This window comes from Bartonella sp. EBT8 (assembly GCF_055796165.1).
The window spans coordinates 1-56,195 of sequence record NZ_JBTTDJ010000001.1 but is presented as its reverse complement, the minus strand read 5'-3'; the positions used below and the strand labels follow the sequence as shown (position 1 = coordinate 56,195).

54 protein-coding genes, 1 tRNA gene and 6 pseudogenes are annotated in these 56,195 nt (G+C 41.1%); 26 read left to right on the top strand and 35 right to left on the bottom strand.

The window, feature by feature from the left end:
• Positions 1 to 372 precede the first annotated feature (372 nt).
• Both AC0QT4_RS00305 and rpmE read right to left on the bottom strand, forming a co-directional pair.
• Positions 373 to 732 (bottom strand): annotated as a pseudogene (locus AC0QT4_RS00305) (Arm DNA-binding domain-containing protein); the annotation flags it as partial.
• A 695-nt stretch (positions 733 to 1,427) separates the two neighbouring features.
• Entirely contained in the window at positions 1,428 to 1,649 is a 222-nt protein-coding gene (rpmE, locus tag AC0QT4_RS00300) for a 50S ribosomal protein L31 (RefSeq protein WP_473199736.1), read from the bottom strand.
• 187 nt (positions 1,650 to 1,836) lie between these two features.
• On the opposite strand from rpmE, the gene AC0QT4_RS00295 reads away from it, so the two are divergent.
• Positions 1,837 to 3,627 (top strand): ABC transporter transmembrane domain-containing protein, encoded by a 1,791-nt coding sequence (locus AC0QT4_RS00295; protein ID WP_473199735.1) that lies wholly within the window; start codon positions 1,837 to 1,839, stop codon positions 3,625 to 3,627.
• A gap of 356 nt (positions 3,628 to 3,983) precedes the next feature.
• The gene (locus tag AC0QT4_RS00290) at positions 3,984 to 5,396 is read left to right on the top strand and encodes a hypothetical protein (RefSeq protein WP_473199734.1); all 1,413 of its coding nucleotides are present in this window, start codon (positions 3,984 to 3,986) and stop codon (positions 5,394 to 5,396) included.
• A gap of 482 nt (positions 5,397 to 5,878) precedes the next feature.
• Here AC0QT4_RS00290 and AC0QT4_RS00285 read toward each other — a convergent pair whose 3' ends face one another.
• From AC0QT4_RS00285 to AC0QT4_RS00255, 7 genes are all read right to left on the bottom strand, one after another.
• Positions 5,879 to 6,670 carry an inositol monophosphatase family protein gene (locus AC0QT4_RS00285; protein WP_473199733.1) on the bottom strand — a complete coding sequence of 264 codons (792 nt, stop codon included), beginning with the start codon at positions 6,668 to 6,670 and terminating at the stop codon, positions 5,879 to 5,881.
• A gap of 18 nt (positions 6,671 to 6,688) precedes the next feature.
• Entirely contained in the window at positions 6,689 to 7,258 is a 570-nt protein-coding gene (gene efp / locus AC0QT4_RS00280; protein ID WP_241437666.1) for an elongation factor P, read from the bottom strand.
• A gap of 404 nt (positions 7,259 to 7,662) precedes the next feature.
• Positions 7,663 to 8,721: a tetratricopeptide repeat protein gene (locus AC0QT4_RS00275; protein ID WP_473200007.1), complete on the bottom strand. Its 1,059-nt coding sequence runs from the start codon at positions 8,719 to 8,721 to the stop codon at positions 7,663 to 7,665.
• A 532-nt stretch (positions 8,722 to 9,253) separates the two neighbouring features.
• Positions 9,254 to 9,613 (bottom strand): helix-turn-helix domain-containing protein, encoded by a 360-nt coding sequence (locus AC0QT4_RS00270; protein WP_473199732.1) that lies wholly within the window; start codon positions 9,611 to 9,613, stop codon positions 9,254 to 9,256.
• Positions 9,614 to 10,004: 391 nt separating this feature from the next.
• The gene (locus AC0QT4_RS00265) at positions 10,005 to 10,406 is read right to left on the bottom strand and encodes a hypothetical protein (protein ID WP_473199731.1); all 402 of its coding nucleotides are present in this window, start codon (positions 10,404 to 10,406) and stop codon (positions 10,005 to 10,007) included.
• A 367-nt stretch (positions 10,407 to 10,773) separates the two neighbouring features.
• A complete protein-coding gene (locus AC0QT4_RS00260) occupies positions 10,774 to 11,595 on the bottom strand; it encodes a TIR domain-containing protein (RefSeq protein WP_473199730.1) in 822 nt (273 codons plus the stop codon).
• 114 nt (positions 11,596 to 11,709) lie between these two features.
• Positions 11,710 to 12,516: a thiamine phosphate synthase gene (locus AC0QT4_RS00255; protein WP_473199729.1), complete on the bottom strand. Its 807-nt coding sequence runs from the start codon at positions 12,514 to 12,516 to the stop codon at positions 11,710 to 11,712.
• A 107-nt stretch (positions 12,517 to 12,623) separates the two neighbouring features.
• On the opposite strand from AC0QT4_RS00255, the gene AC0QT4_RS00250 reads away from it, so the two are divergent.
• Positions 12,624 to 13,775: an OpgC family protein gene (locus AC0QT4_RS00250; RefSeq protein WP_473199728.1), complete on the top strand. Its 1,152-nt coding sequence runs from the start codon at positions 12,624 to 12,626 to the stop codon at positions 13,773 to 13,775.
• A 157-nt stretch (positions 13,776 to 13,932) separates the two neighbouring features.
• On the top strand, positions 13,933 to 14,451 hold the full coding sequence (locus tag AC0QT4_RS00245) for a DUF1465 family protein (RefSeq protein ID WP_473199727.1): 519 nt from the start codon (positions 13,933 to 13,935) through the stop codon (positions 14,449 to 14,451).
• A 103-nt stretch (positions 14,452 to 14,554) separates the two neighbouring features.
• Here AC0QT4_RS00245 and AC0QT4_RS00240 read toward each other — a convergent pair whose 3' ends face one another.
• The 4 genes from AC0QT4_RS00240 to AC0QT4_RS00225 all read right to left on the bottom strand — a co-directional run bounded on the left by AC0QT4_RS00240 (position 14,555) and on the right by AC0QT4_RS00225 (position 17,178).
• Positions 14,555 to 14,914 carry a helix-turn-helix domain-containing protein gene (locus tag AC0QT4_RS00240; protein WP_473199726.1) on the bottom strand — a complete coding sequence of 120 codons (360 nt, stop codon included), beginning with the start codon at positions 14,912 to 14,914 and terminating at the stop codon, positions 14,555 to 14,557.
• A gap of 391 nt (positions 14,915 to 15,305) precedes the next feature.
• Positions 15,306 to 15,665, bottom strand: a complete 360-nt coding sequence (locus AC0QT4_RS00235; RefSeq protein ID WP_473199726.1) for a helix-turn-helix domain-containing protein — start codon at positions 15,663 to 15,665, stop codon at positions 15,306 to 15,308.
• A gap of 398 nt (positions 15,666 to 16,063) precedes the next feature.
• Entirely contained in the window at positions 16,064 to 16,423 is a 360-nt protein-coding gene (locus tag AC0QT4_RS00230) for a helix-turn-helix domain-containing protein (protein WP_473199725.1), read from the bottom strand.
• A 395-nt stretch (positions 16,424 to 16,818) separates the two neighbouring features.
• Positions 16,819 to 17,178, bottom strand: a complete 360-nt coding sequence (locus tag AC0QT4_RS00225) for a helix-turn-helix domain-containing protein (protein WP_473199724.1) — start codon at positions 17,176 to 17,178, stop codon at positions 16,819 to 16,821.
• Positions 17,179 to 18,497: 1,319 nt separating this feature from the next.
• Here AC0QT4_RS00225 and ruvC point away from each other — a divergent pair.
• From ruvC to AC0QT4_RS00170, 11 genes and pseudogenes are all read left to right on the top strand, one after another.
• Complete coding sequence (gene ruvC, locus AC0QT4_RS00220; protein ID WP_473199723.1) at positions 18,498 to 19,007, top strand: crossover junction endodeoxyribonuclease RuvC; 510 nt, start codon at positions 18,498 to 18,500, stop codon at positions 19,005 to 19,007.
• Between the two features lie 64 nt (positions 19,008 to 19,071).
• Positions 19,072 to 19,194, top strand: a pseudogene (locus tag AC0QT4_RS00215) (crossover junction endodeoxyribonuclease RuvC); the annotation flags it as partial.
• Between the two features lie 13 nt (positions 19,195 to 19,207).
• Positions 19,208 to 19,381 (top strand): hypothetical protein, encoded by a 174-nt coding sequence (locus AC0QT4_RS00210; RefSeq protein ID WP_473199722.1) that lies wholly within the window; start codon positions 19,208 to 19,210, stop codon positions 19,379 to 19,381.
• Between the two features lie 13 nt (positions 19,382 to 19,394).
• Entirely contained in the window at positions 19,395 to 20,012 is a 618-nt protein-coding gene (ruvA, locus tag AC0QT4_RS00205) for a Holliday junction branch migration protein RuvA (protein WP_473199721.1), read from the top strand.
• A 13-nt stretch (positions 20,013 to 20,025) separates the two neighbouring features.
• A complete protein-coding gene (ruvB, locus tag AC0QT4_RS00200) occupies positions 20,026 to 21,120 on the top strand; it encodes a Holliday junction branch migration DNA helicase RuvB (RefSeq protein WP_473199720.1) in 1,095 nt (364 codons plus the stop codon).
• 198 nt (positions 21,121 to 21,318) lie between these two features.
• A complete protein-coding gene (ybgC, locus tag AC0QT4_RS00195) occupies positions 21,319 to 21,759 on the top strand; it encodes a tol-pal system-associated acyl-CoA thioesterase (RefSeq protein WP_473199719.1) in 441 nt (146 codons plus the stop codon).
• A 152-nt stretch (positions 21,760 to 21,911) separates the two neighbouring features.
• Positions 21,912 to 22,625, top strand: coding sequence for a protein TolQ (gene tolQ, locus AC0QT4_RS00190; RefSeq protein WP_473199718.1), 714 nt, complete (start codon positions 21,912 to 21,914; stop codon positions 22,623 to 22,625).
• 11 nt (positions 22,626 to 22,636) lie between these two features.
• Positions 22,637 to 23,086: a protein TolR gene (gene tolR, locus AC0QT4_RS00185; RefSeq protein ID WP_473199717.1), complete on the top strand. Its 450-nt coding sequence runs from the start codon at positions 22,637 to 22,639 to the stop codon at positions 23,084 to 23,086.
• A gap of 75 nt (positions 23,087 to 23,161) precedes the next feature.
• Entirely contained in the window at positions 23,162 to 24,637 is a 1,476-nt protein-coding gene (locus AC0QT4_RS00180) for a cell envelope biogenesis protein TolA (protein ID WP_473199716.1), read from the top strand.
• Between the two features lie 43 nt (positions 24,638 to 24,680).
• Positions 24,681 to 26,003 carry a Tol-Pal system beta propeller repeat protein TolB gene (gene tolB / locus AC0QT4_RS00175; RefSeq protein ID WP_473200006.1) on the top strand — a complete coding sequence of 441 codons (1,323 nt, stop codon included), beginning with the start codon at positions 24,681 to 24,683 and terminating at the stop codon, positions 26,001 to 26,003.
• Between the two features lie 179 nt (positions 26,004 to 26,182).
• A pseudogene (locus AC0QT4_RS00170) lies at positions 26,183 to 26,406 on the top strand (integrase); the annotation flags it as partial.
• 530 nt (positions 26,407 to 26,936) lie between these two features.
• Here the strand turns inward: AC0QT4_RS00170 and AC0QT4_RS00165 are convergent.
• Positions 26,937 to 27,683: a YebC/PmpR family DNA-binding transcriptional regulator gene (locus AC0QT4_RS00165; RefSeq protein ID WP_473199715.1), complete on the bottom strand. Its 747-nt coding sequence runs from the start codon at positions 27,681 to 27,683 to the stop codon at positions 26,937 to 26,939.
• Between the two features lie 388 nt (positions 27,684 to 28,071).
• Between AC0QT4_RS00165 and AC0QT4_RS00160 the strand changes: the two genes are divergently transcribed.
• The 7 genes and pseudogenes from AC0QT4_RS00160 to glmM all read left to right on the top strand — a co-directional run bounded on the left by AC0QT4_RS00160 (position 28,072) and on the right by glmM (position 37,214).
• Entirely contained in the window at positions 28,072 to 28,797 is a 726-nt protein-coding gene (locus AC0QT4_RS00160; RefSeq protein ID WP_473199714.1) for a DUF1013 domain-containing protein, read from the top strand.
• 207 nt (positions 28,798 to 29,004) lie between these two features.
• Complete coding sequence (gene pal, locus AC0QT4_RS00155) at positions 29,005 to 29,523, top strand: peptidoglycan-associated lipoprotein Pal (protein ID WP_473199713.1); 519 nt, start codon at positions 29,005 to 29,007, stop codon at positions 29,521 to 29,523.
• Positions 29,524 to 29,550: 27 nt separating this feature from the next.
• A complete protein-coding gene (locus AC0QT4_RS00150) occupies positions 29,551 to 31,488 on the top strand; it encodes a tol-pal system YbgF family protein (protein ID WP_473199712.1) in 1,938 nt (645 codons plus the stop codon).
• Positions 31,463 to 31,903, top strand: a pseudogene (gene tilS, locus AC0QT4_RS00145) (tRNA lysidine(34) synthetase TilS); the annotation flags it as partial. The gene AC0QT4_RS00150 and the pseudogene tilS, both read left to right, overlap by 26 nt.
• Positions 31,904 to 32,068: 165 nt before the next feature.
• Positions 32,069 to 33,001: pseudogene (locus AC0QT4_RS00140) on the top strand (PP-loop family protein); the annotation flags it as partial.
• Between the two features lie 117 nt (positions 33,002 to 33,118).
• A complete protein-coding gene (gene ftsH, locus AC0QT4_RS00135; RefSeq protein WP_473199711.1) occupies positions 33,119 to 35,317 on the top strand; it encodes an ATP-dependent zinc metalloprotease FtsH in 2,199 nt (732 codons plus the stop codon).
• A gap of 517 nt (positions 35,318 to 35,834) precedes the next feature.
• Positions 35,835 to 37,214 carry a phosphoglucosamine mutase gene (gene glmM / locus AC0QT4_RS00130; RefSeq protein WP_473199710.1) on the top strand — a complete coding sequence of 460 codons (1,380 nt, stop codon included), beginning with the start codon at positions 35,835 to 35,837 and terminating at the stop codon, positions 37,212 to 37,214.
• A 946-nt stretch (positions 37,215 to 38,160) separates the two neighbouring features.
• On the opposite strand, the gene AC0QT4_RS00125 is transcribed toward glmM, so the two are convergent.
• Together AC0QT4_RS00125 and AC0QT4_RS00120 are read right to left on the bottom strand one after the other, a co-directional pair.
• Positions 38,161 to 38,604 (bottom strand): hypothetical protein, encoded by a 444-nt coding sequence (locus AC0QT4_RS00125; protein WP_473199709.1) that lies wholly within the window; start codon positions 38,602 to 38,604, stop codon positions 38,161 to 38,163.
• Positions 38,605 to 38,607: 3 nt separating this feature from the next.
• Complete coding sequence (locus tag AC0QT4_RS00120) at positions 38,608 to 38,934, bottom strand: ElaB/YgaM/YqjD family protein (RefSeq protein WP_473200005.1); 327 nt, start codon at positions 38,932 to 38,934, stop codon at positions 38,608 to 38,610.
• Between the two features lie 599 nt (positions 38,935 to 39,533).
• On the opposite strand from AC0QT4_RS00120, the gene AC0QT4_RS00115 reads away from it, so the two are divergent.
• Both AC0QT4_RS00115 and AC0QT4_RS00110 read left to right on the top strand, forming a co-directional pair.
• Positions 39,534 to 40,391, top strand: a complete 858-nt coding sequence (locus AC0QT4_RS00115; protein ID WP_473199708.1) for a MotA/TolQ/ExbB proton channel family protein — start codon at positions 39,534 to 39,536, stop codon at positions 40,389 to 40,391.
• Positions 40,388 to 40,978 (top strand): biopolymer transporter ExbD, encoded by a 591-nt coding sequence (locus tag AC0QT4_RS00110; RefSeq protein ID WP_473199707.1) that lies wholly within the window; start codon positions 40,388 to 40,390, stop codon positions 40,976 to 40,978. The genes AC0QT4_RS00115 and AC0QT4_RS00110 overlap by 4 nt, the downstream gene beginning before the upstream one ends.
• A 37-nt stretch (positions 40,979 to 41,015) precedes the next feature.
• Here the strand turns inward: AC0QT4_RS00110 and AC0QT4_RS00105 are convergent, their stop codons facing one another.
• The 4 genes from AC0QT4_RS00105 to AC0QT4_RS00090 form a co-directional block, all read right to left on the bottom strand.
• Positions 41,016 to 41,246 carry a hypothetical protein gene (locus AC0QT4_RS00105; protein ID WP_473200034.1) on the bottom strand — a complete coding sequence of 77 codons (231 nt, stop codon included), beginning with the start codon at positions 41,244 to 41,246 and terminating at the stop codon, positions 41,016 to 41,018.
• A complete protein-coding gene (locus AC0QT4_RS00100) occupies positions 41,209 to 41,463 on the bottom strand; it encodes a dCTP deaminase/dUTPase family protein (RefSeq protein WP_473199706.1) in 255 nt (84 codons plus the stop codon). The genes AC0QT4_RS00105 and AC0QT4_RS00100 overlap by 38 nt, the downstream gene beginning before the upstream one ends.
• Before the next feature lie 33 nt (positions 41,464 to 41,496).
• The gene (gene dut / locus AC0QT4_RS00095; protein ID WP_473200004.1) at positions 41,497 to 42,051 is read right to left on the bottom strand and encodes a dUTP diphosphatase; all 555 of its coding nucleotides are present in this window, start codon (positions 42,049 to 42,051) and stop codon (positions 41,497 to 41,499) included.
• 164 nt (positions 42,052 to 42,215) lie between these two features.
• Positions 42,216 to 43,040, bottom strand: a complete 825-nt coding sequence (locus AC0QT4_RS00090) for a VIT1/CCC1 transporter family protein (RefSeq protein WP_473199705.1) — start codon at positions 43,038 to 43,040, stop codon at positions 42,216 to 42,218.
• A 233-nt stretch (positions 43,041 to 43,273) separates the two neighbouring features.
• Between AC0QT4_RS00090 and AC0QT4_RS00085 the strand changes: the two genes are divergently transcribed.
• Positions 43,274 to 43,507 (top strand): hypothetical protein, encoded by a 234-nt coding sequence (locus AC0QT4_RS00085; RefSeq protein ID WP_473199704.1) that lies wholly within the window; start codon positions 43,274 to 43,276, stop codon positions 43,505 to 43,507.
• Between the two features lie 335 nt (positions 43,508 to 43,842).
• On the opposite strand, the gene AC0QT4_RS00080 is transcribed toward AC0QT4_RS00085, so the two are convergent.
• The 3 genes from AC0QT4_RS00080 to AC0QT4_RS00070 form a co-directional block, all read right to left on the bottom strand.
• A complete protein-coding gene (locus AC0QT4_RS00080) occupies positions 43,843 to 44,379 on the bottom strand; it encodes a type II toxin-antitoxin system PemK/MazF family toxin (RefSeq protein WP_473200003.1) in 537 nt (178 codons plus the stop codon).
• 249 nt (positions 44,380 to 44,628) lie between these two features.
• Positions 44,629 to 45,201, bottom strand: coding sequence for a disulfide bond formation protein B (locus tag AC0QT4_RS00075; RefSeq protein ID WP_473199703.1), 573 nt, complete (start codon positions 45,199 to 45,201; stop codon positions 44,629 to 44,631).
• Between the two features lie 12 nt (positions 45,202 to 45,213).
• A complete protein-coding gene (locus AC0QT4_RS00070) occupies positions 45,214 to 45,822 on the bottom strand; it encodes a YqaA family protein (protein WP_473199702.1) in 609 nt (202 codons plus the stop codon).
• A gap of 209 nt (positions 45,823 to 46,031) precedes the next feature.
• Between AC0QT4_RS00070 and AC0QT4_RS00065 the strand changes: the two genes are divergently transcribed.
• Positions 46,032 to 46,116: transfer RNA gene (locus AC0QT4_RS00065), tRNA-Leu, on the top strand.
• A gap of 1,616 nt (positions 46,117 to 47,732) precedes the next feature.
• Here the strand turns inward: AC0QT4_RS00065 and AC0QT4_RS00060 are convergent.
• From AC0QT4_RS00060 to AC0QT4_RS00005, 12 genes and pseudogenes are all read right to left on the bottom strand, one after another.
• Positions 47,733 to 48,632, bottom strand: a complete 900-nt coding sequence (locus AC0QT4_RS00060) for an outer membrane beta-barrel protein (RefSeq protein ID WP_473199701.1) — start codon at positions 48,630 to 48,632, stop codon at positions 47,733 to 47,735.
• A 225-nt stretch (positions 48,633 to 48,857) separates the two neighbouring features.
• Entirely contained in the window at positions 48,858 to 49,073 is a 216-nt protein-coding gene (locus tag AC0QT4_RS00055; protein WP_473199700.1) for a hypothetical protein, read from the bottom strand.
• Positions 49,066 to 49,272 carry a hypothetical protein gene (locus AC0QT4_RS00050; RefSeq protein ID WP_473199699.1) on the bottom strand — a complete coding sequence of 69 codons (207 nt, stop codon included), beginning with the start codon at positions 49,270 to 49,272 and terminating at the stop codon, positions 49,066 to 49,068. The genes AC0QT4_RS00055 and AC0QT4_RS00050 overlap by 8 nt, the downstream gene beginning before the upstream one ends.
• Complete coding sequence (locus AC0QT4_RS00045; protein ID WP_473199698.1) at positions 49,205 to 49,432, bottom strand: hypothetical protein; 228 nt, start codon at positions 49,430 to 49,432, stop codon at positions 49,205 to 49,207. Before AC0QT4_RS00045 ends, AC0QT4_RS00050 begins: the two co-directional genes overlap by 68 nt.
• Positions 49,429 to 49,600 (bottom strand): annotated as a pseudogene (locus AC0QT4_RS00040) (lysozyme); the annotation flags it as partial. The pseudogene AC0QT4_RS00040 and the gene AC0QT4_RS00045, both read right to left, overlap by 4 nt.
• Positions 49,601 to 49,628: 28 nt before the next feature.
• The gene (locus AC0QT4_RS00035) at positions 49,629 to 50,291 is read right to left on the bottom strand and encodes a lysozyme (RefSeq protein WP_473199697.1); all 663 of its coding nucleotides are present in this window, start codon (positions 50,289 to 50,291) and stop codon (positions 49,629 to 49,631) included.
• A 604-nt stretch (positions 50,292 to 50,895) separates the two neighbouring features.
• The gene (locus tag AC0QT4_RS00030) at positions 50,896 to 51,831 is read right to left on the bottom strand and encodes a YopJ/AvrA family T3SS effector serine/threonine acetyltransferase (RefSeq protein ID WP_473200002.1); all 936 of its coding nucleotides are present in this window, start codon (positions 51,829 to 51,831) and stop codon (positions 50,896 to 50,898) included.
• A gap of 457 nt (positions 51,832 to 52,288) precedes the next feature.
• Positions 52,289 to 52,981, bottom strand: coding sequence for a YopJ/AvrA family T3SS effector serine/threonine acetyltransferase (locus AC0QT4_RS00025; RefSeq protein ID WP_473199696.1), 693 nt, complete (start codon positions 52,979 to 52,981; stop codon positions 52,289 to 52,291).
• A gap of 97 nt (positions 52,982 to 53,078) precedes the next feature.
• The gene (locus AC0QT4_RS00020; RefSeq protein WP_473199695.1) at positions 53,079 to 53,231 is read right to left on the bottom strand and encodes a hypothetical protein; all 153 of its coding nucleotides are present in this window, start codon (positions 53,229 to 53,231) and stop codon (positions 53,079 to 53,081) included.
• A 56-nt stretch (positions 53,232 to 53,287) separates the two neighbouring features.
• Entirely contained in the window at positions 53,288 to 53,419 is a 132-nt protein-coding gene (locus tag AC0QT4_RS00015) for a hypothetical protein (protein ID WP_473199694.1), read from the bottom strand.
• An 864-nt stretch (positions 53,420 to 54,283) separates the two neighbouring features.
• A complete protein-coding gene (locus AC0QT4_RS00010; protein WP_473199693.1) occupies positions 54,284 to 54,607 on the bottom strand; it encodes a hypothetical protein in 324 nt (107 codons plus the stop codon).
• Between the two features lie 32 nt (positions 54,608 to 54,639).
• Entirely contained in the window at positions 54,640 to 55,188 is a 549-nt protein-coding gene (locus AC0QT4_RS00005) for a hypothetical protein (protein ID WP_473199692.1), read from the bottom strand.
• Positions 55,189 to 56,195 lie beyond the last annotated feature (1,007 nt).

Genomic DNA, 56,195 nt, shown 5'->3' with positions numbered 1-56,195 from the left:
AAAGATAAAGGGCAAAGCCTTTTACAAGGCTGAGATGATAAAAGGAGTTTAAATCCTCTCTGTTTAAAAACTACAATGGAGGGGGCTCTTGATGTCGCTCTATCACTCAATGGTTTTGAATGACCGGTCCCTTTAATTTTATCCGTTAAAAGCTGATCTTGAAGGCTGTTGATTAATGAGTGTAAAGGGAAATTTGTACAGAATGTATGATCATTGTTTGCGGATGTTTTTAGCTGGTTCATTATAAAATTATGTCGTTCGTAAGGTACACAAAAGCTGTAAGAAGCTAAAAGATATTAAAGGATTTTTGTTTTTTCATTATACTATGGGGTATTATAGGAGGGGGATGTCACATGTTTCTAAAAAGTTTCGGTTACCATTTTTACCATCTCCTTTTAGTTCAGATTTACGAATTTCAAAAGTATCTAAAGCGATATCTTTTAGATAATGGAGATTACGCATTGCCTCACACTTTTGTTTGTCACGTTCTTTAATAGAGTCACGACCCTCATGCAAAACAGAATACCCTTGTGTTGCACATTCATGGGCTTTTTAAAGAGATATCTCTTAAAGCCGCCAAACCCATTTCACGACAGCGCCCGTGAACGGTATAGCGTAAAAGCCATAGAGCACCACCATCTTTACACTTGTAAAGGTACAAGCCGAGCCCCATCATATTCTTTACTAGCCCCCAATGTTGCGACAGCCTTTGCGACGATTCATAAGAGGCATTTTTACTTCTTTCTTTAGAGTTTTTTACCCACACGATACCCCGCTTATGGTGTGCAAGTAAGTGACTTTAATTGATATAAAATGAAATGATTTGAGATGAGAGAATCTTACAATATTCGGGGGTCTCGTTCAACAGGTAAAATGATGAATTATCGTTATAAATTAATATCTTGTACCCATTTAAAAGGGCATGAAAAGTTCTTATGGCTATCAAGAGAAAAGGTGATTGATATCATTGCTTTTCCCCTTTGGAAGATTGTATAAAACAATCTTTCTTTTTTAACATTCTTTTCATGGTTAAAAATGGACTGGCTTCTTGCTATGAGCAATTGTTCTCTGCGCGTTTTGGGGTCTTTTAATGAAAAGAAAATATTTACAGGGTCAATACCAATATATGCTAAGAAACCTAAACGATTTTTGGCTGGAGAGAGCCACCCACCGCGATCTCTGAGGGGTTGAGATCTTTTTGTGGGTGCATTGTTCTCTCATATTTTGAGGGGGCTTTTTGCTTTTCGCATCGTTGCGGTTTATACTACTCTCATTAGCTTTTTGTCTCTTGAGAGAGCTTTTAATAAACTGTTAACTGTAAAAGTTCTAGAAATACATTCTTCTCGAAGTTTATAACAGACTTAACCCTTTAAAGAACCAAGCACCCTAAGAAAGTTTTTGAATCGTTCACAATCAAACGAAGGCTTTTATAAGCCAAGACTGCCGAAACGATTTTTGAATTTAGAGACACGACCACCGCGGTCTACGAGGGTTTGAGATCCACCTGTCCAAGCGGGATGGGTTCTTGGATCAATATCGAGATTAAGGACATCACCTTCTTTTCCCCAAGTGGAGCGTGTCGTATATTGGGTGCCATCCGTCATAACAACGGTAATCCTGTGATAGTCTGGATGAATGTTCGTTTTCATGGGGCAAACCTTTTACGTTTATAAAATGAAATGGCACTTTTTCACTTTTTAAGTGCGTTTCTATTTTCTTTTTGATAAGTTGATTAAGTACTTCTCCTATAACTGAGCACGCATCAAAAAACAAGTGTTCAAGATACATCCATTGCATCAAGTGTTATAGATAACGTTATTAAGTGAGCGAAATCCTATGAATTTTTTCAATCATTCAGAAAAATCTGTAAAACCCTCCACATCGAAGCCTTCATTGTCTTCGCTTGCAACGTTTAGTCCTTATTTTGTGCGCTATCGTTGGTTGTTTATCTTTGCTTTTCTTGCTTTGACGGTTGCTGCTCTTGTCACATTAGCCTTGCCTGTTTCTATCGGAAAAATGTTTGATCATGGTTTTTCTACTTCAAGCCATGGTCATATCAATTTTTATTTTTTTATTTTATTTGTCTTAGCTTTGATTCTGGCACTTGCTTCTGCTTGCCGCTATTATTGTGTCATCACCTTGGGAGAACGCATTGTTGCCGATTTACGGCGTGATGTTTTTGTCCATATTATGAAACTTTCCTCTGATTTTTTTGATCAATCTCATTCTGGTGAACTTGTTTCAAGGCTGCTTACCGATACAACGCAAATAAAATTAGCCGTTGGCTCAACTGCTTCTACCGCTTTACGCCATCTGATTGTGATAATCGGCGCAATCGTGATGATGGTGATCACCAATGCTAAATTATCGGCGCTGGTGCTGCTTGCTATTCCCTTTGTTGCTATTCCATTGGTTGTTTTTGGGCGCAAAGTTCGTACACGCACACGTGCGGCGCAAGATCGTGTCGCTGATGCTAATGCTTTGGCAACGGAACAGATCAGTGCTATTCGTACTGTACAGTCCTTTACTGCTGAGAAACTCGTTGCGACACGTTTTTCAAAGTTGATTGAACGTGCTTTTCAGACAGCACGGGCTTCTGTAATCTTGCGTTCCTTTTTTACTGGTTTTGCGATTTTTCTGGTTTTTAGCAGTGTGGTTGCTGTTTTATGGATTGGCTCACGAGATGTTTTGAATGGTGTCATGACGGCAGGAACTTTAGGTCAATTTGTTCTCTATGCCGTTTTTGGAGCGACTACTTTTGCACAATTATCGGAATTGGGCGCAGAACTCATACAAGCGGCAGGGGCTGCTGAACGGCTTGCTGAATTGTTAGCAGAACAGCCCACCATTGCAACGCCAAAAGTTCCGCTACCATTGGCACAGCCTGTGCAAGGAGCAGTTGTTTTTGATCAAGTGGATTTTAGTTATTTTTCTAGACCACAGGAAAAGATTTTGCGCTCTCTTTCCTTTTCTATCAAAGCGGGAGAAACGGTTGCTTTTGTTGGTGCTTCTGGGGCGGGTAAAAGCACACTTTTTTCTTTAATCCTTCGTTTTTATGATCCAATAAACGGAAAAATCCGCTTTGATGGTGTGGACATAAACCACCTTTCTCTTCAAGATTTACGAAGCTCAATTTCTTATGTTCCGCAGGAGGTTGCTATTTTTGACGGCACATTGCGCGATAATATTGCTTTTGGTACTGAAAATATCCATGAAGAGCAAATTATTGCTGCTGCTAAAGCTGCCAATGCACTCGAGTTTATTGAAGCGTTACAAAAAGGTTTTGATACCCAAGTGGGAGAGCGCGGTATTATGCTTTCTGGTGGGCAAAAACAACGTATTGGTATTGCTCGGGCGATTTTAAGAAACGCACCCCTGTTGCTGCTAGATGAAGCAACTTCAGCTTTAGATGCCAATAGTGAAAAATTGGTACAAGAAGCTTTAGAGGGATTGATGCAAAATCGTACAACCTTGGTCATTGCACACCGCTTAGCAACGATTTTGAAAGCAGATCGCATCTTGGTGATGGATAAGGGTGTGATCGTTGAAGAAGGGACACATACACAACTTGTTGCAAAAAATGGGGTCTATGCGCACCTAGCGAAACTGCAATTTGCACACGAATAAGCCCTCTCATTAAGATTAATCTTTTCATTGTGTTGCTAGCTCATTGCACGTCCTCTTTCAGTTTTTTGTGGGGTTGGTTTTTCTGTTGTAATGCATCTTTTGATGACAGAATACACCTTTGCTGGAGTTGAGAAGCTTAGGGCATCTTCTTGAAATATATTCAACTTATCCAGTGGTATTATTAAATACATTTTGTTTTACATCTACCAATATAAAAATCTATATTTTGTATAGCGAATTTATTATATGGAATATTTAGATTTTTGAAATTATGAATAATACATATTGATAAAATAGTAAGAAATCAATTAAACAACTCTACCAATGATTGACTTACGAAAAAGCAGGCAAAAACAATGAACGGTGCTATTATACTCATAGCGGGATTATTCATAGCGGGGTACATAATTTATCTCATTTGTAAGGGGATAGAAAAAAGTTCGGATTTAGGAGTTGGAGATACGATTTCATTTGCTATTATCATCGGTGTGCTTTGGTATTTTGAAGTCTCAATGGAGATTTTGTTAGGTGTAACGATTATAGCATTTTTTATAGAGAATTTACAGTTAGCATTCGCAAATTATCATAACAAGCAATTAAGTGAGCAATTTGAGAAATTCGAAAGACTCAAAAATTGCGAGTGTGAGATCTATAAAAATCTTATTAAGCAATGGGAAGAAAGGCTTTATGAAAAAGCCAAAAGGGTACCAAAGAAATGGATTAAACAATGGGATTGGGGCGTGAAACAGTGGGAAAGGGGTGTAGTTGAGATAAAAAAACCTGGGCATTTTTCTAAAGTGAGTGGTCATCAACATCCTTTGATACAGGATATCTGTGGGAAAGGATATGCAGATACATTTTTTCTTTATGAACAGGCGTTGAAAACAGAACTGACTGCTGAGCATATGGAAAGAATAAATGAATTAATGATGCGCCCAATTTTTAAGAAAACCTATTATAAAGTTGTGCGATTGATGAAAGAAAATGGGGTCATTGTTGAAAAATTTATAGATCCCCTTACAAAAAAAGAACGGCATAAGCCTACGATGTTGTTGTTGCACTGGTGGTTATATACAGTTGATGGTATGATTACAGCGTTGTACGAAAAGCAACAAAGAGAGAAGGCTTCAGAGCATTATGCTGATTTAGCTTCTCTGGAAATCTATTTTGAAGATATACCTAAAGATACAGAATATAAAGCGCTAAAAGAGATTATGGAAAGCTTTCGTTCTATGTATTCTATGCCGGATCAGTGCGAAAGACTGTGCATTTGTAAAATGGAACTTTTGTCATTATTGTACGATATTTCCAGTGATTATAAAGCGGCGAGAGAAACTTTTATTTATTATAAGAGGCTGATTGATGCGGTAAAAGAGGGTTATATCGCCTTTGATTGTGATTATCGTTATGGCACAGTTGAATACAAATTCAATGAGTATCAAGAGAAAGATAAAGAAGAGAAAAAAGGACTTTGCATTGATCAGGAGATTCCAACATTTGAAGAAGCTTATAAATTAGGCGTCAAAGAGTGGATGAAGGTGGTGAATAAGAAATGTGGTAATCGGTTAATTTTTTGGAAGATGCTTGTAGGAATGGGAAATTCAAAAGAAAAATTACACACTATTTTCGGTGATGAGAAGGTAAAGGCACTGGAAGAGGTTATCAAAAAAGAGCAAGAGCAGTTTGATGGAGCCATGAAAAAGGCAATTCTTGAAAATGAAAATTTTCATTATCACGAATCCCGAGAGTATTTGATAGGGTATCTTTGAATGATTATGCTGTGGGGAAGGGCTCTATAAGTTTTTTGGGGTGTTTGCGACGTGTTTTTATGAAAAATTGTGAGTAGCACTGAGAGGAAAATGTCAGTGAAGTTGTAAAATGTACGTAATGGAATTTTCTATTACAAGAGGGTGTTTTGTGGAGCATAAAGAGGATGCATAGAGGCAGAGTGCTTGGTTGCTTCAAACACAGTTTTATCTGATGGGGAGGAAATTCTTTTAAATCCTTTGTGTCAAACTGTTTGGACTGAAATGGAAAAAAGAATGTTATGGCTATGATGGGGAGGACTCCAATAGCTGAGAGAGAAATGCTTTTATGAAGGTGTTTTTTTCATTGAAGATGACTGCATTTATTGTTTGTGGTGATATTTTTACGCATGCTCGAAGAGTGAAAGCATAATAGGCTTATTCTTGCGGGTTTTGGTTGAGGGTGTTGTCCTCAAAGAGGGCTTTTAAGAATATTGTTTTGCGGTTTAAATGCCTTTTTTGAGTGTTTCTTCTAATTTGGTGCGAATGCGTTCATTGCCGGCGATGATATTTTTTTTGCGAAAGATAGCGTCGCCCCCTTCTTTGTCGGTGACAAAACCACCGGCTTCACGCACCATCAGTATTCCAGCAGCCATATCCCAAATTTGTAGATTGTCTTCCCAAAATCCATCGGTTCTTCCAGCAGCAACATACGCTAAATCAAGAGCTGCGGCTCCAAAACGACGAAGTCCCGCAACTTCTGCCATTACATTGCGCAATTCAATCAGATAGGCTCCGTGATCGGACCGGCCCAAATGGGGCATGCCTGTGGCAATAACGCAATCTTCTAATTTCTTGCGTGCCGAAACGCGACAGCGCCGGTCGTTAAAAAAAGCACCACTCCCGCGTTCAGCGGTGAAAAGCTCATCACTGACAGGATTGTAAATAACACCAGCAACGATTTTTCCTTGACTTTCTAAGGCAATGGAAACAGCAAAAAAAGGAATACCGTGGAGAAAATTTGTCGTGCCATCTAAGGGGTCAATAATGAAACGGTGTTGTGAATCTTCGCCAATGATTTCTTCAGATTCTTCCATCAGGAAGCCAAAGGTTGGCCGTGCTTTGCTCAATTCATTGAAAATAATTTTTTCAGCTTTACGATCGGCTTGGCTTACGTAATCTGCTGGTCCTTTCAAAGACACTTGTAAATTTTGTACTTCACCATAATCACGCACCAATGAGCGTCCAGCTTTCATTGCGGCTTGCACCATGACATTCATGACTGCAGAATGGGCCATCTTTTCTTCCTTTATTGCTTATTTTTCATTTGCACGACGCAAATAAATCAATTCATTGGTGTCAACAATGATACGTTCGCCGGCATTAATAAAAGGTGGCACAAGAATCCGCATGCCATTTTCAAGAACAGCAGGCTTATAAGAGGAGGTGACTGTTTGCCCTTTAATGGCTGGATCTGCTTCTGCTATTGTCACGGTGACTTGATCAGGAAGCGATATGCCAATAGGCTTTTCTTGATAAAGCTCAACGGTGACAGTCATGCCATCTTGTAGAAAAGCGGCACGCTCGCCAACAAAATCTTTTTGCAGTTCAAGTTGTTCGTAAGATTGGGAATCCATAAAAACCAAAGCATCCCCTTGTTCATAAAGGAAAGTAAAATCCTTTTGTTCAAGACGCACCCGTTCAACCGTTTCGGCGGCACGAAAGCGTTCATTGAGTTTTGTGCCATCGATCAAATTTTTCATTTCAACTTGATTAAATGCACCACCTTTTCCTGGTTTTACAGCATTGCATTTAACTGCAACCCATAAGCTTCCTTGATGCTCAATTACATTGCCAGGGCGAATTTCGTTGCCATTAATTTTCATTGTTTCTATCCAATTCTCTTGCTTAGAGCTCTCTTTTTGTCTTTAAACCAATGCTTCTTGTTGTTTTGACAGTGAGCTCTTTTGTCGTTTTTGTGATAAGATCCCCTTTTGTCCTTGCGGTAGGTTCTCTGAAAGTCTTTGTGGTACACTCTTTCATTGCTCTCGCGGTAGGCTTTTGCATGATCTTTATAGAAAGAAAAGCTGAGAGCGTACCAAAAAGACCTTTATGAATTCTTGCTTTCCAGCTCTTTGCAAGACCATAAAAAGTGCTCAGACGCAAGTCCTTTAAAAAATTGCACAAAATTTTTTGGGGATTTTGATACAAATTCTTAGAGATTTGAGGAAATTTTTGCCGCATTCTCTCTCTCTTTGAAGGAAAGAAGAGCATTGTTTTCAAGTGTTTTTTAAAAAATGGGTAGGAGCTTTATGGCTTCTTTGTGTGCTTTTTCCAATTGTGCATCGTTCATTCCTTCAAGCATTATTTCAAGATCAGGTGCTTGCATTTTCGCTTGTTTTGCAACCATATACCATGCCGCCGCCATTATCATATCGCCTTTTGTGCCCATCCCATCTCGGTAGAGTCTGGCAAGGGAAATTTGTGCTGATGGGACCATATTGTTGGCATTGCTTAGAAGTAATTGAAAAGCGCGTTGAAAGTCTGTTTCTCCTCCACGCCCTTCTATAAGCCATTTGGCTAACAGAAGCTGTGCTGGTGTGTGTTTGTTTTGAGCTGCTGTTTCCATGAGTTTTCGTGCATTACGGTCATCCCTTGGCCGTGTTAACGTTCCAGAGGCAAGAATTTTTGCTGCCGCAAAGGCAGCTTCAGCATCACCAAGGGCGGCACCTTTTAAAAACCATTTTAATGCTTGCTCATTTGCTTCATCTTCGCGGCTTTGTGAAGAGACACCTGCAAGAACCTGCTTTTCACGCGAGGCTTTGTAAAGAAGCAATTGCCCATAATAATAATAGGCTTCTTTTACACCGGCCTCTACAGCTTTTTTAATGAATTTTTCTCCAAGCTCTTGATTTTGTGTAGTGAAATTGCCATCAAATAACATAAGGCCGTAGCGTAATTGCGCTTGTGGTTCGCCTTGTTTTGCGGCACGTCCAAACCACAAAGCAGCACGCGCTCCATCAACAGGAATGGCACATCCTTCCATATAAATTCGGGCAAGAAGTGTTTGGGCAAAAGGATCATTTTTTTCTGCACGTCTTAATGCTTCACGAAAAGCTTTTAAATAATAGCCTTGAACGTAATAGTCGTAGGCTTGATCATATTGTCCTGCTTGTAAGGGCTGGAAAGCTTGGTCTTTGTTTGTCGCTTCTTGAATGGTATTGAAAGAACGTTCAAGCTCTGAGGATTCTTCAGCAATGACAGCGGAACTTTCAACAATGGTTGCAAAGCACATCACACTCAGAATGGACAGCGTAGCGCTTCTTTTTATTATGCCTTGCTTTATCATTAATGCTCTCTCCAGCAATAGAGAAAAGTTTTTACATTTTTTTTTCATCTTATCAAGTGTTGTCAAAGGATTCTTGTGGGTAAAGGGGATATCTGCAATGGCGATCAATAATGGCGATAAATTTATAGGTTGTTTAATCGTTGGTTGAAAGTTGTAAGTTTGCTTTGCGCTTAGTGAAATGGTTTTCTGCTTGGTAAAATCACTTCTTGCTTGAAAAATGCTGGGTTTTCCATTCTTTCTGCTCACCCTGTACGCATTGCGCGCGTGGAGGTGGTCTTTACCAGCATATATAGGTATTTTTGCCATAAATTCAAAATCTACTGAAAAGGATGGATGGTTGTAAAAAAGGACGGATGGTTTTAACCACTGAAAAAGATGAAAGGCTTTTTATCATTTTTCAAAAGAAGCTTTGTTTTTGTGGCCAATTTTTGATCAAGTCTTGTTTGGAATTATTTGTCTGCTCCATTCAATGTACTCATTTTTTCATTGAATGCTTATGAAGAGAGAGAGGCTTCTCATGATTTTAAAGATTTTATTTCTGATCAGAGATGAGTTGTAAAATTGCTCTTTGCTTTACGGAGTTCAGCACTCTGAAGCTTTTTAAAAGCAAGTATTCCTCTTTGCTCGAGATGATTTCATCATGATGGTATGGGGGCTCTTGCTTTGTTAAGAGATCTGCATAAAAAAAGGACAGGGGCACATTGAGCTTCTCAGCAATTTCTTTTAAGCGTCCGGCGCTTACACGATTGAGGCCCGTTTCATATTTTTGAATTTGTTGTGCGCTTAACCCTAAGTGATTTCCTAGTTTTTTCTGAGACATTTTCAACATTTTTCGCCTAAAACGGATTTTTTTGCCGATAAAAATGTCGTTAAGAAGGTCTTTGCCTTGCATTTCATTCCCCCACCGGGTGCGAGCGCCCTCGCATTGGTATTCCGGGAGTTGAAAGAACTGACCTCGATCAGCATTTTGCTTTTAGTGCTAAAAGCACCTGGACATAGCAAAATCTCCCGGAATTTTAAGACATTTGCAAAGCGGGGCAAATTCATCTATCGGGGCTTTGGGGCTTTACCAGCCCCATGGGTTGTTAGCGTAGGTGATCAAAAAACCTTCTTAGTCCATAAAGTCATTTTAAGGAATAAAGTCTTTTGAGCAGTGACCAATAAAACTCAAACGGTTTGTCTAGAAAAGAAGAGCTTTTTGAGGTGCAAATCTCTATTCTTTAAAAACAGTTTTTAAGTTTTACTGTCTCAAATAAATAAAACTTGCACCTCGAAGAGGGGATTTATTTATTATCATACATACGTGTATAATAATGGTCTGTTTCGTCTTCCACATAATAAAGAACAGAAAATATACGTCCATCATTCTGTGGTGTTAGCGTGTAAGTTAAAATTATACCCATGTTTTTTTGTTGTTTGGGTTGATCCGTATAGATCACATGGTATCCTTTCCGCCGCAATAGATCGACAAATAAGGGGGTAAAGTTATCTGCTGGATTGTTTTTCTTTATAATAAGCGTCGTTGTTGCTGGTGGTAAATATTTGATAGTTTTAACAAAATCATCAGCAATAAATTTCGCAGCACTCGGCTTAATACCTTGACCAACATAACTGGATGAAATTCCGTTAACAGATGCACAACCGGCTGCCAACACAAGCGGTGGCAACACTAAATATTTCAACATTTTAATCCCCCCTAATAATTATCACTTCCTCTTGGGAAGTCTTCTAAATTGGAAAGCTTCTCTAAATTAAGAGCAATTCCGCTGCTCATCACACGTAACAAAATATCAGTTTCTAATCAAGCGGGAATGAATTCAGCCTTCACGCGTTTAAAAAATGCTTATCTCTAAGAGTAATGGAAGTTTATGCTTAAGAGACAAATTCTTTCAAACGCCCCGCATGTAGATGATTTAATCCTGTTGCATATTCTTGAATTTATTGCGCGCTTACATTTGAGCAGTGTCCTCATTCTTGCGGTCTGCTTCAAAGCGAAGAGGATGAGAAAAGCGGTGGAACTTTGGCGTATTGAAGAGTGTTTGTTGAAGCACATTATAGGGGTATAGGGTGTGTTCCAAAATCAATATGAGTCCGTTGTTCAAATTTAATTAATGCATCAGTCATTGCTTCTGAATCTATCTTGAATCCAGAGTTTCTTAATCGCTGTACAAGTTTTGCAATTGTTTCACTTACCTGGTTGTTGAAAGGAATGTATATAATCCCTTCAATATCTGAAGGGCGTTCAACGCCTTGTTTTAGTAGAATGGCAACATTTCTGCGAGAAAGAACGGGTATTAACATGCCCATTTCTAGAATAACATTTTGTCGCGCACGAGGTTGTGCTTTTTTTTGATCATCAGTGCTAGCATAGCCCATGTCATCGGGGGTAAGCAATACAATACCAAATTTTATAGAACGGGTTGGTGCACAGATTTCTTGTTCTAAAGCTTCAATGATCGTTAAACCATTACCGCTCGTATTTTGCAAGATCTGATAGTCAACACGAAGCGTGTGAAGAATAAGTTGAAGGTCTTTTAAAGCATTAGAATCATGACCGTGGACGATAAAAACTTCCGGAGAAGGGAGAGGTAAGACATTGGAAGTATTCTTTGGATAAGAGATTTGAGATTTTTCTTCGATATGGTGAGGCAACTTTTCTGTTAGCTTCTCCTGTAGCTTCTCCCGCGTGGTTGGTTTACCTTGAACATTGATTTTTCCTGTGCTTTCATACCAGTTTATGAATCCTCCCTCAGAGGTTCTGATCTGATACACTGGGACATTGGAGGGGTGTGGTGTGAGCTTCGTTTCTATGATTTCATATCCGGCTTTGCGAATGATGTTTTGTAGCTCTTCAAGTGTTCCTCTGTGTTTCATTTTATGCCCCCTTTTCTCATTGTGTGTGTCATTTACAAAGTACAGAGGTATGTGTGGGATTTTTTACCAATGTCTTGCTCATGTTTTCTTATGAAGGCTTCCCCCGTATCACAGTTATGGATTTTTACATTTTTTTGCCATCATTTCAAGGATTATCAACGGGTTGTCGTGGGAAAAAAGGATTTCTTCAACAGCGATAAATTCACAAGTGGTGTTTAACACTTCATCAAAAGTTGCAAAGTCACTGCCTGCTTGAATAATGGCGGGGATCTCCATAATTTCTGCCCACCATTGTCCTAATTGAAGATTGCGTGGGTGTGCGTGCGGTTTTTTATCAGCTCCAAGTTTTCCAAATAGGAGATAATCAACACCGGCTTCTCCAGCAAGCATGGCGCTATGGCGATTGCGTATATTGCCGAACCCAATGATTTTTTGCTCCCGTTTCTGATTTTCAAGGGTTTCAAGAGCGTTCAAATCACCCTCTATGTGTAAGCCATCCGCCTTTGTTCTGCTCGCAATGCGGCTGTCACCCGCAATGAGAAGGGCGGTATCCGTTTGTTGAATATCTTCTCCATAGAGTTGTGCTTGTTTTTGTAAAAAAACATCATCACCCTCAGAGTCATAAAGAATGACGCAGGCAAAAGATTTGGCTGATGTGTGTTTGTTTCGCAAAAGTTGACGCAAAAGGGTAGGGGCGACAGTCCGTCGAACATCTAATGTCAATACCAATTGGGGATGAGATGCTGTTTGAGATGCAGAGGCTGTATGAGGATCAGAGTGCGTTTGAGGGGCAGATTGGGGATGAGATGCTGTTTGAGAAGCCGATGCTGTTTGAAGATCAGAGTGAAGATCAGAATGCGCTTGAGAGCTAGAGTGCATTTGAGGAGCAGATTGAGGCGGTTGGTTTTGTTGTTTTGTCATACAAAGTCCTTGATTTTTAAAATGAACTTGACTTTTGAAAATAAAATTTCATCCTATAGGCGCGCTTTGCTAAAAAAGATCACTTTCTTGTTTATGGGGGTCCATTGATGGGATATAAGGGCGTTTTTGATCATAAGGCACATCCTTCTTATCGCGATACACGCATCGATGTTTTTCGTTCTTTAGCTTTATTGACAATTTTCATCAACCATATTCCCGGGACTGTCTACGAATATATCACACATAGAAACTTTGGTTTTTCTGACTCTGCTGAAGTCTTTGTTTTGCTGTCAGGCGTTGCTCTTGGGTTAAGTTTTCATGCGCGCCTCTCTCAGAAGTCTTTTTTCTTTATTGTCCGCAAACTTTGGCGCCGAGCTTTGCAACTCTATGGAGCTTATCTTTTTACCACTTTTGCAACGTTGAGCCTCTTTTTTGGGGGCTTTTTATTGTGGCGTGTCGAAAAATTGTTATCGATGAACAATATGGAACTCTTTTTTACACAGCCTTTCGTTGCATTTTTTAGCATCTTAAGCTTTGGGCATCAATTAGGCTACAATAATATTCTGCCGCTCTATATTGTTTTGATGCTTGCGGCACCCTTTCTGCTTTATTGGGGCTGTAAAAGAAAAGGACTGCTGCTTTTTTGCTCGTTTATGCTCTATCTCATTTGCGGATTTTATCAAATCGCTCCCCCTTCCTATCCTTTAGCGGGAAAGTGGTTTTTAAACCCTTTGTCTTGGCAATTGTTGTTTGTTATAGGCTTGGTGAGTACTTTGGCTTTGAAACAGGGAAAAAAAATCCCCCTTCAGCCCTTTTGGATTGTTCTTTCCGCCGCATATCTTTTGCTTTCACTGTTCTGGGTGCGTTTCAATTGGTGGGGCGTTTTGGGGTGGTTTGGTTGGTCTTCTCCGTTGATTGATTTTAATAAAACCTTTTTAAGTTTACCGCGCCTGCTCCATGTTGTGGCCTTAGCGACATTGATCCTCTGCTTGCCGCGCTTTAGTCAATGCTTTCAGGTCTCTCCTCAAAATCCTTTAGCGATCTTAGGAAAACACAGCCTTCCTGTCTTCGTGACAGGTACTGTTTTTGCTATGGTTGGACAAATTTTAAAAACAGGGATGACAGGAACGTTTTTTTCCGATACACTGCTCATTATAAGCGGTATTATGGTGCAATTGGGGGTCGCCTATTATTATGAGAAACGTTATTCCCTCCAGCAGTTCTTTGCTAAGGAAACCGATCCGGCTGTAACGCGATAAGAGGGGGCGTTAACCTTAGCTTAAGAAGTTTATTGCGCAAGGGGGGCAAAAGAGGTACTCTAGACAAACGATTTACAACAGCAACAAAAGAAACTTTTTCATTCTTATTTCGTTGAGTCTCATAATTCTTTGTGCTGATATTTGGAGTATGTAAAGCGTGAGTGCACACAAACATTCCGATGATGAACCCATTATTATGATTGAGCATAGTGCTTTCGAAAATGCCTTTAATCGTCTCTATGAGGAGACGATGACATTGATCGAAGAAACGGCAACTTATATTGATACAGAAGGAAAATTTGCTGCACGGTCTCTTTCAGCTGAAATTTCTGCACTCTATGCAAAAGAAGCAATGTTTCTCAGTACACGGTTGATGCAAATTGCCTCTCAGCTGCTCCTTCTTCGGGCCGAACGCGAAGGGGAAATGACAGCAGAACAAATACAGAAAGAAATTGCAAAAGTCTCGCTTCATACACCGACACTGGAATTGGAAAGTGCCCATTGGCAAGAGTTGCCAGAAGTTTTCCGCCATTTTGTTGCTCGTTCACTGCGTCTCGAAGCGCGTATGCAATATATGCGTGCCGATAAAGAGGGTGAACTTCCCCATATCGTAGAAGAAGATAATCCAGTAGGAAAACAAATCGAATTGCTTAAAACAGCATTTCGCCGTTCTTAGTTCTTAGAAAATTTTGTACCGCGTTTTTTGTATTTCGCATCACATCAAAACTTGTGAGAAAAGCAGTAGCACTTTTGTGCATTGATCTTGCCTCTTCAAGATTTTATTTCTGATCAGAGATGAGCTGTAAAATTGCTCTTTGCTTTACAGAATTCAGAACTCTGAAGCTTTTTAAAAGCAGATATTCCTCTTTGCTCGAGATGATTTCATCATGATGGTATGGGGGCTGTTGCTTTGTTAAGAGATCAGCGTAAAAAAAGGACAGGGGTACGTTGAGAATATTGGCAATTTCTTTTAAGCGCCCAGCGCTTACACGATTGAGACCTGTTTCATATTTTTGGATTTGTTGCGCGCTTATCCTTAAGTGGTTTCCTAGTTCTTTCTGAGACATTTTTAACATTTTTCGCTTAAAGCGGATTTTTTTGCCGATACAAATGTCGTGAAAAAGGTCTTTGGTTTGCATTTCATGCCCCCCACCGGGTGCGAGCGCCCTCGCATTGGTATTCCGGGAGTTGAAAGAACTGAACCCTAGTCAGCTTTTTGCTTTTAGTGCTTGACAGCACCTGGACATAGCAAAAACTCCCGGAATCCCGGGATACCCACAAAGTGGGTCCATTTTTACGCTAGGGTTTCGGGCTTTCAAACCCGTATTGGTCGTTGCGTAGGCGACCAAAACTACCTTTTTAGTCATAAAGGAATTTCAAAGGATTTACAATAAAAATGAAAAAGTTTCTGTTCTGTATGGTTTTGTCATGAGAGCGACTTCTCAAGAGAGGCATTGCGCTGCTTATCAAAGCGAAGAGGATGAGAAAAGCAGTAGCATTTTTGTGCATTGATCTTGCCTTTTCAAGATTTTATTTCTGATCAGAGATGAGCTGTAAAATTGCTCTTTGTTTTACAGAATTCAGAACTCTGAAGCTTTTTAAAAGCAGATATTCTTCTTTGCTCGAGATGATCTCATCATGATGGTATGGGGGCTGTTGCTTTGTTAAGAGATCAGCGTAAAAAAAGGACAGGGGTACGTTGAGAATATTGGCAATTTCTTTTAAGCGCCCAGCGCTTACACGATTGAGACCTGTTTCATATTTTTGGATTTGTTGCGCGCTTATCCTTAAGTGGTTTCCTAGTTCTTTCTGAGACATTTTTAACATTTTTCGCTTAAAGCGGATTTTTTTGCCGATACAAATGTCGTGAAAAAGGTCTTTGGTTTGCATTTCATGCCCCCCACCGGTTGCGAGCGCCCTCGCGTTGGTATTCCGGGAGCTTGAAAACACTGAATCCGAGTCAGCCCTTTTGCTTTTAGTGCTTGATAAGCACCTGGACATAGCAAAATCTCCCGGAATCCCGGGATACCCATGGTAATGGGTTTATTTTCGTGCTCGGATTTTAGGGTTTTCAAGGCCCTATTGATCGTTGCGTATTCGATCAAAATCACATGGTTAAATAATAAAGTACTTTTAGGGGATTTACAATAAAAATGAAAAAGTTTCTGTTCTGTATGGTTTTGTCATGAGAGCGACTTCTCAAGAGAGAGGTACTGCGCTGCTTATCCAATCGAAGAGGATGAGAAAACAGCGGTCTTTTTGCGTGTTGATCTTACCTCTTCAAGATTTTATTTCTGATCAGAGATTAACTGTAAAATTGCTCTTTGTTTTACAGAATTCAGAACTCTGAAGCTTTTTAAAAGCAGATATTCTTCTTTGCTCGAGATGATCTCATCATGATGGTATGGGGGTTCTTGCTTCGTTAAGATCTCAGCGTAAAAAAAGGAAAGGGGTACGTTGAGAATATTGGCAATTTCCTGCAAACGACCAGCGCTTACACGATTGAGGCCCGTTTCATATTTTTGGATTTGTTGCGCGCTTAGATTTAAAGATTGCCCCAATTCTTTTTGAGACATTTTCAACATTTTTCGCCTAAAACGGATTTTTTTGCCGATAAAAATGTCGCGAAAAAGGTCTTTGCCTTGCATTTCATTCCCCCACCGGGTGCGAGCGCCCTCGCGTTGGTATTCCGGGAGGTTGGAAGCACTGAACTCAAATCAGCCTTTTGCTTTTAGTGCTTGATAAGCACCTGGACATAGCAAAAGCTCCCGGAATCCCGGGACACCCGCAAAGCGGGATCAATTTTTATGTTTGAGTCTTAGAGCTTCCAACACTCTATTGATCGTTGCGTATACGACCAAAATGACCTTTTTAGTCATAAAGGAATTTCAAAGGATTTACAATAAAAATGAAAAAGTTTCTGTTCTGTATGGTTTTGTCATGAGAGCGACTTCTCAAGAGAGAGGTACTGCGCTGCTTATCCAATCGAAGAGGATGAGAAAACAGCGGTCTTTTTGTGCATTGATCTTGCGTCTTCAAGATTTTATTTCTGATCAGAGATTAACTGTAAAATTGCTTTTTGCTTTACAGAGTTCAGCACTCTGAAGCTTTTTAAAAGCAGATATTCTTCTTTGCTCGAGATGATCTCATCATGATGGTATGGGGGCTGTTGCTTTGTTAAGAGATCAGCGTAAAAAAAGGAAAGGGGTACGTTGAGAATATTGGCAATTTCTTTTAAGCGCCCAGCGCTTACACGATTGAGGCCGGTTTCATATTTTTGAATTTGTTGCGCGCTTAGATTTAAAGATTGCCCCAATTCTTTTTGAGACATTTTCAACATTTTTCTTCTGAAGCGGATTTTTTTGCCGATAAAAATGTCGCGAAAAAGGTTTTTGGTTTGCATTTTATGCCCCCACCAGTTGCGAGCGCCCTCGCATTGGTATTCCGGGAGTCTAAAACACTGACCTCGATCAGCCTTTTGCTTTTAGTGCTTGATAAGCACCTGGACATAGCAAAATCTCCCGGAATTCCGGGATACCCGCAAAGCGGGGGAAATTTTATGTTGGAGCTTAGAGCTTCCAACACTCTATTGACCGTTGCGTATACGACCAAAACGACCTTTTTAGTCATAAAGGAATTTCACAGGATTTACAATAAAAGTGAAAAAGTTTCTGTAATGTATCGTTTTGTCACGAGGGGTTCTATTTTCAGCGTTACGCTTGGCTTTCGAAATACATTCCCTCTCTTTATATTTATTGGGACGTTCCTTTGTTCACTTTGCTGCCTAACCTCTTTTTTGTGTAATAAGATGTTGGTTTATAATGATAATTTATCACTTTTCCTGTTGAGTGAGAGCCCTTAAATACCTTAAAATGCTCTCATTTCAAATCTGTTTTATGTTGAATCACACGAAACCATCCCCTTGCATGTTACAAGTGGGATGAACGTGTGAATGAAATCATTTGAGAAAAAAGTAAAAACGCCTCTTATGAATCCTGTTCATGCGAGAGCTTTCGCAACATTTCAGGGCTGGTCAATGGAATGCTGCTGCTGGATTGTGCCATCATAAGTATAAAATGGTGGTGCATAATCGATTTACAGTGGATTTATTCGCATACCCTTTACAGGTGCTACCGCGAAATGGGTTTGGGTGCTCTCTTTAAGAGATGTTTTTTTTGGAAAAGTGTGTGAATGTGCAACACATGGTGTTTTCTTGGGGGGCTGCTTTTCGTGGAAAGTATACAGAATTGGAATTTAAGAGTAGAAACAATTTATAAGAAAATCTGGTTGCTTCCTTTATTGAAAGGTACTGGTGGGGTTTTAAAAGGCGCCTATGGGGGGTTATGTGCATCGCTCAAGAAAGCGTGTTTTTTGATTTCCTATTTGTTTTGTGCACCTCTGTTCAAGGATAGAGCTTTACCCTGTTTTCTTGATCTTTCCGTTTCTTTCCCTTTGTTTACGTGGGGGCTCTTTGTTTCCATGGGGGAAAAGAGAGAGATTTGGAACTTATGGGAGAAATAATTCGCCTTGAAGCAGGAGAACTTGCTTTGTTTAAGGGCACCTATGGAGTGTTGACAGGCGCCTATGGGGTCTTTTGTGTCTGTAGGGTCTTGTGACTATGGGGGCTTTGTGTATCGCTAAAGAAAACCGTATTTTTTCGATTTTCTCTTTGTTTTGAGGACCTCTGTTCAAACACGGAAAAACTGTATAAAGTCGCAACTTATGGCAGAGACGATTCGTATTATAGGTATTGATCCCGGACTACGGCATACAGGATGGGGCGTCATCGATCTGTTGGGAAATCGTCTGCAATTCATCGCAGCGGGGACGGTTTCTTCTCATGTGCGGTGTGATCTTGCTTCTAGACTCTGCCAGCTTCATAAGGGACTTTCAGAGATTGTCCATCAATTTATGCCCCATGAAGCCGCCGTGGAACACGTGTTTGTTAATAAAGATGCGACGGCAACTTTAAAACTTGGACAGGCGCGCGCTGTTGCTCTGCTCGTGCCAGCACAAGCAAATCTGCCGGTTTTTGAATATGCTCCAAATAAGGTAAAAAAATCCGTTATTGGTGTTGGCCATGGTGCTAAAGAACAAATTCATATGATGGTGAAAATTCTGCTTCCTCGTGCTGAATTTGACAGCAATGATGCGGCTGATGCTCTTGCTCTTGCGCTTTGCCATAGTATGCATCGTGGAAGCCTCTCGCATCGTTTACGGACCTCCGCATGATGGAGGTTGGGGCATGATTGGTGAATGCAAAGGTCTTTTTGATGCTTGCCTTATGATGGGCGTTATGGTGGTGAAAATTCTGCTTCCGCGTGCTGAATTTGCGTGCAATGATGTGGCTGATGCTCTTGCGCTTTGCCATAGGGTGCATCGTGGGAGTTTCTCGCATCGTTTGAGAGTTACAGCATGATGGAGGTTGGGGTATGATTGGTGAATGCAAAGGTCTTTTTGATGCTTGCCTTATGATGGGCGTTATGGTGGTGAAAATTCTGCTTCCTCGTGCTGAATTTGCGTGCAATGATGTGGCTGATGCTCTTGCGCTTTGCCATAGGGTGCATCGTGGAAGTCTCTCGCATCGTTTACGGATTATGGTATGATAGGGGTTAGAGTGTGATTGGTAAATTAAAAGGGATCCTTGAACATATCTTTGAAGATCATATCCTTGTCAATGTTCAGGGTGTGGGCTATGTTGTTTTTGTATCAAATCGATTGCGTCCTGCTTTACCAGCTCTTGGTGAGAGTATCAGTCTCTTTATCGAAACCCATGTGCGTGAAGAAGCAATTCGTCTGTTTGGTTTTTCTACAAGAGCGGAACAAGAGTGGTTTTGCTTGTTGCAAAATGTTCCGGGTGTGGGGGCAAAGGTTGCTTTGGCAATTTTGGGAACTTTATCACCCGATGAACTCGCACAAGCAATTGCATTAAGTGATATTGCTATGATTAGTCGCGCTCCTGGCGTTGGTAAAAAAGTCAGTGAAAGAATTGTGAGTGAACTCAAAAGTAAGGCTCTTCCCTTCAATGATAATACTTTCCATTCTGCTCCTATTCCTCACTTGGAAAGGGCTCGTCAACCAACCAATGAAGCACTCTCTGCTTTGATTAATCTCGGTTTTGATCGCGATCAAGCAGCCCGTGCTCTTGCTTCAGCAAGGAAGGCTCTTGAAGGGGAAGATGTTTCCTCTGCTGTGCTTATTCGCCATAGCCTTAAACTGCTTTCTCCTTCCTCTTGAGTAAAAGGTAACAATGCATAAAGATCAAGATCAACGCCTTTTGGGGGCTATCCCCCTTCCTAACGATCCAGATCGTTCCTTAAGACCACAAGTGCTCGATGACTTTATTGGTCAGGAAGCGGCACGGGCCAATTTGAAAATCTTTATCGAAGCAGCAAAGGCTCGCCAAGAAGCGCTCGACCATGTTCTGTTTGTTGGTCCTCCAGGATTGGGAAAAACAACCCTTTCACAAATTATGGCTAAAGAATTGGGCGTTAATTTTCGCTCTACCTCAGGGCCGGTGATTGCTAAAGCAGGAGATTTGGCGGCTCTTTTGACCAATCTAGAAGAACGTGATGTCCTTTTTATTGATGAAATTCATCGTTTAAGTCCGGCAATTGAAGAAATTCTTTATCCAGCTATGGAAGATTATCAACTGGATCTTATCATTGGTGAAGGACCAGCTGCTCGTTCGGTTAAAATTGATCTTGCTAAATTTACCTTGGTGGCTGCAACAACCCGTTTGGGGCTGTTAACCACTCCATTACGCGATCGTTTCGGTATCCCAATTCGTCTCAATTTTTATACTATAGAGGAATTGGAATATATCGTTAAACGCAATGCACGGCTTTTTACCGTAAAGATTAGTGATGATGGTGCCCATGAAATTGCCCGTCGTGCACGGGGGACACCCCGTATCGCTGGGCGGTTGTTGCGGCGAGTTTGTGACTTTGCTCTGGTGAAAGGAGCGGGGGAAATTGATCGTCACGTGGCTGATGAAGCGCTGTCTCGTCTTGAAGTTGATTATTTGGGGCTCGATCCGCTTGATCGTCGCTATTTGCTGCTGATTGCGGAAACTTTTTTAGGTGGTCCGGTGGGCATTGAAACGATCGCTGCGGCTCTCTCAGAACCGCGGGACGCTATTGAAGATATTATTGAACCCTATCTGCTCCAACAGGGGTTTATTCAACGTACAGCGCGAGGGCGAATCCTGACGCAACAAGCTTGGGGTCATTTAGGATTGTCTGCTCCGGTTTCTACACCGTCAACACAAAAACGCTCTCAATTGTCTGATAGACACAATAATCCAGCACTGCAAAAAACTTTGTGGGATGAAGAAGAGGACTAAAATATTCCTTTATAAAAAGCCAAGTGTTTCTCATAAAGAACACGCTCTTGTCTGTCTATGGCCTGTGAGAGAATGTTGAGAGAATAAGCTTGGAATTTTTAAGAATTTTGTGCTTTCACTTTCACGATTTTAACACAAAAATACAGTCAATTGGCGATATAAAGAAAATTTACTCTTCAAAAGAATGGGATGGTGCAAATGATGGAAATATCTTCTTTTACAAATAATCATACAAATCCTTTTCAGGATTTTCAGGTCCGCGTGTATGTTGCTGATACAGATTTTTCTGGCGTGGTTTATCATGCACGCTATTTGGAGTTTTTTGAACGAGGACGTTCAGAATTTCTACGAGAGACAGGTTTTAATAGCAAGATGTTAGCAGCAGGGATTGAGGGGGAAAAACTGTTCTTTGTCGTCCGTCATATGGAAATCAATTTTTTACGACCGGCGCAAATCGATAATCTTTTAACCATTAAAACACGGATCAATCGCCGTCAGGGGGCACGCTTTTTTATGGAACAGGTCCTTCTGCGTGACGATGTGGTGTTGGTTACAGCAAAGGTTGAAATTGCACTCATTAATGAGATAGGAAAACCACGACGGTTGCCTAAAGAGCTTTTCTCAACAATGCTTGTTTAAAACTGTACTCTGTTCAATAATTAAGGTTATATTGAATAGTGGCACTTTGATTGAAGAGACAATAAAAATTTTTTCTGAAATTTAGAAACTATAAAACAATCTGCTTTATTCAATTTTAACAAATGAATCTTTCATTGAGAGGGACAAAAAGAATGCCGCATGTAGAATTAACGAATCCAGAGATGATTGGAATATTGCATTTGTTTATGCAAGCGGGTGTCGTTGTTAAAGCAGTTATGATTGGGTTGCTGCTCGCTTCTGTATGGAGTTGGGCAATTATTTTTGATAAAATCTTGACCTATCGAAGAATACGGCGTGACATAAAACAATTTGAACGTGTCTTTTGGTCAGGTAAGGCGCTGGAAGAGCTTTATGCAGAATGTAAAAGTCGACGCACGAGCAGTATCTCTGCAGTTTTTATGGCCGCAATGGTGGAATGGAAAAAATCTCTTGAAAAGGGGCTTCATACATCGATAAGTTTGCAGAGTAGGATTGATAAGGCTATGGATCTCACGCTGGGACGTGAAAGTGCAAAGATAGAATCAAAATTAGGCTTTTTAGCGACACTTGGATCGGCGGGACCTTTTATTGGTCTTTTTGGAACAGTCATTGGTATTATGAGCTCCTTTCTTTCTATTTCAGCGTCTCAAAACACCTCATTGGCAATCGTTGCACCAGGCATTGCAGAAGCACTTTTGGCAACAGCGATCGGTTTGTTTGCCGCAATTCCAGCGGTAATTGCCTATAATAAATTGGTTCATGAAAGCGCGAGGATTATTACACAAATAGAAAACTTTGCTGATGAATTTTCGACAATTGTCTCACGGCGTATCGATGAAACACTGACATCGCATTCATCATTCTAAGGGGGTGTTTCATGGGAATTTCTGTTGCTTCTTCTCAAAAAAAGACACGCAGACGCCATCATTCGCATAGTCAATTGATGAGTGAGATTAATGTTACGCCCTTTGTTGATGTTATGCTGGTGCTGTTGATTATTTTTATGGTCTCTGCACCCCTTCTGGTTAACGGGGTGCCCCTTGATCTGCCTCATAGTCAAGCTGGGCCGGTGCAAATGCAAGACACCCCCCTTACGGTTTCGTTGGATGCGCAAGGGCGCTTCGCCATTAATCAAGACTATTATGAAACAGCTGAAGCACTGATTGCACAACTCAAAGCAAAATTGGAGGACGAACCTGCTCAAAAGAATAAACGTCTTTTTGTCCGTGCCGCTAAAACGGTTGAATATCAACAAGTGTTAAAATTGCTCGCCGATCTTCAAAGGGCAGGTTTTTCACAAGTGGCTTTGGCTAGTTTGGCACAATGAGATGATGAGGAACTGTTACACGTTGTCTGTAATGCAACAAACAGTCTTTAAAAATAAAAAACGCAAGGTAGGAAGATGAACAAAGACTCTTATCATAGTATGAAACGAGGCTTGGCTTTGTCCCTTGCAATCCATGTGATTTTGCTCAGTGGAGTAAGTGTTCATTTCATCAGTTTGGTCCCTTTGCCACAACAATTGGAAGCAATTCCGATTACCCTTGCGCCTTTAATGCAAGAGTTTTCCTCGCAACAAGGGGCTATCGATGCTCCTGTGCGGGCAATTCCAGCAATAAAACCAACAACCAAACCACAAGAAAAGGAAGAAGCACTTCATTTTGGAGAAGGACAACAAGATAGTCTTGCGCCTTTTAAACCAGATGAAAAACCACGTCTTGTTGAAACAACATCTCCACCAGCAGGAGAAGCGAGCGTGCCGGAAAAACCTTCACCAGAATTGATAGAACACGAATTCTCACAAACAAAAACAGAAGTATTGCCAAAAACAGAGCCCGCCCAAGAGGATTCGTCAAGAGTTATGCCTGAGGCGCCTGTGGAGATGCCTCAGGAGAATGAGCCAAAGGCTATGCCTGAGGCGCCTGTGGAGATGCCTCAGGAGGAGGAGCCAAGGGCTATGCCTGAGGCGCCTGTGGAGATGCCTCAGGAGAATGAGCTAAGGGCTATGCCTGAGGCGCCTGTGGAGACGCCTCAGGAGGATGAGCCAAAGGCTATGCCTGAGGCGCCTGTGGAGATGCCTCAGGAGGATGAGCCAAAGGCTATGCCTGAGGCGCCTGTGGAGATGCCTCAGGAGAATGAGCCAAAGGCTATGCCTGAGGTGCCGGTGGAGATGCCTCAGGAGAACGAGCAAAAGGCTATGCCTGAGGCGCCTGTGGAGGTGCACAAAAATGAAAAGATAACCTTGCCACAAGAACCAGCTCCAGCAATACCCAAGGACTCTATAGAACAAACTGTAGATCGCCCAAAAACACCTCAAATTACGCTGCCAAACACATTTCCTCTTCCTCATTTTAAACCGAAGTCTGATGAAAAATCTGCTCCACACAATGTGAAAGAAGAGAAAAAGAAAAGTCATCAACGAAGGGAAAAATCCATTGAAGATATTTTGGCAATGGAAGAAAATAATCTGCTTAATCGTGTACGCACGCAAGGAGGGGGGGCAAAACGTTCCACGACACCAGAAGCTTTGGGGGCAAGAAAAAATATCAATGATATCACAAAAATGGCACAAACACTGGTCAGTATTGTTGGGGGATGTATTCAACAGAAACTTAAACTGGTGGCTCTTGGGGGTGATTTAAAAAACCGCCCAGTGGTGCGTTTGCGATTTTATCTAAATCGTGAAGGAATGGTTGTAGGAGATCCCATTATTGATCCGTTAAGTGGTGCACAAAGTCAGCAAGCCATTATGATAAGACAAGTGTATGCAGCCGTTTTTTCCTGTCAACCTTACGTAGATCTGCCCCGTGATCAATATGATTTGTGGGGGCAAGGGTTTGATTTTAATGTTGATCCCCTTCAAGAAATAACACAATGAAAGACAGAGAAGTTTTTCTCTTAACGAAAGGATAGATTCCATGATGACTATAACGAGACATAAATTTTTTTCTTGGTTTATTGTCACTTGTGGCTTGTGGCTTTCCAGTTTTTCATGCGCTTATGCACAATTGAAAGGCACTATTTCTAGTGCTGATTTTAACCCTATTCCTATTGCCATCGCAGATTTTATTTCTAACGATTCAATAGGGGGAAAAATAACTTCTGTGATTTCAGCCGATCTTGAACGCTCAGGGCTTTTTCACTCTCTTGAGAAGGAATCTTTTTTGGAAAAAATCTCCAATCCCTATAAGCAACCTCATTTTTCTGAGTGGAAAAAAATAAAAGCACAAGGTTTGGTCTCCGGACAGGTTATAAGAGAAACCGATGGGCGATTGAGAGTCGATTTTCGTTTGTGGGATGTCTTTGGGCAGCGGCAACTCAAAGGGCGGCGCTTTTATACGGCTTCAGAATATTGGCGGCGTGTTGCCCATATGATCGCCGATGAAATTTATAGCGAGATGACCGGTGAAAGTGGTTATTTTGATACAAGGATCGTTTTTATCGATGAGACAGGTCCCCAAAATGCACGGGTTAAACGCTTAACGATGATGGATCAAGATGGAGCAAATTTGCTCTATCTTTCTGATGGTCATGAGTTGATGCTTACACCGCGTTTTTCACCAAAACGGCAAGAAATTACCTATATGGCCTACAAGCGTAAGAAAGTGCCCCATGTTTATCTTCAACAAATTGAAACAGGACAAAATGAGTTAATCGGGGCCTTTGATAATATGACAATTGCTCCGCGCTTTTCTTCTGATGGACGGAAAGTTATCATGAGTTTGTTGCAAAATGATGGGAGTGCAAATCTTTACACTATGGATTTGCGGACACGCACAACAACGCGCCTTACAGACACTGCTGCTATCGATACATCAGCTTCTTATTCACCAGATGGGACAAAAATTGTCTTTTCGTCTGACCGCAGCGGAAAACCACAAATTTATACAATGAATGCGGATGGAAGCAATGTTCAGCGTATTTCCTCAAACGAGGGAAGCTATTCTACACCCATTTGGTCGCCGCGTGGTGATTATATTGCCTTTACAAAACAATTAAATGGACAATTCTCTATCGGGGTTATGCATCCGGATGGACAAGGAGAAAGAATTTTAACGACAGGTTTTCATAATGAAGGGCCAACTTGGGCTCCTAATGGTCGCGTTTTGATGTTCTTTCGTAAAAATCCAGGAATGGGACCTAAACTTTATACCATTGATATTACTGGACGCAATGAACGCCAAGTCCATACGCCCAATGATGCTTCTGATCCAGCATGGTCGCCATTGCTTAATCTACGATAACAATGTTCGCTTAATAAAGTCAACGCATTGATTTATAACGATAATTTATTGTTTTGCCTGTTGAATGAGACCTCCGAATATTGTAAGATTCTCACCTCCTTTCATTTTATATCAATCAAAATCATTTATTTGCTCGTCATAGCTGGCATGTGGGAAAAAACTCTAAAGAAAGGAGTAAAATGCCTCTTATGAATCGTCTGAATAGCAAGGGCTGTTGCAACAGTGGCGGCTGGTAAAACTTAAAGAGTATGAGGGTGCCGGTTTGCTCCTTCATAAGTGTAAAGATGGTGGTGCACAATAGCTTTACTGCTCTACCATTCACGGGCGGCATTGTGAAATGGGCTTGGGTGCTTTAAGAAATGTCTCTTTTAAAAAAGCTCGTCAATGTGTAATACAATGGCGTTTTTACAATGGCGTTCTGTTTTGCAAGACAAACAGTGTAAACGTTCATGAAACTCTGGGATCAGAATTGATGAGGCTGTTTAAGAGAGCAAGTGTGTTGTCTTGACAATGAATTTGTTGGGAAATGTTGTAAGTTTCATATTCACTCTGCCATGGACTGTCGATGAGGAGGGTGTTTGGGGGATAAAGCCAAGTTTTTTCTTAACAAAGAGTTTTTTTAATTGATAGAGAGCTTTTATGTGTTTTGGTGGCAATATTCGTTTTTATGAAAGGCTCTGCTTTTAAAGTGGGGCTTTGTATGTGTTGGGTAAAATGATAGGGAGGCTACACTTTGCGTGAAAGTTCAGTTCATTGTTCGCAAAAGTCTAAGTGAGGCTCTCAGAGAAAAGAGAGTGTGCACAACTCTCTTTGCGTGTGGGCATTTTTGTACATGAGCATTTTTGTGTGCGGGCATTTTTGTGTGCGGGCATTTTGGTGTAGGGGCAGTGTTTGCGTGCCGGATGACCGCATAGAAATTCACCAGAGAGAAAATTAACCAGAGAGTTTTGCTAAAATCTCATCGCTGACATCGAAATTAGCATAAACATTTTGCACGTCATCATCTTCTTCTAATGTCGAGATAAGGCGTAACACTGATAAAGCTTTTTCTTCATCGATGGGTGCAAGGGTGGTGGCTTTCCAAATCGTTTTGATTGATTCTGCTTCACCAAGTTTTGCTTCAAGCATTTTAGAAACTTCACCAATATCTTCAAATGCGCAGGTAATATGGTGCTCCATTTCCTCTGATTGTACATCTTCAGCACCAGCTTCAATGGCGGCATCCATGATGCTGTCTGCTGTTCCTGCTTCGCGCTTATAGATGATTTCACCAATTCGATTAAACATGAAACTCACCGAACCTGTCTCCCCTAGAGCTCCACCCGATTTGGTGAAAGCAGCCCGCACGTTGGAAGCAGTGCGATTGCGGTTATCTGTTAAAGCTTCAACAATAACAGCAACACCCCCTGGACCATACCCTTCGTAGCGCACTTCATCATAATGTTCAACATCGCCTCCTGAAGCTTTCTTAATTGCACGTTCAATATTGTCTTTTGGCATCGATTGTGCCTTAGCATTCTGGACAGCAAGCCTTAAGCGTGGATTCATGGCTGGGTCTGGAGCACCTTGTTTGGCTGCAACGGTAATTTCACGTGCAAGCTTAGAAAATATTTTCGAGCGCATTGCATCTTGACGTCCTTTACGGTGCATAATATTTTTAAATTGTGAATGACCTGCCATAGTTTTCTTTCCAATTTGAGGGCTTTTTTCTAGTGAGGTTGGTTCAGGGAGATTATCCTTGAATTTAAAGCAATAAAATATATATCCTACCAGAATAAAGATGCCGCAACATAAGCTGAAATGTTCGAATAAATCCTTTATAAGAAAATTCGCTTTAAAGGTAAAGAGACTCTGTTAAGGATCATAACAAGACAGATGTCTTGTCGTTCATTAAAAATCAGGTTATAACAGAGTATTTCATGGCAAAAGTGGTTTATTCCATGCCTCGCTTTCATTTAAGAGTGGGTAAAGAAAACCAATGTGTAAGAAAAAGATCTAGTGCTCCGCAAGGAGCGATAATCTGCCTCAAGAACTCCATAAAGAGGCGAAGTGAGAGGATATTATAGAGATGGCAACGCAACTTTTGATGCCCAAAGCAACAGCTGTTTGGCTGGTTGATAACACGGCTCTTTCTTTTGATCAGATTGCAGAATTTTGTAAATTGCATGTGTTAGAAGTGAAGGCTATTGCCGATGGTGAAGCGGCTCATGGTATTAAAGGTCTCAATCCCATTAATTCTGGGCAATTGACGCGCAGTGAAATTGCACGGGTGGAAGCTGATAAAAATGCGCGCTTAAAAATCTCCGAGTCTAGAGTGCGCATTCCAGAAAAAAAACGCAAAGGTGCGCGCTATATCCCTCTTTCTCGGCGACAAGATCGTCCAAATGGGATCTTATGGTTGGTGGTGAACCATCCCGAATTGAAAGATGCGCAAATTGCACGCTTGATTGGGACAACAAAGGGGACAATTGAACAAATTCGCCTTAGAACCCATTGGAATAGCGCTAATTTGGTTCCTCTCGATCCTGTAGGATTGGGGCTCTGTTCACAAATTGATTTGGATTTAGAACTCCATCGTGCCGCAAAAAATCGCCCTGTCTCAGCAGCAGAAGATCCCTCTTTGCTTCCAGCATCGGTAACAGAAAATGCTGCCATCAATCAAGGTCATGGGGACAATCAAGGGGAAGGATATGGAGACTATCATAGGGAAGAGGATCCTAACAAAAGTTTTGATGCCGATAAAGTTTTTGCAAAGCTCAATGCACTCAAGAAAAACCAGCAGGAAGACACGTAAACAAGAGGATGCGCAAAATTTAAGGGTGAGCATGGTTTTACATTCGTCTTGAAAGTCTGTGGGTGAAGAAAAACCGCAAAAATTAAAAAATGATAAGTGGTAAAAAATGAGAGAAAATTTCTTCTTCATTAGGAATTAATGATTATTCTTAAAGTGCTTTTGAAAGGAGATCTCTTTTCATTTTTATTCATTAAGGAGAATTAGTGTATGCGCTCTACCAAAAATATTAGCTTTCATCCCTTCGCTGCCCTCTTTTTGATTTCATTGGCGCTGGTTGGTTGTGGCAAAAGAAATGTCGGTGCCCCGAACAGTCTGAATAACTCTTATTTCAATGAAGCTGGTTTTAATCAAGCTCCTGCGGGTTCAGGACAGGAGTTTACCGTTAACGTTGGAGATCGCGTTTTCTTTAGTCTCGATTCTTCTTCAATTGAACCTGATGCTGAACGCATTTTAATGCGCCAAGCAGAATGGTTACTGCGTTATCCTTATCATGCTATTATGATTGAAGGCCATGCTGATGAACGTGGGACGCGTGAATATAATTTGGCACTGGGACAACGTCGTGCTGTTGCCGTGCGTGATTATTTGATTTCTCTTGGTGTGTCTGCGCAACGCATTCAAACAATTTCTTATGGAAAAGAAAGACCTGTTGCAGTGTGTGATGATATCTCCTGTTGGAACCAAAATCGTCGTGCTGTTACAACGCTTAATACCATGAACAATTAAAAATTAGATTCTTAAGGGGAGAAAATTATGTTGATATGTAGCAAAAGGAATTGGAAAACGGCTCTCTATATGTCCGTTTTTATCGCTTGTTCTGCTTCATCTGTTCAAAGTGCAGCGCGGTGGTTTTCCCAATATTCTAAAGAGGATTCTGCTACTGATGCGGTGAAGAAAGCTGGTACTGATGCTGCTGATAAGGCTATGGGTGCGGTAGAAAAGGTTGCGCCTGTTGCTGATAAAGCCGCGGATGCGGTGGAAAAGGCGGGTGCTGCTGTTGCTGATAAGGCCGTGGAAGCGGTAGAAAAGGCGGGTGCTGCTGTTGCCGATAAGGCTGCGGATGCGGTGAAGAAAGCTGATGCCGCTGCTGATAAGGCTATGGGTGCGGTGGAAAAGGCGGGTGCTGATGCTGCTGATAAAGCCGCGGATACGGTGGAAAAGGCGGGTGCTGCTGTTGCCGATAAGGCTGCGGATGCGGTAGAAAAGGCGGGTGCTGCTGATGCTGATAAGGCTATGGATGCGGTAGAAAAGGCGGGTGCTGCTGTTGCTGATAAGGCTATGGGTGCGGTAGAAAAGGCGGGTGCTGCTGTTGCCGATAAGGCTGCGGATGCGGTGGAAAAGGTTGCGCCTGTTGCTGATAAGGCTATGGATGCGATGGAAAAGGCTGCGCCTATTGCTGATAAAGCTATGGATGCGGTGAAGAAAGCTGGTGCTGATGCTGCTGATAAGGCGGTGGATGCGGTGGAAAAGGTTGGTGCTGTTGCCGATAAGGCTGCGGATGCGGTGAAGAAAGCTGATGCCGCTGCTGATAAGGCTATGGGTGCGGTGGAAAAGGCGGGTGCTGCTGTTGCTGATAAAGCCGCGGATGCGATGGAAAAGGCGGGTGCTGCTGTTGCCGATAAGGCTATGGGTGCGGTGGAAAAGGCTGCGCCTGTTGCTGATAAAGCCGCGGATGCGGTGGAAAAGGCGGATGCTGCTGTTGCTGATAAGGCTATGGGTGCGGTGGAAAAGGCTGCGCCTGTTGCTGATAAAGCTATGGGTGCGGTGAAGAAAGCTGGTGCTGATGCTGCTGATAAGGCGGTGAATGCAAATGCTACTCCTTCTTTTCAGGGAATGATTCAAAATCGAGAGTTTATTTTAGAAAATCAAAAGGCGCTGTTTAAGGATTATGATTTGGATAAACTCTTGCATAATATACGAATGGTGCTTGAGCATAACAGTTTGAAAAATGTTCAAAAGCAATTCCACCAGCTTTTTGATAAAGAAGGCTCTTCTGTGTATTCTTGTGCGTTTGAGAGCGCTGCTTTGGATGAAAACGTGCCGACTGTAAAAGAAGAAATGGTTCATAAAGGGAGTTCCACCACCACCAAAGATGTGCAGAGCAGTGTTGCTGATGGGGAGAGTCATGATCATAAAGACCCTTTACAGAAAATCTATGATCCTGTGAGAAAAATGGGTGAGCATCTGAAGGAAGTCCATAAAGATGCAAAGGAAACAGAGGATCGTTTACAGGAAAACCGTTTAGAGCAGAATCATCAAGAAGAAAAGGGTGTCGAATCACAGCAGGGTGAGGATTCCTCTCGTCTTTCTTCTAAAGCGTTGTATAAAAAAGGCTATGATTCTCTTCGTTCTGCTCACTATGTTGATGCTGAAAAGGCCTTTTGTGATTTTCAACAGCGTTATAAAAAAGATCCTTTGAGGGATGATGCTTTGTTCTGGTTAGCAGAAGCTTTGTTAGGACAAAAACGCTATCATGAAGCAGCCCAAACTTATCTCATCGCATGGCATAAAGATAAAAAGAAGCTCTATACTTCTGAAATTTTGTTGAAATTAGCATTGAGTATGGTGTCTCTTGACAAAAATGAAGAGGTTTGTGCCGTAGTAGCGAAAAAAGCAAATCATCATAAAACGTTAGAGTCTGTCTTTTGTAAACCTGTAAAAAGAAATGAGGTCGGTCACGGTGTGCATTAGCATAGCGGGAAATCTCTTTAAAACATCGGATTTTATCCAGTGTCAAAAGGTAATCCTTGCTGTCTCAGGAGGGAGTGATTCTCTCGCTTTACTGTTTTTAGTCAGAGACCATTTAAAAACGCTCTGTGTTGCTCCGGAAGTTATCGCTGTTACTGTTGATCATCAATTACGGAAAGAATCAGCTCGTGAAGCTTTAACCGTTGCAGAAATTTGCCGTACCCATCGCATTAAACATAGGATTGTGCGGTGGGAAGGCAAAAAACCAAAGACACAGATTGCGTCAAGTGCTCGTATTGCACGTTATAACCTCCTGTTTCAAGAAGCGCAAAAACAGGGTGCAGCCCTTATTATGACAGGGCATACGCTCAATGATCAGGTTGAAACCTATCAAATGCGCTCAAAACGTCTTCAGAAGGATATAGCGGAGTGGCAACAACCAGCTTTTGTTGATCGACAGGGTGGCGATTATGCGAGAGGATCTTCCGGTATTTTAGCAAGTGAAGCCTTTGATGACATGCGTGGTGGCATATTTTCTAGAGAAATTTGGGAAAAGTGTGCACAAAGGAGAGCCCTTATTGCTGATATTGCTGAAAAAAACGACGGATTGATGTCTGCGCGGGGGTTGTCTTGTATCCCACGTGAGGCATTGCTTTGTCGAGAAATACGCTTGATCCGTCCGCTCCTTGGTGTAAAGCGCGAAACTCTGCGTGCTTATTTGCGCCTCAAGGGCAAAGTTTGGATTGATGATCCAACCAATGAAGATCGCAATTTTGAACGCGTGCGTGTGCGTCAATCTCTTCAGCAGAAAAGACTCGCCGTGATTGTACAAAGGGTTCAGAATGCCGCACTTAAACGCCGTCAACAGGCAAGAATTGTTGCCGATCTCATTTTAGCTCTGGATATCGCTGTCGCCTATGGGCGTTGTTTTATTGCAAAGCCCGCGCCATTTTTACAACAACATCCAAGTTTTTCCTTTGTGGTGGGGCTCTTTGCCGTGTTGATGGGCGGGGGATTTTATTTGCTTCCTGCGCAAAAATTGATAATTCTTATGCAAAAACTCTGTTTCTCAGCATCAGAAAAGCAGCGCTTTACTTATGCTGGATCTGTCATTGAATATAACAGAAGTGGTATTGCTCTTTGGCGCGAATCTCGAAATATGAAAGAAGCTGTTGTGGAGCCTGGAAAAACTTCTCTATGGGATGGGCGCTATCAGATTACCAATCGTGGAGAAGATCCCATAAAGGTTGGAGCAGCAGATTTAAAACAGCTAAAATCTTTGTTGCAAAAAAGCAATATTGATCTTGAAAATCCCCATTTCCCCTCTTTACAATCATTGCCGATGCTCTCAAATGACAAAGGGTGCGATGTTCCAGAGTTGACTTCTCAAGTGCTTTTTCAACCAAATGTCAGCATCAAGCGGATTATGGCGCCCTTCAATTGGCTTTTATCCCGCGAAGATGCCCCTCTTGTCAATGTTGTGGAACCTTTTTTTAATCTTGAGGTGAAAAGATAAAGAAAAATCACTCTAAAAGACAATAAACATCTCCTCATACCTTGGCAAGGGACTTGCAAGGTTATATGTTAAAGGGGAATAATTTAAAATCTAGATTTGATTAAGTGTGAGCCGAATATGAATTCCAATTACCGCTCTCTCCTCATTTGGGGAGTTATTGCCTTAATTTTGATTGTGTTGTTTTCTCTCTATAATGGAGATAGCCAACGTTCTGGAGGAGGAGAGGTCTCTTATTCCGAATTTTTGAAAAAGGTTGAGAATAATGAACTGAAATCTGTAACCATTCAAGGGCAAAAGTTAACAGGACAAACCATCGAGCATAGAGTTGTTTCAACCTACGCTCCACGAGATCCAGGTTTGATCCAAAAATTGGAAAACAAAAATGTTAATGTCAAAGCTATTCCTGAGAGCTCCGGTAATAGTATTTTCCTCAATCTTCTCTTTTCCTTGTTGCCTGTGGTTATTATTGTTGGTGCGTGGGTCTTCTTTATGCGACAAATGCAAAATGGATCACGTGGGGCTATGGGATTTGGAAAATCAAAAGCAAAATTGCTCAATGAAGCGCAAGGGCGCGTGACCTTTCAAGATGTTGCTGGCGTTGAAGAAGCAAAGCAGGACCTTCAGGAAATTGTTGAATTTTTACGCGAACCACAAAAATTTCAACGTTTGGGCGGGCGTATCCCAAGGGGTGTCTTGCTTGTTGGTCCTCCAGGAACCGGTAAAACTTTGCTTGCGCGCTCTGTGGCAGGGGAAGCTAATGTGCCATTCTTTACTATTTCAGGATCCGATTTTGTCGAAATGTTCGTGGGGGTTGGTGCAAGCCGCGTGCGCGATATGTTCGAACAGGCGAAAAAAAATGCCCCCTGTATTATCTTTATCGATGAAATCGACGCCGTTGGACGCCATCGTGGTGCCGGACTAGGAGGCGGAAATGATGAACGCGAGCAAACTTTAAATCAGTTGCTTGTCGAAATGGATGGCTTTGAGCCCAATGAAAGCATTATTCTCATTGCTGCAACAAACCGTCCTGATGTGCTCGACCCTGCTTTGTTAAGACCAGGGCGCTTTGATCGGCAAGTCGTTGTACCAAATCCGGATATTTCTGGGCGTGAACAGATCTTAAAAGTGCATGTGCGCAATGTCCCTTTAGCGCCTAATGTGGATCTAAAAGTTTTGGCAAGGGGAACACCAGGGTTTTCCGGGGCTGATTTGATGAACCTTGTCAATGAGGCTGCTCTCATGGCTGCTAGCCGTAATAAAAGAGTCGTCACTATGCAAGAGTTTGAAGATGCAAAAGATAAAGTGATGATGGGGGCTGAACGGCGCTCATCCGCTATGACACAAGAAGAAAAAGAACTTACAGCTTATCACGAAGCGGGGCATGCTATCGTGGCGCTTACCGTTCCTGTTGCTGATCCTGTTCATAAAGCAACAATCGTGCCAAGGGGAAGGGCTTTGGGAATGGTGATGCAATTGCCTGAAGGGGATCGCTATTCTATGAGTTATCGCTGGATGATTTCCCGTTTGGCTATCATGATGGGGGGACGCGTCGCTGAGGAATTAAAATTCGGAAAGGAAAATATTACTTCAGGTGCTTCCTCTGATATTGAACAAGCAACAAAATTAGCGCGGGCGATGATTACACGGTGGGGATTTTCTGATCTGCTTGGGAATGTTGCCTATGGTGATAATCAAGATGAAGTCTTTTTAGGCCATTCTGTGGCACGAACACAAAATGTCTCTGAGGAAACAGCACGCATGATTGATGCTGAAGTGCGTAAGCTTATTGATGATGCTTATAAAAGTGCGACAAAAATTCTGAAAGAAAAAAAGAAAGAATGGTTCGCTCTGGCACAAGGCTTGTTGGAATATGAAACTTTAACAGGAGCGGAAATTAAAGAAGTTATTGCTGGAAAACCTCCTTCACGAACACAAAAAGAGGAAGGCAACACTCCGCGTATTTCCTCTGTGCCTAAAACTGGAACAGTTAAAGAAGAGTCTCATAGGGCAACTGCATCAACAGCAGAGAAAACAAATGCTGATGAGAGCGATGCTGAGAGAAGTGATGCCGATAAAGGAAAAGGCGGAAAGGGCGGAAAAGCAGAGACAAAAGTTGCAGCGCAAATAGCAAAGTCTCCTCGTGTTCAAGCCGATGAGTCTGGAATTAAAGGGGCGCAACCTCGTGGGGCTGAGAAAAAAACACAAAACGCAAAAACTTCCACTAAAACAGCAAGTCGCTCGAAAAGCAAAATGAGCGCTGAAAAGATACCAAATGCTAAGGAGCGTGATAAAGGAGAGCCTTCTAACGACGCTTGAGTCACGATGTTTTGGAAAGAATATTAAGTAAAATTCTTTGACGAGGGCGCGGGTAGAACTTGCGCCTTCAAAGCATGTTTAAAAATTCTGTGATCAGAGCTGTTGTAGGGCTGTCGATTTACGGTGTGTGCGGAGAGATGTGTGTTTAGGAGGGTTGCGATCTTTGTGATTGGAAACATTCTTGCGTTTGGAGGATTGTAGGCTTGTGGTTTGTGTGGTGAGGGCCGGTGTTCTAGGGTGATTGCTTTTTTAAGAAAAAATTGTGCTTTTGTTTAAAGCGGGCACTTGGGTGAGGGGAGAGCATAAGATTGCTTGATGAGCATCTCAATGCAGCATTGGTGAAGTCTATGGGGTTGGTACTGGAAGCAGAGATTTGTTCTAGGCGTTTTGTGTGTGGTGTGATTTTTTGAAAATCTAAAAATGAAGAAATGCAAAGAATGTCATCACATGAGGGGTCGTGTATCAGCGGGGGTCTGTGAGCAATGCTGGGCAAGAAGTGTGTGTAAAGGAAAAAGGGATGGCACAAAAATATTTTGGAACTGATGGAATTCGGGGAAAAGCCAATTCTTTTCCCATGACAGCAGATTTTGCCATGAAAGTGGGAATGGCTGTGGGGATATTGTTTCGCTCACAACATCAGTCGCGTCGTGTGGTGATTGGTAAGGATACGAGGTTATCTGGTTATATGTTGGAAAATGCTTTGGTTTCAGGGTTCACCGCTGCGGGAATGGAGGCCTTCTTGTTGGGGCCTGTGCCAACACCGGCGGTTGCTATGCTTTGTCGTTCTCTGCGGGCTGATCTTGGTGTGATGATCTCTGCTTCTCATAATCCCTTCTATGATAATGGAATTAAACTTTTTGGTCCTGATGGCTTTAAGCTTTCCGATGAGATGGAAGAAAAAATTGAGCAATTGATTGATACAGATCTTTCAAAATCCCTCGCTGGTTGTGCTGAAATTGGTTATGCGAAACGAGTCGAGGGCGATATTTATCGTTATATCGAATATGCAAAACGAACTTTGCCCCGTGATGTGCGTCTCGATGCTGTGCGTATCGTTGTCGATTGCGCAAATGGCGCTGCTTATAAAGCTGCTCCACGGGCTTTGTGGGAATTGGGAGCTGAGGTCTTTGCTATTAATGATACGCCAAATGGGACCAATATTAATCAAAAATGTGGATCAACCGATTTGACTTCTTTAAAAAAGAAGGTTCATGAAGTGCGGGCCGATGTGGGGATTGCTCTTGATGGTGATGGTGATCGTGTTTTGTTTGTCGATGAAAAAGCACAAACCATTGATGGAGATCAGCTGATCGCTGTGATTGCTGAACATTGGCATAAAACTGGGCGCTTACAGTGTAATGGTGTTGTCACAACAATTATGTCAAATCTTGGACTCGAGCGTTTCTTGAACAGCAAATGTTTGGATCTTGTGCGAACAAATGTTGGTGATCGTTATGTTGTCGAAGCAATGCGCGAAAGGGGATATAATGTCGGTGGTGAATCTTCTGGGCATATTGTGCTTAGTGATTTTGGCACAACTGGTGATGGGCTGGTGGCCGCTTTGCAAATCTTAGCTTGTATGCAAGAAAGCCAAACTCCCATAAGCCAATTGTGTAAACAGTTTGAGCCTGTGCCGCAAATCTTAAAAAATGTCGTGATTAAAAATAAAAATGTGTTAAAAAAAGAGCCGGTCAAAACGGCAATAGATCAAGCAACGCAACAGTTGGGAAAAGATGCACGATTGATCATCCGTGCTTCTGGAACAGAGCCGGTTATCCGCATTATGGCTGAAGGGGATGAACGAGAAGTTATAGAGGCTGTTGTTTCAGAAATGATGGATGTTATTGCACACCATGATGTGCTTTCAAAAGTCGAAGCTTCCCTTGTGAAGGCGTGAATCTCTTTATAAAATTTGTGCTACAATTAGGGAATGTTCTTGGCAAGTGACACCCTTGGTAAGCCAATATTTTTAGCAAAAAAAGAGGGTTGGCGCTTGTTTCTCAAAATGCGCTGGTGGTTTTCATGAGATTTAAAGGCAATCAATAAAAACAAGGTTGAAGAACGGGTTTGAAAACAGTCTCTTGAGAGAAAGAGGGATTTTGCAAAGGCATTGCGTAAAGAGAAGCTTCTGAAGCGGAACTTTATATGATGCTTGAAGGCAATCAATGAGAAGTTATAGAGGCTGTTGTGATAGAGAGGATCGATGTTCACTCTTCATGAGAAGCTTTTAAAAGGGGTGGAGCAGAAAATTTAACTCTTGAGAGGCATTTAGCTCTTGTGAGAGATTTGATAAGGGGGATACGTTGAAAAATCAGCTTAAGCTTTTATAGGATTGTTGAGATTTTCCTTGACTATTTTCTTGTAGAAAATTCTTAAATTATTCACGCGTGATTACGAGGGTATAAAGCATTTTACTGTTCAGAGAAAGGGATATGGTTTTTTGTTTTTATAGGGCAAGATAAGGATAATTTATTTTTTGTAATTTGAGTGAGCCCCAAAATAGCGTAAGGATCTTTCCTTTTCAGTCTTTTTCTTGTGAAGCACACAAAATCATTCGGCTTTTACGTTGTAAGTGGGGGCGTGTGGGTAAAAACTTTTAAAAAGCTATGAAATACCCATTCTGAACCGTTTTGATGGGAGAGTTTTTGCATCATTGGGGGGTAAGGAATGAGGGTGCTTGCTTGAAAAAGAGAAGGATGGTTGTGTTCAATGGTAATAAGGGGCGGGAAGGATGCATTCTTAGCGATGAATGTTGCGCTAATATTGGTAAAGGGAATAAAAAAGGTGTTTTCTCTCAAATGAGAGAAAACACCGGGGGGGATAGAAATGCACAATTGCACATCTTAATTTGAAAAGCGGTCTTTCTTATTCTTTTTCCACAGGAAATAAGTGGCAAGGCCAAGAAGCGGAACTCTCAATTTAGCAAAAGGGAGATGTTGGCTTAAAAGTGCAAGACTGGAAAGTGTTGTATCTGTCATAAGTTGATGGCGTTGCTCTTCTGATTTCTTTTGTTGTTCATAGCGCTGATAAGTTTTCAAAATGCGGCTAATAACGATCCCTAAACCCGCAAGAAAAAGCCAAATGAAAAACAGGGTACTGGCTGCTGCAAGCGGTGTCATAACCGAACATAAAGCAAGAAAACCAATAAGACAAAGAAAGAGCAACGACATAAATAAGGAAATGCCTAAAATACCGCCGCAAATTGCTTGAAGGCGTACTTGCTTGACGGTACTTTTGAGCCCGCCGCCAACAAGATGGTTTAAAAGTGGAGCGATAAACTTACGCATTGCTTAACGACGCAATAATTGAGAAAGAATAAAACCAATACCCGCTGCAAATAGAACGCTTTTATTCGGGTTTTTACGAACATATTGATTCACGGTTTGTTCAAAATCACCAATTTTCTCTTTTGCTTGAGAGAGAATGTCTTCACTGCTTCCTTTCGCTGCGTTATACAGTTGTTCGGCTTTGTCTTTGGCGGCACTCAATTTGTTTGCACCAAGATCTGCCAAGGATGAGGTGACTTCTGAAACGTCATTGCGTAACTTTTCTAAGTGTCCCTGTGGTTTTTTTTCTGTTGCCATTTTGTGATCCTCTGTTGTTTTGTTGTTTGCCATGATGCTCATTCCCTCTGTTGATTCATCATTATTCAGTTTTTGTGTGTTCATAGTGATCATTTGCTTTGGAGTAAAAATTTTCACTGCTTTTGTAACGTCGAACCGATTTTTTAGTTCCATTTGTCGTGTCATTTAAAAGCGTTTTGTATAGAATAAATTTTGCTTGCTTAGAAAAGCAGCTCTACCGGTGAAACCTTTAGAGAAAAATTTATTGGTAAAAATCTTTTGCGTGCTGCCATCTTTCTGCTTATGAAAAAAATATTTATAATATTTTCTTGCTACAGATGTTGTTTCACTTGTTGTAAGAGAAGTTTACGGGTTCAAGCGAGAAGAGCCATTTGCCTCTTCAAGTATTTTGCGCAATAAAATTATTTTTTAGATAAATTTATGTTAATTTTTGTGAAGAAAAATTTCTTGCAATAGTCCTCTTGAAAGAGTTGTTGTCTGAAATAAAACTATACTTGATTTATCAAGTTTTGTTTTTTAGAGTAAAAGCAGAGTGATATTAAAAGGGACGTGGCATTGTGGAAGGGTGGTGCTGCGGGGGGTGATGCCACAGCTGTAAGATTAAGTGAAATCCATAAGGATGTGAGAGAGAAATGGAATCTGAAACAGTCCCCTTAGAGAGTTCGTCTGCTTTGTTTGTCGTCCATGATCTTTCCCCTTTTTCTATGTTTATGGCGGCTGATTTTGTTGTAAAAACCGTTATTGTTCTTTTGTTGTTGGCATCTCTTGCCTCTTGGACCATTGCTTTTGTCAAAATTGTTGAGATCTCTTTGGCAAAACGAAGAGTGCGTCATGAACTTCAATTGATTCTTAATGCGCAAACTCTCACGCGTTTGGCTGCAAGCTTAAAAGAAAGCAAAGGCGCCGGTGTGGTCTTCCTTAAGGAAGTTCTGAAAGAAGTGTATCTTTCTACACAACAGGTTCGTTTTACCGGCTCTGAAGGGCTTGGCTCTGGTGAAAGAGCTCATGTAAGGCAAGAAGCGCCCGTTGCGTATGAAGAGCTCTTTTTCTCTGAGGACATTGATCGCTATAGTGAAGATGTACGCGGGATGAATGAGGGCGTAAAGGAAAGAGTTCATTCGATTTTGTCACGCTGCTTGTTGGCGGCAACGAGGCGTGTTGCATGTGGAAGTGCCGTTCTGGCAACGATTGGGGCAATTGCTCCCTTTGTTGGTCTTTTCGCAACTGTTTGGGGAATCATGAATTCTTTTATCGGGATTGCTCAGTCTCAAACCACACGGCTCGATGTCGTTGCTCCTGGAATTGCTGAAGCCCTCTTAGCAACAGCTATCGGGCTTTTTGTGGCTATTCCAGCCGTGGTTATGTATAATAGCCTTATGCGTGCTTTGAGTGGTTATCGCAATGATTTGGGCGATATCGCCGCTGCTCTTGAAAGGCTCTTGAGCCGTGAACTTGATAGACATCGTCAACAGAAAAGTCATAAAAAATGAAAGCGGGTTTTAATGAGAATTGGGAAACCGATGAGTGCGGGTTGCACAACGAGATTAATGTAACCCCTTTTATTGATGTTGTGTTGGTGCTGCTAATTGTTTTTATGGTTGCGGCACCTTTGGCGACATCTGTTATTCCGGTTCAACTTCCCTCTATAACGCAAGCACCCTCGGTGGTGCAACCCGATGAGCCTCTTTATGTCACTTTGCAAAAAGACCGATCTCTTTATGTGGGTAATAACCTTATTAGCCAAACAGCATTTACAGAAACTTTGTTGAAGGAAACAAAGCAAAATCGAGAGACAAAGATCTTGATCAAAGCCGATAGTGAAATCGATTATGGAGCTGTGGTCGATTTGCTTAATCAAATACGGATTGCTGGCTATACTAAAGTTGGGCTTATGGGATTGCAAAAATCTTCCAATGGTGCGGCACAAGAGGTAAAAGGAGGGGAAGTAAGTAAGACAGGAGCAGGGGCTTCTGATACGGGGGGTGAACACATGACAGATAATGCGAGAGCGGTGGTCACAAGTGATAGGGTAAATACGAACAGTTCTGTGATGGAAACAGTTCCTTCTGTAAAGTAAAAAACTGCTGATAAGAGCAAGGTGTGCGGCTTGTTTCTTAAGGGCGTGCTCTCTTGCAATGCAAAAAACGGTTTCTTTCCAATGAAGGCTGTTTAAATTTGCCCCGTTGAACCAAAATCATCCGCTCCTCTGCTTGTGGTGCTTTGATTTGCTGTATTGTTTTGGGCATTTGCTTTTTCGGTTTCAATTCGTAAACATCACTTTGCACGACTTTAAGTGCATGAATATTACTACCTTGAACAACCGGTGCGATATACCGTTTGTGCAATGCCCATGCTACGCTGGAGGGAGAAGTCTCCTTGCTCTAGACTGATGAGGAGAACTTTTACTTCACCACGGTAATCACTGTCAATTGTTCCAGGTGTGTTTAAGCATGGGGTGGCATGCTTTAAGGTTAAACCAGAGCGTGGATGTTCTTTGGGCTCTAAAATCAGGTGTGACGAGTGGAAGAGGAGATTCCTTGGAATAAGGGTGCGTTCTCGCAATGCAAAAAACGGTTTCTCCCCAAGGAAGGCTGTTTAAATTTGCCCCGTTGAACCAAAACCACCTGCTCCTCTGCTTGTGGTGCTTTGGTGTGCTGTATTGTTTTGGGCATTTGCTTTTTCGGTTTCAATTTCGCAAACATTAACCTGTACAACCGGCGCAATGATCGTTTGTGCAATGCGCATGCCTCGCTGGATGGAGAAGTCTTCTTGCCCTAAGTTGATGAGGAGAACTTTTACTTCACCACGGTAATCACTGTCAATTGTTCCAGGTGTGTTTAAGCATGTGATGCCGTGCTTTAAGGCTAAACCAGAGCGCGGACGTATCTGGGCTTCAAAACCAGGCTGAAGGTGGAAGATAAGACCCGTTGGAATAAGAGCTCGCTGCCCTGGTGCAAGAACCACCGTTTCTTCTTCACCAAGAGCTGCGCGTAAATCAAGACCAGCAGAGCCCGCTGTGGCATAGCAGGGAAGCTCTAAATCTTGCCCATGCTCAAGACGTTGGACCGATAAGCTGATTTGTGGTGAAGCAGGAGGAACTCTCTTCGATGCAGAGGGACTCTTGTGGGTGTTCAGGGGCACGGAAGGCATAGGTAGATGAGGCATTTCCAAAAAGGTATCTCCAAAGTGTAAAAAATAAACACAATTGTAACAAAAGATTTCTTATGAGACAAGCAGCGAAAAACCTATAGATGGGGCAATAGTTTTCGCTGCTTGTTTTAGGTGGTAAATGCTCGTTTTCCATGCTGTTTATTTTAAATGCTGCCAATGAAGATGCCTGTTGCAAAAACAAGAGCGCCGCCAATGATAACCTGTAATGATGCACGCCAAAAAGGTGTCGACATAAATCTATTCTGAATCCAGACTATCGCCCAGAGTTCGAAAAAAACAATGATAAATGCAATAATTGTCGCTATATAAAAAGAGTTGATCAAATAAGGAAGCGTATGACCTAATCCCCCAAGGGTTGTCATAATGCCGCTTGCAAGACCTCTTTTAAGGGGAGAACCGCGACCCGATAATTTGCCATCATCATGGACGGCTTCTGTGAAACCCATTGAAAGACCCGCACCAATTGAAGCAGAAAGCCCGATCAAAAAGGTTTGATGCGTATCACCCGTGGCAAAAGCAGCTGCAAAAATAGGGGCAAGAGTAGAAACAGAGCCATCCATTAAACCGGCTAGTCCAGGTTGAATCCAGGTCAGAAGCATTTGTCTATGCGTTTTTGATGGTTTCTTCGTCTCTTTTTTCGTGGTGCTCTTTTGAACAGCTGCTCTTTGAGGCACTGCTTGCGTCTGTTTGTTTGTTATAAGAGCAGGGTGATCACATAAGGAACCGACTGCTCTAGCACGATTGCTACAAGAAAGACAAAGAAGTTGCTTATAATTCTCAAGCTCGTGCATGCCCATTGCTCTAAAAATTGCTGCTTGCTCAGAAGAATGAGGTTTGAGAGCGTTTGCATATTTTAAATAGAGATCTGCACGGTGCTTTTTTGCTTTGAGCGCTTGAATCATCATTTTTTGTGCTGAACGAAAGGACAGAGCTTTACGTTGTACAAATGAAAAAAACGATCTCAACATTTTCTGGTCCTTTGCACTTTAGAATAGTTCTAAGATATAGGATAAAAAAAACCAAAGTCAATCTAAAATTTAAAAATTGCTGAAAGACAGTGTTGAGAAAAGAAAAGCGTTGGTGCGTAAAGAGAAAAAAATAAGGGTTTAAAAAGAAGATAAAAGAAGCTGATAAAAAATTGTCAGTGAGAAGATTAAGGCAAAATCCAGCAAGTTTGTCGAGGAATGATTCTAGGGGGACTATGCTTAGAAGGGCTCTTAGGGTTTGTGGGCTTTTGGGAAGGATTGCTGAAGGATTTTGTGCACACAGCATAAAGGATATGCTAAGAGAGTTGTCAGGGAATATAAGGTTTGGCAGGAGGATAAGAGGAGAGGTATTGTACAAAAAACACAAAAAGATAAAGATAGAGTATAGAGATTTTTTATCAAGGCTTAAGAAAGCCCTTTTCGCTCAGTGTGAGAAGAAAATAATCTGAAAAATTTTGATTCAACGGCTTGGGGATGATTGCTCGTCTTTAAGGTATCAATCCTTTAAACAGAAATTGTCACTGTTTTTAAATGAAAAACAACAGACGAGGCGGTAGATGCATCTTAAAAGTGTCTCAAATGAAATTTTGCAAGAGACTCTTCAGAACGCCTTAAAGGAAGGTTTAGAACAATGTCTTACTGGAAAAAAGCGCTTCAAATGACAACCTTAAATGACGAAAGGAGCGGTTGCCCACTCCTCCGTTCCTATCTCCCCTTGCGGGGAAGCGGCCACCATTACTGATGCCGTATATGTTGGTATATGTACGCTTATTCTTCTTAAAAGTCAATGGTGTAAACGCGGTAAATGTTTGTGCATCAGAGCTATAACTTTATGAAACTCTTCGCTGGATAATCTTGGAACCGTGTGTGAGCAACTTAAACGGCTTACGGAAACTGTCGTGATATAATTACAGATAATCCATGCTTTTTTATTCTCTATGGGAGATTGAAGTGGATAAGCCGCAGGATTATTAGGTTGTGATTTCGTTGAAAAAGGTAAAACTGTCACATTTCCATATAATCTTGCATTCTTAGAAAGCACTAAAACAGGTCGTTTTTTCCAAAATTCAGGAAGGATCGAATCATGAGGAAAATCACACCAAAAAACTTGCCTAATGCGGGGCGCCGATTTGATGCGGGGTTTTATATGAGGAGGTTTTGTGTAAGGAGCATTTAAATCTCCGGCTCTTGTAGGCTCACATCGATGTTCACACCATGCATCATGATCATGTTCCATCATAACACATGGTTCTTCAAGGTGGTTTATATCTAAGGAAATAGGGGTTAGGGGAGAAGGTGCTGTGTTCTTATCCTCAGCCATGGCAGACCATTCATGTTGATGGGTCCCCTCACTCAATTGTTTTATAGCTTTTCCATCGCGGGTTTGTATCAAAATGTTGTTTATAAGTATAGAGAGCTCTGACAAGAAAATGGATATTTCTGCTTATTTCTGTCTTTTAATGCGAGGAGTGGCGAACGATGTTGGTGTTATGGGATAAGGGTAGGGTGCTGGAATGCTTGAAACCAGAGGGCTGTGCGGGATGTGGGCGGTTTTATGTTTCTTTTACGGTTAAAGTTTTTTTTCATCTGAAAGCAGCCCTTTTGAAGCAATGTAAAAGCTGGAAAGCATGTAAATGAGGCTGGCAACAACATTCCAACCGGCAAATGAGAGAAAAAGAAAGCGCATGGATGCTTCAGAGCAAGAAGGAGGATGGATATTGTTCAATTGATTGAACAGTTGGTTAACATCTGTAGTATGCCTTATGGTACTTATACTGCAATGAGCAGGTCCTAGCCAAAAGCCATATTCAACACCCGTATGATATACCGCTAAAACAAAGCTGATGGTCATTAAGATAAAAACACATAAAAATAAAAATTGTATCCAGGAAGATGCGCGAAAAAAACATACCCCCAAAATTGCTAAAAGCAAAAATGGTAGAGCACTATAATAGGGAAGACGTTCAATCAGGCATAAATCGCAAGGAAGATACCCGCCAATATATTCAAAACCAAGCGCTAAACCTATCGTAGCAGAGACGCAAAACGCGAGAAAAAAAGCCCATAAACTTAGCTCTCTTTTGCTTGGTTCAACATGAAGGTGCTGGTGCAAAATATGTTGAAGAGAAAAAATACGCGCCATTCAGCATACCCCTTAAGATAAAAGCTGTTTGTTGACAAAAACGAGAAAAATTCCATACACAACGAGCAGGGTAACACAACCAATCAGGATAATCCATTTGAAATGACGCGAAAAAAAATCCATTGCTTGTTGTCCAAAACGCTGAATGAGCCAAGCAAGGAGATAAAAACGTGCACCCCTAGCAAAAATACAGGTGAGAATGAAAATTTCAAGATGCACACCCATAACACCGGCCAAAATCGTGACAATCTTAATAGGAGGAAGGTGTAAAAAACCTGAAGTGATCAGTAAAATGATGAGAAATTGCAGGGTTGCATTGTCTTTTAATGTTTGAAAACTTTCAACTTTACCGTAAAATTCTAAAATCGGTTTGGCGAGGGTGTCATAGGCAAAATGCCCAATGAACCAACCAGCTATTCCTCCAAAAACTGAACAGAGAGTGGCAATAAGGGCATAGCGGTAAACCCGTTTAGGGTGAACAAGGCCCATCGGAATGTACAAAACATCGACCGGTATGGGAAAAACAGAACTCTCAATAAAGGCAATGAACCCAAGCCAATGCGGTGCTGTACGCCGATTTGCTAAAGAAATCGTCCAAAGCTTTAATCTGTTCAATATCATAAGGCTTTTCATATCTCTTAGAAGTAAAGACTTTACAAATGATCCTCCAAAAATAAAATGCGGTGAAAAGCTAAATCAAGGAACGGGATAAAATAAGACGAATTCTTAAAAAAACAGAAGTCTAGTGTTGACGAATCTGTTCTTCTTCATATAGTGCAGAAGAATAAAGGGTGACTCTGCCCTTTATGAAGTCGTATTTATGACAATGTGCGGGTGTGGTGGAACTGGTAGACGCGCCAGACTCAAAATCTGGTTCCGAGAGGAGTGTCGGTTCGAGTCCGACCACCCGCACCACTCTCTGTAGGCTTCGCCTCTCACGCTTTCTTCCCAGTGTTCTCCTCTTAGTCTTCTATAATGTGTTCCCGCGCTCTATCGTGTTCTTCACAGCCGTGATATAAGGTGTCTTCATACCGATAAAATATCACTCTGTTTGAGTGCAGTTTCTTTTGCATTAAAAAAACAACTTAATTGTCAATTTGAACGAGATATTCAGGAGAAGGCTGATCCAGTTTTTCTCTCACGTGAAGCCTATAGCATAAAAGCCCTTAAACACTGCCTCTTTACGCTTATGAAGGTACAAGCTGACCCCATCCTTATATTTACCAGCCCCCCAACCTTGCAACGGTCCTTGCTCTTCAGATGATTCATAAGAGGCATTTTTACTCCTTTCTTCTCTATTTTTTATCCATACGTTAATCCCATTTGTAATGTGTAAGGGGATGGTTTTGATTGATTCAACATAAGCAGACTTGAAATGAGAGAATCTTAGAATATTCAAGGCTCTCATTCAACATGCAAAACGATAAATTATCATTATAAATCAATATATTGCCTATTGTAGAATTAACAGAAACCTCTCTTGAAAAAGTTTCAGTTCATGAAAGAGGGGGGATGAAAATATTTCATCCCTGAAGGGGAAGAGAAGAAAAATCATAAAATTGAAAAAGCTATAGCCTTGTGTAAGATTGTTACGGACATTCCTATCCTCTTGTGTAGTGAAGCTATGAGTGAAGCGAAAGTACACCAAGAGAACTTGCTAGGAGATTTTTCACTAAGTGAAAAATGGTGGAAAGGGATGAGATGAGAGAGGAATTGGTGGTAATTTATTGTTTTTATTCATATTTTTTACCATTAAAGGCGTGTTTTGCCAAAATGAATGTTGATACCTGAAAATAGAAAAAAGGGCAAAAATTAAAATTTTGCATGAATGCATAAAAAAGGAAAAGGCTTTGAAAATTTTTAAAAAGTCTGTGAAAGGCTAGAAATCCGCCTTTGAAAACCCTCTGAAAAAATAAAAAAAATCTTTGAAAAAATTGCTGCAAAGTCGCGTGTCAAATTCAGCAAAATCCAGTGGCAAGCTATCGCTAAAAGTTTTTTTTGAAACAGTTATGAAAAATGGGGGAATCTTTGTCGATTCATTCTTTTTATGATTTTGATTCATGGTCACGAGTATGGAAAGCAGAGATAAACTTTGTACATTTTGAAATTTATAAAATTGCTTTTACTGATTTATGAGGCGTTTTTACACCCGAGATATTCCATAAAAATGAATTTAAAAAAATAACAATATGCTCCTTTTTATCCATCTCCTTCGTTGCAAATAAGCCAGAGCTTGACAAAATTTCAAATCACAGTTTCTTTATTTCAAGCGTTCAAGCGTTCAAGCGTTCAAGCGTTCAAGCGTTCAAGCGTTCAAGCGTTCAAGCGTTCAAGCGTTCAAGCGTTCAAGCGTTCAAGCGTTCAAGCGTTCAAGCGTTCAAGCGTTCAAGCATTCAAGCGTTCAAGCGTGCGCATAGGATCTCTGGTGATCTCTTTCCCGCTCTCAAGAATGAGATTTTATTGTCAATAAATAAAAACCCCCGTAGGAGCGGGGGTTTTAGCAATTTTCTCTTCTCTATTTTTGCAATAAATTAAAATTTATAAGCGATACCAATGCGGAAATTATTGGTTTTACTGCTAATTTCGAGTTTATCGTCGGCAAATTTCTTTTTACCAAAATCTGAATAACGATATTCTGCACGCATGATAATATTATCTGTCATTGCAAGATCAACACCACCACCTAGTGTATAACCAACCATCGTTTTTGTTTCATCCAAGACATTGCCAGAAGCAAATATGAAAGTAGGATCTTCTTGCGATTTTGACAAAATTGACTGGATATATTGCATCTGCATATAGGCTGCACCACCAGCAACATACGGCATAATGCAACCTGAACCAAAACCAATACGTACGCGCGTTGCACCAGCCCACTTTTCTTTTAAAGTAACACTACTCTCAACAATATCGCCAATATTAGGGATTGTTTCATCAGAAGATCCAGGTCTTTTAATAGTAAGTCCAGCCTCTTTAAAGACTGCGTTAATCGAATCTAACTCATCGTCATCTAAAATTTTTCTTTGATCACCCTTTTTGATGCTTTTTCTACCAGACCAGACCATATCTGTATCAACACTTAAAATAATGTTGCTTCCCAGATCAAAATTAGAACCCCCATAAATGCCCGCTACAAATCCTGATGGTTGAGGTGATAAAGATTTATCAACCCAATACCATTTTCCAGTTTTGGCATCTTCAGCGTAATTTAAAGAATTATTACTTGAAAAGCTCCCAACCTGTCCTCCAAGATAAAAACCGTTCCAAGTGAAAGGTGGAGCAACAACAACTGGTGAAACAGTCTGTTTAGATCCTTGAGAGATCGAAACAGGTGGTTTTGCTTGTTGAAGAATTATGGTATCTGCTGCTTGTACCGTTGAAGTTGCAAGTAAACTAAAGATCGATACTGTCACTAAAAAATTTTTATTCATAAAAATCCCTCTATGTTCAATACATAATGTATTATACATACTTCCATTAAAAAATCTATAGTTAATATAAATGTCAAAAATAAAATACTATAAAAGTTTATTTTTTGAATAATTAAACACAAATGAAGGCGATAAGCGCTTCAAATCTATTGATCTCCCTTAATTTCTTCTGCGGCTCCAATATTTTTCGGTAAAGGGAAGAGATAAGCTTTTAAGAAGAAGGTGTTAGTTTTTTAAAAACCACCGTTTTAAATGGGCAAAGACACTGTCTATCGCATCCATAAGTCGGGCAAAGTCAAGGATCAGCAAAAAGAGAAAAAACGCTATCCACTTCATCAAGCGAGACATCATTTTTACACTTTGGTAGGTGATGATCATTTCTTGAAGCATTTCTTTTTCTGCTTCTGTAAGCTCCGTGTGTTTTTCAGTTTTTCTAGCCATGTTTCCACCCACACAAATATTCACCTTGCTTGTTATGCTTTAAGATTTCTCTTGCTAAGTTTGAACTGATGGCGTTTAAATCTTGGCGCTCCAAATATATCGGCAACCACCCCACACAAGAAGAAAGGTCTTTATTTGTTGCGCAACCAATCAGAGAGCTCAGTACGCACATCAGCATCACTTTTTTGATTAATTTCATTTTCCACCTCCAACCGTGTTGTTGCTCTCTTTAAAGCCTTCTCTGTTTGCTTTTGCTGTTCAGTCTTTTTGCCAAGAACAAAAGCTTTTGCTAAAAGCATAAAAAAAGCGGCGAAAGCCGCACCTGTTAGCATTAGATTTCTTTTCATCCATAAGATCATAGTCGGTGCTCCTGAAAGCGTTTAGCGACACAGAAAAGTCCTGCACATGCTACTAAAACCATAATAGTTGCCAATGCCCATTGGATGGGGCCATTTCCTGCTAACAAGCCGCCAAGACTTGAGAAAGATCCTAATGATTGGGGCAAGGGCTTGTGCTTTGAAAGGGTCTCTTGTTTTTTTCTTTTCATCCATAAGATCATAGCCGGTGCTCCTGAAAACGTTTAGCGACAAAGAAAAGACCAGCACATGCGGCTAAAACCATAATGGCAGCTAGTGCCCATTGGATGGGACCATTGCCTGCTAATAAACCGCCAAGCCCTGAGAAAGAGCCAATGATTGGAGCAAGGGCTTCCGCTTTGAAAATCCCCGTTGGCTGTTCGGTTTCTACTGGTTGATAATTGGAGGAAACATAAGCCCCTTTTGCCCATAACCCTGCTTCTGCTGTACGCCGGTGTACGAGACCTTGAAGACGCTTTCCACCTGCTTTGGTCCATTTCTGTAATTCAGAGGGCACCGCTTCATATTCACCTTGATTTAGCTTTTTTAACAGAGTCGAATTGCAAAAGGCTGCTGTTCCTACATTATAACAAAAAGATACGAGCGATGCGAATTGTTCATCGGTTAAGGAAACGTGAACGGCTTGTTCAACAGCGTTCTCAAATTGTCTTAAGTCTTGGCAAAGGAATTCTTCTGCTTGCTGTTCGGTGATACTCATGCCCTTATGAACAAAGGGTTTTCCAGCAGAGCTTGTATGTCCATAACCAATTGTCCACACACCAATGGCGTCTTTATAGGCATTTAAACGCAAACCTTCCCATTGTTTAATAAGTGCTAATCCTTCTGATGATATTTTTCGCATAGGCTTCTCCATAAAAAAGCCCCACATTTTGTGAGGCTGTTTGATCTCTTAAAAACGAATACTTCTCTGTTCTTCAGGGAACAGAAGAAAAACTTTTATGAAACTCTTGAGGAGTGATGGTGGTTGAGAGCGGCTGATGGCGCTAGCGGGTTGGCGTTGATGGAGTGTGTGGGTGGTGTTGGTGGCGGTTAGTGATGTTGATGGGGTGTTGCGTGGTGATGGTGGTTGAGAGGGGTTGGTGGTGCTAGCGGGTTAAGGGGGTAGGGTGTATTGGTGGTGTGGTTGGCGGGTGGTGGGAAAGCGGTTTGCTGCTTGTGTAGGGGGATGGTGGAGAAGCAGATCCTTTGGAAAAATATGAAATTGCTCCAGCTTTCCATAGATCGGTCTTTTTGTCGAAAATGCTCTGAGAATTTTTGAGCTTATAGATTTAAGATAGGCTATTGTTGAGTTAACAGCGATGTTTTGCTTTCATAGGCAAGCAGTTTATATGGTTTGTGGTTTGATAAATTAGAAGTAAATCAATTGGCTAATATGAACGGACTTAATCCATAAACTTGAATGGAGTGTTTAATTCTCCTCAAAATAAATAACGTTAAAAAGTCCATCATCGTTGAAGGACTGATTTATAGTCCTTGATCCTTTTTCTATGAGGTGAAACAGAAAGTGTTTTGTCCTCTGGTGTCACTAAATTTCTTTCAAACCTTTTAGCAAGCGTTTCGCCTCTTTTGTTCACTTTTTCATATTCAGCGCTAGGATTGGATTTTATATAGTGTTCGAGACGCCTTTTGCCTTGTGTGTGTTTGTAAAAGCTGGCGGGAAGATACGTATCTAATTTTTCAGAAGGTAGTGGCGTATTGGGTTCGCATAAGACGCCGCGTATGTTATCTTGGTGCATTCTCGTTAATTTGTGCGCTTCGAGATACAGTTTTTTGGCAAGAGCTAAACTAAATATTCCACATTCAGAGGGACTTCGTTGAATATCCATTTCTGCTACAGAAAAATGACATTCAGACAAGGGAAATGCTTCAATGGCTTGTCTTGTTCTCAATCCTAACAGAGATGCACTTATGTTATGCGTAAAAGTTGTCGATTCAAAGAGTATCACGGACACGTTGTTTTCAATGGTTTGATGATCAATTACCGCAAAATGGTTTCCCCTTTCCTGCGTGTTTATTATATATCTTGAAGATTGAATGCCATTCTCGATCGTTTCTTTTAGTAAGCGGGTAAAGTCGTGCGCTGTTAATGCAAATTTAAGATGCATTTCCGGATATTTACAATTGGCCTGCTTTATTAGCGCGGGCATCATTTGAAGATCAATATCTTCATAATCAGCAATGAGCCAAGAACCGCTGGAGATGTCTTTTTCTAAAGTGGTAATAATATCTTGTAATTTTGTAGGACTGAAGGGGAGACCTGCTGATTGGGCGCTCTTTATCTCTAAATGTGCAAGAGAGCTTTCTTGTGATTCATTGATAGGAACTTCTTCTTGTCTTGGCGATGGGGTGTCTATGGTGCTTTTAGAATCTTGCGGTTTCATAATATTGCTCCATGTTAACAATCGACGGGGAATGCTATACTGCTCTTCTGGCTGAAACATGTCGGAGTATTCATTTCTCTCAAGGTAAGAGGGAAAGAAATGAGGGCAGCTTTTATTAAGAAAGTTTTGCAAAGCAAGATGAACGGTTTTTTTAAGATCCTTCTTGTGAGATCTTGCATCTTCAAAATTTGCAAAAATTGTAAAAGACTTGAGGGAAAGTGCTCCTTTCATCTTGATAGTCTAAAACTAGGTTTTTTGCTATCTTTAGATGTCTCAAATTTTTTTGATTATGATAGGTGAAGTGTAACTTCATACGACAATTTGCTGCTCCTGTAGGGGCTTTATAAACCGAAAAAGCAAGGAGCCCAAAAAGCAGGAGAATATGCTCATATGAATAGGCTTGATTCCTAAACGGAATGTCACCTTCTATTATAGATATGCGCAAAAATAGGTAACACTACATCATGAGAGATTTATATTCAGAAACTCTTTTTCTATGTAAGGAAACAGAGACAGCTTTTCCCTCTGTTGTTCTTGAGTTTTTCTCAAATCTTTCACGAAGTGTTTGGTCTTTTTTGTTTACTTTTTCACTTTCAGCCCCTGGATTTGATTTTATATATTGCTCGAGACGTCTTTTCCCTTGCGTGTGTTTGTAAAAGCTGGCGGGAAGGTACAGATCGACTTTATCAGAAGAGAGAGTTGTATTGGGTTCACATAAGACGCCGCTTAGATTATCTTGGTGCATTCTTATCAATTTTTCAGCTTCGGTATGAAGCTTTTTAGCAAGAGCTAAACAAAATATTCCACATTCCAAGGAACTGCGCTGAATGTTTAGGACACTCTTGGAAAAATGACATTCAGGCACTCCACGTTGAATGCTGAGTTGGAGTCTTACTGAGAGCAAGAGTGCTGTCTCACTCTCAAACGTGGCGGGTTCAAAAGCGATCAAAGATGTTTTGCCCGCAATAGTTCGTTGATCGAGTTCTACAGAATGGATCCCTCGATCCGTTGTGTTCACGATATATCTAGAAGATGAAATTCCGCTCTCTATTACTTCTTTTATGGAAGAGATAAGCTCTGCCGATGTTGTGACAAGTTTAAGATTTAATCTTTCATATTTTCGATTTGCTTGCTCTATCAGAAATGGCATCAGCTTAAGATCTGTATTGGCATAATGGTCATTGCTTTTGATCCTTTGATACCGATTCCATCAGAAAGATCATGTTCGAGTTCTGTGATAAGAGCGGTTAATTCTTCATGATTGAATGGGATCTTTTTTCTTTTTCAAGGCTCAGATCCGCTAAATTTGTAGAAAGATTTTCTAAGGCTTCACTCGCACTCGCACCTTCCTGCGTTTTTGATGATCCTTGAGCACTGTTTTTGGAATCCTGTAGTTTCATAATAGAGCTCCATGTTAACAAACGACATGGAATGCTACGCTGCTATTTTGGCTGAATCATGTTGCGATCTTCATGGTTTTCCCATCTTGAAAGTTTTCTCCTCTTTTGAGCACCCTCATGAGGCGTTCCTCTTTTGCTAAAGACCAAGTGTCATTTCTTTCTCGCTCTAAAGAACGCAGATCCCCCATTTACACTGCTGGGTAAACTCTGGTTTTTCTTGAGAAGGTATCCACACGCTGACAGTAGATGTCATTTCCTACAGAGGCTTATGGCGATTTAGAGGAGCCATGGAGAGCTTACGAAACTCTAGAGTTGCTGAGTGGCGTAATTTTACTTTGAACATTCCGGTCACGATGCCCTTTTTGATAAGGTTTAAAGCATAAATGACGGTGAGAAGTTGTTTTTACTGTCAATTCTTTCCTTTGGCAAGCAAAGAGAGAAATGTCTACTGATTGCGATAAACAAAGTGAAAATGAGAGAGAAGAGTATTTTTTATAGGTATGAAGGCACTCTTTCCCCCTTGCTTTTTAGAACAATTTAGCAATACTATCAGAAGAATGCAGTAATATGGAGGGATTATTATGAAATTTTTGCACAAAAAAACATTCCCCGCATTCATCATTAAATACGATTTCTCCTCTGTTGTCAAGAGAAAAACGATGATAGTGGGTTTCTGTAGCTGGATAGCTGGTTGGGCAAAAACGCTTGCTTTCTACTTGGCAAATTTTTGGGATGCCGAAGGAATGCTTTTCTTTTGAGAGAGAAAAATCGTTTCCTTCAAGTTGGCATTTTCATTGGCTTGTCAAAGAAAGAGTGATTGCAGCAAAAAAATGAAAATGAGAAAGAAAAGAGCACCTTATTTAGAGGCATAAAGACACTCGTATCCCCCCCTCTCGCTTTTTAGAACAATTTAGCAATACTATCAGAAGAATGCAGTAATATGGAGGGATTATTATGAAATTTTTGCACAAAAAAACATTCCCCGCATTCGTCATTAAATACGATTTCCCCTCTGTTGTCAAGAGAAAAACGATGATAGTGGGGGTAGCTGTCTAGTGGGTTGGCAAAGATGCTGGCTGTCTTCCTGACAAGTTGTTGCTATGCCGAAAAAACACTTTTTTTTGAGAAAAAAAGATCGTTTTGCTAAGGTGGAATGTTCGTTGCCGATGATGATCTAAGCTTTGTGTGGCTGTTGTCATTGGAATTGATTCCTTGCTAGGGGAATTGATCGTTTTGGAATTGATGATTGTGGCATGCATCATGCGCGGTGGCGCTTGTTTTTCATCCCAAGTCTCCTTTGTTGCACTGTTGCTTATTTTGCTAAGCTGCTGTTTGCAAACAGCATCCGGTAAGGCTAGAGAGGTTGTGTGCGTCAATCTTGATCTCTTTGTGTTGCGCGGGGGCTTCTTTATTGTCCTTCAAAATATTTATGAAGCGCATTGAGAATAAGACGCAACGAACTGACGAGTGAGGACAGTGGCTGATCCTCGACGACAAGATATTGTAATGCGGCATGAAAATTGTGTTGGCGATGTAGATTTTGTGCTTCTTGAATGGCTTTTTTCATGTCCTCATAGTGATCCGTGGCTTTTTGAATCCACTGCTTGTGTGCTTTTTCATCTGAGGCATGGGTAAAATCATCATAATATCCACTCGGTAACCCTTTGGCACATAAATAATCATTTCTGATTTGGAGATAGCGTTGCGCAGTCTCATATTGCTCTTGACTGATCCCTTCGCCATCCTGTTTATAACCAAGCAAACAAAGGCGCCCAATATAAGAACTCGAAAGCGGATTTTTGGCTTCTTCTAGTGTCAGACCAAAATGTTTCGCACGCATTTCAATGGTAAGAAGAGGAGCCGGAGTGCGTGGGTTTTTAGCGCGTGAAATACGGCCATTTTGTTCTCGGAGCTTTCCTGTTATTCTCGGTCTACCGCGTTTTTTACCTGTTTTCATGACTCTACCGTGTGAATTTAAAAAAGACTGTCTGTTTAAGAGCGACTGTGGTGGAAAAAAATTCTTCAAATGGTCTCATCGGGGCGTGCTCATTTTGGAAATAAAATTGGAGGGGGAAAGAGTGGAGGCTCGTTGTGAGCAAAACGCTGGGGGCGATCATGGGCGGTAAAGGTGTCTTTTCTTCTTAGGGAAGGCCATGCTGTTTATAGGGAAAGGACCTTACCTCATACACTACCATTGTTTTTGATCTCGCTCTTTAGGGGCGATCATGGGCTTTAAAAAAATGAAGATGTGTTGAGAAATTTTAAGAGCCATTTTTTTAGTTTGAACGAAAAAAGACAATGAAAGACTCATGGGAAAAACGCTTGGGGAAAAATGCTTGGGGAAAAACGCATGGGAAAGATTCATAGAAGATGCCCATGGGGGGATGCTCGTACGTTTTATAAATGTGGGGTTTTGTTGGGTTGTTTTCTCTTTCTGTTTGAGGAGATCTTGCATAGGTTTTTCACTCTTGCTTGAAAAGCCATTATTCTGGTCAACACTCCTAGAGGCTGATGATTGCTGCCGAATCAAGAGGACTGATGTAAAATCCGTCCATTCAGCCTCTCTTGTAAATTAAACATCTCTACCATCCTTTTTAGAGGAAATTTTCTCCTGTGTTGAATAGAATATATCTGTAAAAACACGTTTTATCGTCCCTCATGATACCATAACTTGATGACTCTTTTCAAATAAAATATCAATCATATCATTATAATATAAGATTCATGACAAAGTAATCGATAAAATTTTCTGCTTGTGTGTGATTTTTATCGTCATCCTTTATAGAGGTTAATATTTTATCACTTTATTCGTGCTGTTTTGTAAAAAAACGGCTTTTGTCATGAAATTGCCTTGTCATGAAGGGCGAATCATTAAAAAATATATTTTCTATCACAAATTCGTTAACCAGTGCCGGTGTTAACCAGTGCCGGTGTTAACCAGTGCCGGTGTTAACCAGTGCCGGT

Excerpts from the sequence above, each read along its gene's own strand:
- AC0QT4_RS00030 (WP_473200002.1), bottom strand. The coding sequence starts at position 51,831 with ATGAAACCGCAAGATTCTAAAAGCACCATAGACACCCCATCGCCAAGA.
- AC0QT4_RS00265 (WP_473199731.1), bottom strand. The coding sequence starts at position 10,406 with ATGTTGAAATATTTAGTGTTGCCACCGCTTGTGTTGGCAGCCGGTTGT.
- glmM (WP_473199710.1), top strand. The coding sequence starts at position 35,835 with ATGGCACAAAAATATTTTGGAACTGATGGAATTCGGGGAAAAGCCAAT.
- AC0QT4_RS00295 (WP_473199735.1), top strand. The coding sequence starts at position 1,837 with ATGAATTTTTTCAATCATTCAGAAAAATCTGTAAAACCCTCCACATCG.
- AC0QT4_RS00165 (WP_473199715.1), bottom strand. The coding sequence starts at position 27,683 with ATGGCAGGTCATTCACAATTTAAAAATATTATGCACCGTAAAGGACGT.
- rpmE (WP_473199736.1), bottom strand. The coding sequence starts at position 1,649 with ATGAAAACGAACATTCATCCAGACTATCACAGGATTACCGTTGTTATG.
- AC0QT4_RS00090 (WP_473199705.1), bottom strand. The coding sequence starts at position 43,040 with ATGTTGAGATCGTTTTTTTCATTTGTACAACGTAAAGCTCTGTCCTTT.
- tolB (WP_473200006.1), top strand. The coding sequence starts at position 24,681 with ATGACTATAACGAGACATAAATTTTTTTCTTGGTTTATTGTCACTTGT.
- efp (WP_241437666.1), bottom strand. The coding sequence starts at position 7,258 with ATGAAAATTAATGGCAACGAAATTCGCCCTGGCAATGTAATTGAGCAT.
- AC0QT4_RS00230 (WP_473199725.1), bottom strand. The coding sequence starts at position 16,423 with ATGCAAGGCAAAGACCTTTTTCGCGACATTTTTATCGGCAAAAAAATC.
- AC0QT4_RS00060 (WP_473199701.1), bottom strand. The coding sequence starts at position 48,632 with ATGAATAAAAATTTTTTAGTGACAGTATCGATCTTTAGTTTACTTGCA.
- ftsH (WP_473199711.1), top strand. The coding sequence starts at position 33,119 with ATGAATTCCAATTACCGCTCTCTCCTCATTTGGGGAGTTATTGCCTTA.
- AC0QT4_RS00270 (WP_473199732.1), bottom strand. The coding sequence starts at position 9,613 with ATGCAAGGCAAAGACCTTCTTAACGACATTTTTATCGGCAAAAAAATC.
- AC0QT4_RS00115 (WP_473199708.1), top strand. The coding sequence starts at position 39,534 with ATGGAATCTGAAACAGTCCCCTTAGAGAGTTCGTCTGCTTTGTTTGTC.
- AC0QT4_RS00005 (WP_473199692.1), bottom strand. The coding sequence starts at position 55,188 with ATGAAAACAGGTAAAAAACGCGGTAGACCGAGAATAACAGGAAAGCTC.
- AC0QT4_RS00285 (WP_473199733.1), bottom strand. The coding sequence starts at position 6,670 with ATGGCCCATTCTGCAGTCATGAATGTCATGGTGCAAGCCGCAATGAAA.
- AC0QT4_RS00210 (WP_473199722.1), top strand. The coding sequence starts at position 19,208 with ATGATTGGTGAATGCAAAGGTCTTTTTGATGCTTGCCTTATGATGGGC.
- ruvB (WP_473199720.1), top strand. The coding sequence starts at position 20,026 with ATGCATAAAGATCAAGATCAACGCCTTTTGGGGGCTATCCCCCTTCCT.
- AC0QT4_RS00075 (WP_473199703.1), bottom strand. The coding sequence starts at position 45,201 with ATGGCGCGTATTTTTTCTCTTCAACATATTTTGCACCAGCACCTTCAT.
- tolR (WP_473199717.1), top strand. The coding sequence starts at position 22,637 with ATGGGAATTTCTGTTGCTTCTTCTCAAAAAAAGACACGCAGACGCCAT.
- ybgC (WP_473199719.1), top strand. The coding sequence starts at position 21,319 with ATGATGGAAATATCTTCTTTTACAAATAATCATACAAATCCTTTTCAG.
- AC0QT4_RS00290 (WP_473199734.1), top strand. The coding sequence starts at position 3,984 with ATGAACGGTGCTATTATACTCATAGCGGGATTATTCATAGCGGGGTAC.
- AC0QT4_RS00125 (WP_473199709.1), bottom strand. The coding sequence starts at position 38,604 with ATGCGTAAGTTTATCGCTCCACTTTTAAACCATCTTGTTGGCGGCGGG.
- AC0QT4_RS00020 (WP_473199695.1), bottom strand. The coding sequence starts at position 53,231 with ATGAAACTACAGGATTCCAAAAACAGTGCTCAAGGATCATCAAAAACG.
- AC0QT4_RS00260 (WP_473199730.1), bottom strand. The coding sequence starts at position 11,595 with ATGAAACACAGAGGAACACTTGAAGAGCTACAAAACATCATTCGCAAA.
- AC0QT4_RS00160 (WP_473199714.1), top strand. The coding sequence starts at position 28,072 with ATGGCAACGCAACTTTTGATGCCCAAAGCAACAGCTGTTTGGCTGGTT.
- pal (WP_473199713.1), top strand. The coding sequence starts at position 29,005 with ATGCGCTCTACCAAAAATATTAGCTTTCATCCCTTCGCTGCCCTCTTT.
- AC0QT4_RS00070 (WP_473199702.1), bottom strand. The coding sequence starts at position 45,822 with ATGATATTGAACAGATTAAAGCTTTGGACGATTTCTTTAGCAAATCGG.
- AC0QT4_RS00050 (WP_473199699.1), bottom strand. The coding sequence starts at position 49,272 with ATGAAATTAATCAAAAAAGTGATGCTGATGTGCGTACTGAGCTCTCTG.
- AC0QT4_RS00015 (WP_473199694.1), bottom strand. The coding sequence starts at position 53,419 with ATGGGGGATCTGCGTTCTTTAGAGCGAGAAAGAAATGACACTTGGTCT.
- AC0QT4_RS00120 (WP_473200005.1), bottom strand. The coding sequence starts at position 38,934 with ATGGCAAACAACAAAACAACAGAGGATCACAAAATGGCAACAGAAAAA.
- AC0QT4_RS00180 (WP_473199716.1), top strand. The coding sequence starts at position 23,162 with ATGAACAAAGACTCTTATCATAGTATGAAACGAGGCTTGGCTTTGTCC.
- ruvC (WP_473199723.1), top strand. The coding sequence starts at position 18,498 with ATGGCAGAGACGATTCGTATTATAGGTATTGATCCCGGACTACGGCAT.
- AC0QT4_RS00150 (WP_473199712.1), top strand. The coding sequence starts at position 29,551 with ATGTTGATATGTAGCAAAAGGAATTGGAAAACGGCTCTCTATATGTCC.
- AC0QT4_RS00250 (WP_473199728.1), top strand. The coding sequence starts at position 12,624 with ATGGGATATAAGGGCGTTTTTGATCATAAGGCACATCCTTCTTATCGC.
- AC0QT4_RS00240 (WP_473199726.1), bottom strand. The coding sequence starts at position 14,914 with ATGCAAACCAAAGACCTTTTTCACGACATTTGTATCGGCAAAAAAATC.
- AC0QT4_RS00035 (WP_473199697.1), bottom strand. The coding sequence starts at position 50,291 with ATGCGAAAAATATCATCAGAAGGATTAGCACTTATTAAACAATGGGAA.
- AC0QT4_RS00025 (WP_473199696.1), bottom strand. The coding sequence starts at position 52,981 with ATGCCATTTCTGATAGAGCAAGCAAATCGAAAATATGAAAGATTAAAT.
- AC0QT4_RS00045 (WP_473199698.1), bottom strand. The coding sequence starts at position 49,432 with ATGATCTTATGGATGAAAAGAAATCTAATGCTAACAGGTGCGGCTTTC.
- AC0QT4_RS00255 (WP_473199729.1), bottom strand. The coding sequence starts at position 12,516 with ATGACAAAACAACAAAACCAACCGCCTCAATCTGCTCCTCAAATGCAC.
- AC0QT4_RS00055 (WP_473199700.1), bottom strand. The coding sequence starts at position 49,073 with ATGGCTAGAAAAACTGAAAAACACACGGAGCTTACAGAAGCAGAAAAA.
- dut (WP_473200004.1), bottom strand. The coding sequence starts at position 42,051 with ATGCCTTCCGTGCCCCTGAACACCCACAAGAGTCCCTCTGCATCGAAG.
- AC0QT4_RS00085 (WP_473199704.1), top strand. The coding sequence starts at position 43,274 with ATGCTTAGAAGGGCTCTTAGGGTTTGTGGGCTTTTGGGAAGGATTGCT.
- AC0QT4_RS00080 (WP_473200003.1), bottom strand. The coding sequence starts at position 44,379 with ATGGCTGAGGATAAGAACACAGCACCTTCTCCCCTAACCCCTATTTCC.
- tolQ (WP_473199718.1), top strand. The coding sequence starts at position 21,912 with ATGCCGCATGTAGAATTAACGAATCCAGAGATGATTGGAATATTGCAT.
- AC0QT4_RS00235 (WP_473199726.1), bottom strand. The coding sequence starts at position 15,665 with ATGCAAACCAAAGACCTTTTTCACGACATTTGTATCGGCAAAAAAATC.
- AC0QT4_RS00110 (WP_473199707.1), top strand. The coding sequence starts at position 40,388 with ATGAAAGCGGGTTTTAATGAGAATTGGGAAACCGATGAGTGCGGGTTG.
- AC0QT4_RS00225 (WP_473199724.1), bottom strand. The coding sequence starts at position 17,178 with ATGCAAACCAAAAACCTTTTTCGCGACATTTTTATCGGCAAAAAAATC.
- AC0QT4_RS00275 (WP_473200007.1), bottom strand. The coding sequence starts at position 8,721 with ATGATAAAGCAAGGCATAATAAAAAGAAGCGCTACGCTGTCCATTCTG.